The organism is Lacrimispora sp. (genome assembly GCF_032078915.1).
GTDB lineage: Bacteria > Bacillota > Clostridia > Lachnospirales > Lachnospiraceae > Lacrimispora.
Genome location: NZ_DAMAUN010000012.1, coordinates 1 through 57,671, shown reverse-complemented (window position 1 = coordinate 57,671; position 57,671 = coordinate 1). Strand labels below are relative to the sequence as shown.

Genomic DNA, 57,671 nt, shown 5'->3' with positions numbered 1-57,671 from the left:
TGCTAGAATCACAGCTGCAATAAATACATATCCCTGAACCGCTTCCGGCAATAAACTTAGTATAACCATAAATATTGCGACCGCAATTACACCCGAAATTAGGGCTGCCAGAATATTCCGACAGGTCTGAAATGCAAATTGCATAATACTGCATAAAAAATATATGATACAGAATGTTAAAAGCAATCCTACAACATATTCCATGTTTTCTGCACCACGAATGAAAAAGTCGTACTTGACCGCTAGAAAGGTCAATCCTATTGTAATTGCTAACTTCATTACTATTTTTATGATTTCTTTTGATATGTATTCTTTTAGCATTTTCTTTTCTCCTGCTTCCACCACTATTTCCATCCCTTCCTTTGCCATCTACTTTTGACTGCCAGAAACACAGATATTTTTCACTCTTCCAACAATTCCACCTTCCAGCATCACTTTGATTCCTCTGGGGTGGTTTATTGAATTAGTCAAGATTCTCATCACAATACCTTCTGTTAATTTACCTGTTCTCTGATCCTGCTTTTGGACTACCTGCACTCTCGCTCCTACTTTTATATGATTTCTTACTGTACCGTCCATGTCTGCTCCAATCTTCTTAATTCTGATTTATCTATTTTTTTAGTCTTTGGCTTTGTCAGTTCATAACTTTCTGCTATCATTCGTTTTATATCCTTATCCGGAATTGTTCCGTCCAAAATAATTGAATTCCAGTGTTCTTTGTTCATGTGATATGCCGGAACAATGGATGTAAATGCACTTCTCCAGAAATCCCTCCACTCTGGATCGCATTTCACATTTATCCATATATGTCCTCTGTGTTGGTAAATACAAGCAAATGTCTTTTTATTTGCTACATGACGCATCAATGCCCAGTTGTTATCGTGAAATGGATAGTCCTCTAATATTTCATCAAATGATTTGCAATATAAATTTGCTTCTTCTCTTGTGGTCATTGCCTCTTCTCCCAATAAAAAAACTTCTCTATCATTGTACCATATAATAGTACAATTCATAGAGAAGTTTTACGTTTTTTCACTGATTATGATATGACTTGACCTGTAACCCTTTCACTTCTATTACTTTACGCAAAGAATTATACAGTCTTCTATCATACCTGTATTCCCTCTGCAATTCCTCCAAAGTAAAATTCTCAATATCTTTTACAGAATGTATGCCATGTTCATACAAGATAAGTAACTGTCTAGCTGAAAAAGGGACAGGTAATAACCCTTCTTTCAAATAATCGAGAGTTGGAATTTCTATTTGATATTGCTCACTAATATATTGCAATTCGTTATACGTTTCTTCTCCCATATTACGCATTGCTAGATAAGCCTCTTTCGGATAGTTCCCTATTTGTGAAACCATAAAAACTCCATTTCTAGCCAATATATTGCACAGCCTCGTAGACATCTGAATCTCTCTTAAGAATTTATCATTCTTCTCCGGGCATAAATATCCTCGTTTATTCATCTCTAAAACAAAGACTTCTTGTATAGTAATATTAGAATATTGTTGTATGAATTTTGATAAAGTCACACCCTTTAGTTTCCATTCGCGTGGTCTAAACCCACCGTCTTTAGACGGTATACGCTTTTAGCCATATCATATATGGGCATACTAAAGCCGAGAGGTGATAATATGCCAGAGGGATATAGTAAAAGTGGTCATGCGGCGTATGATATAAAATATCATATCATATGGGTAACAAAGTACCGATATAGAATGCTTAGAGGAGAAATAGCGTTACGATTGAGGGAGCTGATAAGGCAAGGATGTGAAGCAAGGGGAATCATAATAGTACAAGGAAGTGTGGGAAGCGATCATGTACATCTATTACTGTCATGTCCACCGAGTATTGCTCCAAGTAAATTGGTACAATATCTAAAAGGACGTTCTTCGAGGTTGTTGCAGGAACAATTTCCAGAATTGAAAAGAAAGTACTGGGGGCAGCACCTATGGGGAAGGGGATACTTCTGTGCGACCGTAGGGAGCGTAACAGAAGAGACCATTCGTCGTTATATTGAGAATCAAGGAACTATAGGAAACGAAGTATTCAAGGTAGAGGAATGAGTTTCAGTCATTAGATGGAATTGCTTCCAGCAATAGGTCTTTCAGAGGGATTAATCCTTTACCGAGTGTGTGAAGAAATCTCTGTAAAAACAGATCTTCTATGATAAGTGGTAGGGCTGAAGGCGTCTTTATGAGCTTTCAGCCCTTGGTTTATATATACCCTACCTATCAGGGCATGTCAAGGGCAGGCGGGAATACCGCCTGTCTTGCACATAACTATAATGACTTAACTGGACAGGCGGCCTTCGTACATGATACTCAGTTCCCCATATACCTGACCCCAGTTACGGATTGGCATCGTCCACTTTTTTGTGGCTTCAAATGTAGATAAATACAGGGCTTTTAACAGAGCTCCATCGCTCGGAAATACACTCCTTTGGCGGTTCAGCTTCCGATAGGTCGCATTTAGGCTTTCTATTGCATTTGTGGTATAAATAACTTTCCGGACATTCGCCCCGAACTTAAAAATAGGTGAAATTGCATCCCAATTCTGGCTCCAGCTTTTCATGGAATTAGGGTATTTTTCTGACCACTTTCCTGTGACCCGTTCCAAAGCTTCCAAGGCTTTTCCCTCCGTAGGAGCCTGATAAATCGTTTTTAAGTCTGCAGCAAAAAGCTTGCGGTCCTTATCAGATACATATTTCAATGTATTGCGTACCTGATGAACAATACAACGCTGGTATTCTGTTTTAGGATAAGCAGCTGTGATTGCTTCTTTGATCCCGGTCAGTCCATCTGCACAAATGATAAGGATATCTTTTACCCCACGATTCTTTAGGCCATTCAGGACAGAAAGCCAGTACTTGGAGCTTTCATTTTCACCTACTTCAATGGTCAGGACTTCTTTTAATCCATCTGAATTAATACCAAGAACAACATAAGCTGCCAGTTTCCGGATTACTCCATTATCGCGTACGGAGTAGTGAATAGCGTCTATGTAGAGAACCGGATAAACGTCAGAAAGCGGGCGGTTCTGCCAGTCTTCAATCTGCGGCAGGATCTTATCGGTTACATCTGAGATAAAGCCTTCCGATGCCTCAAAGCCATAAATGTCTTCAAGAGTTTCTGAAATCTGCCTTGTGGTCATACCCTTGGCATACATAGCTATGATTTTCTGATCAATATCGGATATATCTTTCTGGCGCTTTTTTACTACCTGAGGCTCAAACGTAGACTTACGATCCTGAGGAATATCAATGGCCATGCTCCCATAGCTGCTGTTTACTTGTTTCGTTTTATAACCATTCCGATAGTCTTCGTTATCAGAACGTTCTGATTTGCGATATCCCAGGTGATCATCCATTTCTACTTCCATCATTTCTTTGATGGTCCCGCCGAGAAGATCTTTCAGCGCATCTTGAATATCTTGAGCAGATTCGATATCATACTCCTCAAGAAGCTGCCGGATGATGTTGCGTTTTCCATCTGTCATTTGTACTTTGTGTACGGGTTTCTTTTCTCTTGCCATAATAAAGGCCTCCTATGATTGATATTTTATCATAGAAGACCTTTAAAAACCTTATTTACAGAAAAACTTTCACAGACTCCCTTTACCCCGACTTCCAGTCGGAAGCACATTTATGTGCGAACCCACCCGCTTTAGCGGGTGGTAGTTTAGTTCTGAGATATCTTCTATATCCAAAAGCTTCAGCGTCCTCTCTGCCAGTTCCCAATAATCATTATTCATATATGTATTCACCCCTATAAGTCTACTTAAGTTTCTTATTCAGTTTTCTTATCACTAGCTCTGGAGTCGCTATCTTGTCTTTTAACCCCATCATCTCCCACTGCCTTTGAATTAAAGGATCTGCATTATTCTTCCCCATATTAATTGCATTTTCAATTTCTTTCCTTACTTCTTCAACTGATACACCATTGTTTATTGCAACCTGCTTTAAAATCTTGTCAATTTTTTTATTTGATATCATTTTTCCCTCGTCCAATAAATTATGAATCGTGTTTTATGCACTTTAACATATTATTTAGTAAGTTAAAATCACATATCACTGTCTTTTGTCACAGTTAAACATTTCGTTATGCAGAAATGTTTCTTTATTACGAAACATTTTACTACAAATAACAGCTAAAATCAATATAAATAATTTCGCTATTACGAATTTTCTCGAAAGGATTAATCAATATGAAATTAAGACCAGATATGGATATTGGAAAAAACATTCAGTTGCTTAGGCAAAAAGCTGAATTAACTCAGGACCAAACCATTGCACATATGCATCTTATGGGACTAAATATTTCCAAAAGTACCTATGCCAAGCTTGAAACCAACCGTATGAATATCCGGGTTAGTGAATTGGTCGCTTTGAAAATAATCTTTGATGCAGAATTTAATGATTTCTTTATAGGGTTAGATTATCAACCATAAGCATTAGTTTTATCGCTCATTATACACGCTTTTAATAGACGAAGGAGCCAGATATTAATCTCTGACTCCTTCGTCTATGGCAACTATTTATCGAAACGGTGTTGCTCTATCAGGCAAACTCTGAAACTGTCCAGACTTTTCTTTCTCTTTCTGCAAATCATTTTTATCTTTTTGCTCCTCCTGCTTCTTTTCCTTTTCTTCCTCATATGTTTTCATTACCTCTCCATAAAGTTTTTCACGAAACTCCTTTGTTACTGGATAACACACGTCCTGATAAATCGCTTTACCTTGTTCGTCTATCTGCCTTGTCTTATAAGCCGGCATTGCAACAAACAGCTTATCTTTTCCTTGAAGAATACTCACATTATTTACGATAAATTGATTATCGAAATAAATACGAGCAAGCCCACATACACTGCTTCCATCTCTTTCAAACGGTGTAACCTTCACTGAAAACTCTGGCATTTCAGACTGTTCTTTTTCTATCTGTCCTTGCTCTTTTCCCTGATTTATTACATTCTCATAAGCTTCAAGGATGTTATCGTACAGCTCCTCACGGAATTCCTTGGTGATGGGATTGCACACATCCTTGAAAATAACACCGCCATTCTCATCTCTTTCACTGGAACGATATCTAGGCATAGATACAAATAATTGATGTCTTTCAGGATTTTCTAAGATTGCAATATTGGTAATCTTAAACGAATCACCAAAGACTACTGTGGCAAATCCTTTGATATTGCTTTCCTTTGTTTTTACTTCATTTACATGAATTGAATATTTCATTTACTCCTCACTTTCCGTATGCTCCGTGCATACCCCACAATCAAAAGTGGATATTTGCAATCCACTTCGCTACTCTTTGCAGATGCTACAACGCATCTGCTCTATTACATCCAAAGGGACACGGCCATTCAGCCAATTGGCTAAGGTTATGACCATTCCATCTTGTTCAAAGTAGATATAGTCCTGGTGTTCTGCACCATCTTCATATAGTACCGTGACAGCAAAATCAGGCATGAACATTTGTGATTTTTCTTCCCAAGTACAAACAACCCCCCTCGTGTAGATTTAGATTTAATTCTGGGATATGCACCCACCATCCACTGATCACAATTTGATAATCTTCATCTGTTTCAGCTATATCATCATCAACATCTAATAAATCCATCTCTGCAATCACATCTTCCACCTCGAACAAGCGATACATTTTTCCATTACTCCTCACGTCCTTCCCTATCCATCATCTGCTCCTATCATCCACGTTGGTTTGATAAACAGTTTTTGCTTCAGCAACATATTTATCATTTTCTAATTTTTCTATATTGCCCTCGTCGAATTCTTCTTTCGTCGCACCTAAGTCCACATCTTCCACTTTCCCATTTTCCAGATCTAGCTGTGCATTCAATTCATATTGATGTGCCAGCTTTTCTTTCAATTCTGTTTCGTATGCAAATGGCTTCTCGTATTCTGACTTTGAGGCATCCAAATCGTTCTGATACTGGTCAATTTTCTTTAGCAAAAACTCTTCATTCTCATGAATTCCACTAAATAAATTTTCTAGTTTCACCATATTTCCAACTGGGCTGGTGGACAGCTCTGCTTTGTAATCTGTCTTTCCACGAAGCATCAGATAATTTGTGCCCATGAAGTTCTTTTCTACCAGCAAATCAAACTGATGAAACTGACCAATAGGACTGATTTCACCTGTCTTGCACTTACTAATTGCTTCTAGCATAACGGTTCCACCATCCACACGCTCTTCAAAGCTTGCTCGACCTATCATAATAGAAAAATCAGGATTCTGAATTAGTTCTGAATCTCTCAGCTTGATATCTTCCCTTACACAGCACAATTTCTCCTGTGCCGCCTTAATTAGCTTTGGATAGCGGATCATATAATTATCCTGCAACGAATAACGCTGATTGTCATAAGAAGCTTTTAGTAACTTCAATCGTTGTACCTCATTATCTAATTCCATCTTTTCACGAATCAATGGATTACCAGTCGCAACTGCCTTAATTTCTGCATATGACAAAGTTGCTTCATCAACATCCTCACAAGTTCTGGATACAGATTTGCTTGTCATGACCTGACTGATAAATCGTTGCTTATTTTCCACCAATGACCAAGAATACGCATCGAAAGTTCCTTTTGTAACATAACGATAGATTGCCACCTCGGAATTTTCATTTCCCTGACGGATACCCCTGCCTTCTCGTTGTTCAATAGCGGAAGGCTTCCAAGGACAGTCGATATGATGCATCGCAACAAGATGTGTCTGTACATTTACACCCGTACCACACTTATCTGTAGAACCGATTAGTATTTTCTTTTTACCTGTTCGCATTTCTTTAAACAAGATATCCCTCTGCCCGTCTGTCTTAGCATCATGGATAAATGCTATCTCTTTTTCTGGAATTCCCCGAATAACCAGTTGCTCTTTCACATAATTGTAAACATCAAAATCTTTACTCAAATCGTAGCTTGACCAACCACTCTTCGGAGTACCAATATCCGAAAAAATAAGCTGGCAACCGATTTTATTCTCGTTGACAGCTTTGAAATATTCGTAGCATACATTTTCTACGACCTTATTTAATTTTCCATCCGTATTGTTTGGTGCATCTGCATCTAATAGCCTTGCATCAGTACCTAGCAGTCTAGCCTCATGTGTGATCTTTAGGAAATTGTCCTCTGATGGGTCAATTCCACCATTACGGATTCGTTCTGCCCTTACTACAAAATCCTCCATGACCTGTTTTACATACCAGTCTGGTTCACTTTCCACAATTGTGTACTTGTTATCCCGTAGTATTGGTACCTTTAGATTTAGCATATCTTTGGTTTGTACATCTGCCACCTCACGAAAGATGTTCATTAATTCTGGAAGATTCGTAAACTTATTAAATCTGCTTTTGAATCGGAATCCGCTTCCTTCTACTGTAAGTTCGAGTGCTGTTGTTACTTCACCAAAGTTTGCTGCCCAGGAGTCAAAATGATAAATTCCCATCTGCTCTAAAGCCTCTTTTTGTAGATATAGCTGCATTACATACAGTTCGCACATGCTGTTTGAAACCGGGGTTCCCGTTGCAAATACAATCCCTCTACCATCATTAATTTCACTCAAATACTGGCATTTCAACTGCATATCTGTAGATTTCTTTGCTCCTGAACTGCTAATACCAGAGACATTATTCATCTTGGAGAAAATCGCAAGGTTCTTAAAATTATGAGCTTCATCAACCATAATCGAATCCACTCCTAACTCCTCAAAGGTAATCAAATCATCTTTTCGACTTTCATCTGCCAATGATTTCAACTGTTCCTCTAGCTTTTTCTTCTGCGCCTCCATCTGTTTTACCGTCCAGCGTTCTCCGTTCTGTGACTTCATTTCATCAACAGAATATGCAATCTCTTCTATCTGCTGATTCAACATCCGCTCCTTTCTTTCTGCCGAGATAGGAATCTTCTCGAACTGTGAATGCGACATAATAATACAGTCATAATCTCCCGTTGCAATTCTAGAAACAAACTGCTTTCTCTTGCTCTTTTCAAAATCACGCTCCGTTGCAACTAGAATATTAGCTGAAGGATAAAGACGAAGGAACTCACTAGCCGTCTGTCCAATTAAGGGTTTTGGCACCATCATAATCGTTTTACCTGCAAGTCCCAGTCTTTTCTGCTCCATACAAGCAGCCATCATTTCAAAACTCTTACCCGCCCCAACACAATGAGCCAGCAACGTGTTTCCTCCCATCAGGATTCTTGCTACTGCGTTCTTTTGATGTGGTTGCAACTCAATCTCAGGATTCATCCCCGGAAATTGTAACTGTGAACCATCATACTCCCGCAAGCGAATATTATTGAAGGTTTCATTATAATACTCCACATACTTTGCTCTTCTCTCTGGATCGCGAAACAGCCATTCTTTAAAGGCTTCTTTCATCTGGTTCTGCTTTTCTCTTGCTAACATCGTTTCATTCTTATTCACGACATAGTGGTATTTTCCATCACCATCATCAATTCTGTCACGAATGGTAACTGTTTTTAGGTTCAATGTGTCTTCAAAAATTGAATAAGCATCCTCTCTGCTCGTTCCATAAGTTTTCGTGGCTGCAACAGAGTGTTTGTCTCTTGACTTATTTTCAATAAACCATTCCATGCTCAGCTTATTCAAATGAACCTGTATTCCCGAATTGTACCACTGACTACGTACTGCTCGCTCTCTTCTCGGAGTATTGAGAAGTTCGTAGATAAACTGCTCATAGTCTTCTGCCTCCACCCACGTGGTTCCAATTCTTACATCAATCTCACTTGCTTCAATATCTTTGGGCTGCACCTGTTCCAACGCCTGTATATTTTGTACGAATAATTCTGGATTTGCTCCCCGCATAGCTTTTACTACACGCAGCTTTTCTCTTACATTTCCAGACAGATAATCATCCGCTGTCTCCCAACCTGCATTTGGATTATTTTCGTTATACCGATTTGGATTCAGATAAATTAATCCCTGTAATTCTTCAAGCATAACCACACGTTCTAACTCAGCTTTTACGTCCTCAGATAGTGAAATATTTGTGGCCGCTTCATTCCCTTTTACTGCCAATTCGTCTATCAGCTTTGATAAATCAGGATGATAAATACTTAACATATATGGAATGTTAACTGAGCCATATTCGTTGATTGACACATTAAGAGCTTCTACTGCTGTTTCCACTCTCTCAATCTGAACTTTGGCTTTGATGGTTTGCTTAAAGAACATGTCTGCTTTCTTCACAATCCCATCCTCATTTACATCTTCTAAAGAGCATAACAGTGGGTAGTCAGAATCATCTCGGAATGCCCTGCTGTTTGCCTGTGCAGTAATACATCCATATTTTTCAACAAAGGCATCGTAGGTTGCATTCAATGTTTTTTGTCCTTCTGCTAATTCTTCCTCACTACAACCATCTGTCTGAATATCAATCAAGTGTCTGGTATTATTTCGAATTTCATCTAGCAAGCGAATCCTATCCTCTACTGTGGCATTCACTTCTTTTCGGTACATATGGGAATTTTCTCTGTAATATAACTTTCCTTCATAAAATGCATAGGAGAAATTTCTCACATCGGGACCTGCAGGTATCACATCTTCACTTATTTCCTCTGACTCTTCTAAATCTTCAAAGTTAGCCATCTGTGCTGAAATTGTTCGAATAGCTTTATTCAATTCTTCGTACATATTGAAGTTTTCAGCATCATTTACACAGACTGTATATCTGCTATCCTGACCGTAAATTCTAGTGTCATATTCCATGTGTCCTAACATCATATCCTGATGCTCTACAAAATAAGAATTGACTGCGATTCCGTTATGCGTATAGCCCAAATGCACCCAGTCTGGTTCAATATCAATCTTACGTTCTCTTTTTTGCAAAAACAAAATATCACTGGTCACTTCCGTACCCGCATTTTCTTTAAATGCCATATTAGGAAGTCTGATTGCACCAATCAGTTCTGCTCTCTCTGCCAGATACTTGCGGAAAGTCGGATTGCTTTTATCAAGCGTTCCCTTCGTTGTAATAACTGCTACAATACCGCCTGGTCTCACCTGATCCATTGCTTTTGCAATAAAGTAGTCATGGATACGTAGATTTAACTTATTGTATTTTGGATCAAACACCTTATAATCTCCAAATGGCACATTCCCAATCACAACGTCAAAGAAATTATCTGAGAAGGTGGTCTTTTCAAAACCTGTAATGCTGATATTCGCTTTCTGATACAGCTGCTTTGCAATTCTACCAGAAATACTATCTAGTTCTACACCATATAATTTACAACTCTGTAAAGGTGTTGGCATGCTTCCGAAGAAGTTTCCGACTCCCATACTTGGTTCTAACACATTTCCACCTCGGAAACCAAATTGTAGTAGCGCCTGATTCATACAGCTTGCTATTTCTGGTGAAGTATAAAATGCATTATTTACAGTTGCTCTTGCTGCAGTATATTCATCTTCTGTCAAAAGACTTTTCAGCTCTTCGAATTCCCTTTTCCAGTTTTCATTATTTTCATCGAATACTTGAGAAAGACCACCCCAGCCAACATACTTTGATAAGATTTTTTGTTCCTCTCTGTTTGCCAGTCTGTGTTCTGACTCTACCTGCTTTAATACTCCAATTGCTTCTATATTCCATTGGAATCTTGTCTTTACTCCACCTTTTGGAAGTTCCCACAAATTGTAATGAAAGTTATGTTTCTCGGAATGTGATACAGCTTCATCTATGAGATTCTCTGCTGCACTTTTATTACCAGTAGCAACTCGTCTTTGTGCTTGTTCCTCACGATTTTGTTCTACACTGTCACATTTATCAAGGAATCTCTGATAGATTGGCTGTAAGGTTGTTCTATCCTCACTTGCCATCATTTCATTATATCGTTGTCTATGATCTGCTCCGCAGAAGAATGGTTGCTTTGACATATAGGACAATACTTCATACAGTTCTCTATAGCCTGTTGCAACTGTTTCTCTTTCACCAAATCGGTTCTTATAATTCATGTTAATCTCATAAGGCTTTAAGGTGTATTCAATTAAGCCATATTTGTTGTTGCTATAGCCTTTTTGCTCTTCTTTACTTGCTAAGACCATATCTGACAAAAGTTCTAATTTGTTTGGAATGAGCAAATACTCTGAATTTACAATATCCTGTAAAAATGGTTTAAAAGGCATATAACAACTACATTCTGTCACAAGAATTTCCATTGCCTCTCGCATATCCTCATCAATTTCCGCAATGATCTTTGCATAATCAGTGGGAATAACTTCTAACCTACCTACACTTTGGTTCTCCTCATACTGTTTATCAAATTCTTGGTTTTCCGCTTCAATCTCTGATCCATATTCAGCCATTGTGACCATACGGTCTTCTTCAGTAAGTTCTTCTGGAGTCATTTCATAAGTTTCTGTTTCTTCTTTCTGTCCAGTTATCCTCCTATGACTTTCATAGCTTTCAGGTTCATCAGGAATCGCAAATGAATCTACATCCTCAGTTGCCTCCTGTTCATCAGAAGCATCAATTGCTCTGTAATCAGTATCAATATAATCTTCCCTGTCACCATCCAAAGTAATTTCATCTAACGATTGTCTCTCTGGCTGATACTCTCCGGTCATAATTAGAACACCAATTTCTTTTTCAACCGTCCCCCATGAAATATAGCCTTCTTTTTCACCTTCCTCGTCTCTCCACTGAAACCGAAGTCCTTGAGCATGGAATGAATCATAACCATGCAAACCGTAACCCTCTATCGGCCAGCCTGCTCCACCTTGACCATACTCTTTTTTAATATGTCTGGCTCTGGTTCCTGCGTCAATTTCATTCTCATATATCTTGCATACACGGCTCATGCCATTTACAAATCCAGTACCGCGAAGTAGGGTCTGGAGTACAAACTCATGTGGTACAACCAACTCTTTCTTCGGTTGAATATAAGTATATTTTTGTCCAGTAGCTGTATTTTTTGTATGCACCGAATCGCTTTTATTCAGCCCAAAATCCCCATCAAAAAAGGAAGCCTGGTGGTAATTGGCTTCCTTACTAATTCCAAATGAATTAATTTCATTTAGTTCTCTATCCAGTTCTTCATCTGTTTCTAGTGAAATTTCATTACGATCTGCTGTAGCACTACTTCCTCTGCCTGCCTCTTCGCCTGTTCTCTCAGCTTCCACATCTCCATCGTGGAATTCGGATTCTCTGGTTTGTGTTTCTTCAGGTAATCGTTCATCAGCTGGTCTAACAGTTGATAAGCTTCCTCGTTCACCTCGTTCATTTTCTCTGCCAGTTTCCCGAATCGGTAAAGTGTCTTGTACCTTGCTGATTCGTTCTCCTTTAGATAATTCATCGCCAGTATTCCGTATTTCCCTAGATTCGTTAATTTCACTTCCTGCTCTTCCGGCATCTGAATATCCGGATACAGTAGTCCGTCCACTTCGTGATACGTCATTGTTAATTCTGCCATACGCAATTCTCCTCTCGCTTTCAATCGTTTTTAGGTTTCTACTAAATTCTCTAAGAACGCTGCAGGAGACATCGCATACCAGGGAACCAAGACGGTAAATGACTTCCTCATCGGTTATCTTTACGATCTGACTAAAATCCTGTTCTTGCATAGATAAGTCAAATCCGCATCTCGTACCAACCGCATACATAACACTGTGATATACCAAGTCATCTGTGGTCAGCCCTGACGTTTCATAATTGAGTTCCTTTATCATACTCCCAGCTAGCTGCGATAATTCTGAGATTCTTTCCTCAAAATCTGTTCTTATTATACCCCAAACATTTGTTCCTGTAAATAATTTTAATGAATTTATTAATTCTTCTCGTGTTGTTCCTTCATACTGTTCCATCTGTCCTTCAGATACCAGATAATCCAAATATTCCTTTAGGTTTTCACCCTCCAAATCCCATGTGAGCTTCTGCTTCTTCCCACCCGTATCGCTGATATCAAATACATATCTCATGCGAGGATTTAATGCTCTTGAAGGGAAAATAGCTATGCCTTTACTTCCACGCTTGACATATCTTTCTACTTTTTTCCAAGTATCATAATCGGCTATCATAGTAGAATGTGGGCGCTGTCCATACACCATCAGGATGTTGTCAAACTCAAATCTATATATCTGACCGGCGAGTCGACAAACATCCTGCCACTTCTTTTCAGAAGTGGTGACATCATGAATCATCTCATCATAAATAGCTTTTGCTTCATACTTATTGCTCATCCGATTCTCCTCCTGTTCTAATTTTTCTTGTCAAATAACTCCTTATAAAGCTTTGCTTCCTCTTTATCTAAAGAAATGGCAAATTCCTCTGTCTCATCCTTTTCTGCCTTTTCAATTGCAGTAATAACCTTTTTTGTAATTCTAAGAAGTGCATGATTTTCTTTATTCATTATCATACACTCCTTAAAAGTCATCCCATTATTACTGTTGAGAACTCCTATATTAACCTGAATCATAAAGGACAGATCAGATTTTACCTTTGAAACCTCATCCATTGAAATAAAAACCGTCTTAATGCTCTCCTTCGATACTTCCCATTCCTTTTCCAGCATTTTCATTAAAAATGCCATGTTCTTTACTACGTTTTCTTCTACTACTTTGCTCATATTCTTTATCCTCCACTATCTGCTTTTTCCTAATTGTTGTTTTTGTTCATATGGAAGAAAATCCACATCTTTCATGTCCTCAGCATCAAGAATGATTTCCTGTGCATAATACTTTTTCATTGCTTTATCAATGGCTTCTCCAAGAGAACCTGCTTCGATTTTTTCAATCCTTGACAAAACCTCTTTGATTTCGACCTCATACTCTTTAGACATTTTTCCTCCAATCAAAAAAAGACCGAACTTATGTTACTAGCTCTGCCTAACTTTCTATTCTTATTTATTTGTTTGGTCTTGCATACATTACAACGCTTCCATTATGGAAATCTCCATATACAACACCCTCTGCTTCATTCTTTGCCTCGACCATCTTTCCATTACCTGCATAAATTCCAACATGACTGATGTTCTTGTATCTACCATTTGTGGTGTAACTATAGAAAATAAGATCTCCAGGTTGTAAGTCTGCTTCGGTTATACTCTTTCCAGCTTCGTCAAGACCCTGTGCTTCTGCTGCCGCTGTGGTCGCACCACCAAAGCTGATATCGACTCCTGCCGCTTTCCACGAATAGTAAACCAATGAACTACAATCATAATAATTTTCTGTATCTCTGTAAGCCTGACTATATGGATATCCTACTTTGCTTAAAGCAAAACTTACGGTTTCCTTCTGAGTTGGATCAGTGATACTACTAACGATTTCATCAATTTCCGCATGGGTTAGAGAGGATACGCTATTTCCACTGCTACTTCCTCCAGCAGATCCCCCACTACTATAGCCTATCATCGCTAGGTTTTCTGGACTCATCATTTCATTGATTAGTTCGATTTGGTCTTCATCAAAGTTATATTCTGTAATCATATCTCTGTAATTTTTCAGCATAATATTAACAGAAAGAATTGTTTCCGAATCTGTTGTTCCATCTTCATTCTCATGGGTTTCTGTTCGGGAACTGGTCGTGTAAGAACACATATCATTAACTATATCCTGAAGCCAATCTTTTGATATATCATTCATGATTGTAGCAGTATCACCAATGCCATGCTTTACCATATAGACACACATGATATCGTAATAATTGCTTGGACTAGCTGCTGTACCTTCATAGTCCACATAGACGATTTCTCCACCATCATATCCATTATGCTCATTGGCTAGTGTGTTGATCTCCCTGTTGAAATTAGCAACATATTCTGTTGTAACACTCATTACCGTATCACCTTCTTCCAACGGTGGCAGGAATAGAGCAAACGGGGAATTATAAATCGTTGCAATTACTGTAACAACTGGAACTGTTATAACAGATATCAGTAAAATCAATATTAACAAGAATCCTCCCACAGCAAGAGCCATTTTCTTTAATGGAATGACAGCCCGATTCATAACTAAGTCTTTTAAAAGTTTTAATAAACTATCTTGTTGTTTATCCTGGGAATTCATCTTATCCATAAAGAATTTGATTTTACGTACTCGACTGTTACGCTTCATATCATCATGGTCAATCTTTGCTCCTACAACTTCTCCGGTAGCAATTCCAATCAACGGACTGAGTGGTCCAACTGCCGCAGTTCCTGCTACTGTCACAGCAACATCAGTTGCAACTTTTGTAGTTACCTTCGCTGTTTTCTTTGCAGTTTCTTTTTCCACTTTCTTAGCAGTGTCCTTTGCCGCTTTCTTTGCTACCTTCTGTGTTGTTTTTTTAATCTGCCTTCTTGCAAGCTTCCTACCAGACTCCACCTTTTTAATCTTTCGCTTCTTCTCTGCCAATGACTTCTGACTAAAGAATTCTGCTCCTTTAGAAGCTGCTCCAGTCATGGGTCTTGTAACCCCATAGGCAATCATTGCTGCATCTCTTACTTCATCTGCACCATCCATCTGATTTGATGCTGCATTTGCTCCTACTGCACCCACTAACTTAATACTGGAATTCTTTGTCTTAATAGTCTTCGTGTCATCCTTGATATTTCTGTTATGCTGATGGATTCGTCCTCCACGTTTTTCCTGGTTCTGATGAATCGTGCTTTTCCGATACGTAATTTTGCCCCTTCGACGAACTGCCCCTTTTCCCATTGTCTGCGGTTTAGTAGTGGCTGACATAATCTTCGGACTTCTTTTTACAGAATAAACATTGTGACCTTTAATCCCAGTAGACTTCGCTTCATGGGAATGAATCTTTGTCTTTGCTTTTGTGTGGATTATCATTGGTTTGTCATCCACTTTTTTGATTTTCAATTGTCTCACCTTCTTTCCAATCTAGATAAAAAAAGAGAGCAGACAAGTTTTTGGCTTGAATGCTCTATGTATAATTATTATTCAGTTATGTTTTCATCTTGAAAATCTTCCGGGAACTCCTTTTTTAATCGCTTCAGTAATTTGCTGTGTCTACTTTGATAATGCTTATATATCTCATCTTCTGGAATCCATATTTCAGCAGATTCTATCTTTTCAGTTACTAAAAACAAAATCTCATCTTCTCTTCGTTTGTCAGGAATTTTCTTGGATTTCAGATAACATTCTTTATATGCTTCATATTCCCACTCTGCAATCTTTGTTTTTTGAGATTCCTTAAGTGCAGAGAATTTTTTGTTTGTTTGAAGCAGCCTCCCATCTATTATTTTGTGGTTTTTCATTGTAATTAACTCCTTAAAAATTGAAATTTATCTTCTTAACTCAATTTCTCTGCAAATACAGTCTTCATTATAATTTGATTAATTTCTATTTTCTTAATAGTATATCTTGAAATCCATAAGATATATAACGATAATATTCTGGCTCATTATTTTCTAATACACCAACAAGTCTCCTTCAAATAATCAGACTTTTCAATAGACACTTCAGCACTATATGAAGAATTGCATAATCGAAGCTATTAGTGCAGCTACTCCTATTATATATGACACAATCAACCCTTTTTTACTTGCCATCTCTTTAAGTCTATTTATAATACTGCCTTCCATACACTCTACATACTCTGAACCCGAAGCAATTTGATTTATCAAATCTTCACATTGGCTCTTAAGTTCTCGTATTTGTGCTTCTTTATCTAAATTTGCCTGCACCAGTTCATTTACTAATCGACTCAAATCTTCACCTCTTGCAGTCTGGCGTTCTATTTCTGCATCTTGGTCTTTATCCTTTTCTACGCACTCATCAATTCTATGACCCAGCTCTTCATCTTTTGCTTCCTGGCGGGCTATTTCCGCATCTTGGTCTTTATCCTTTTCTACACACTCATTAATCCTACGGCTCAGTTCTTCATCCTTTGCTGTCTGGTGTGCTATTTCTGCATCTTGGTCTTTATCCTTTTCTACACACTCATCAATTCTACGGCTCAGTTCTTCATCCTTTGCTGCCTGGCGTGCTATTTCCGCATCCTGATTATTATCCTTTTCTACACACTCATTAATCCTACGACTCAGTTCTTCATCTTTTACTGCCTGGCGTGCTATTTCTGCATCTTGGTCTGTATCCTTTTCTACACACTCATCAATTCTACGGCTCAGTTCTTCATCCTTTGCAGCTTGGCGAGATATCTCCGCATCCTGATTATTATCTTTTTTAGTTTTATCAGCTAATAATCTTTCATGTTCTTCTGCCTTCTTCTTACTACTTTCAAGCATAGCATCATGCTCTTTGTCCTTTTCTGAATTCCTTCTTAAAATTTCATCTTGCTTTTTTTCATGCTCAGCTTTTTCCTTAAATATTCTTTCCAATTCGATTTGCTTTTCTTCTTGCAATACAAGTTTACTATCATGTTGTTTAACCCAATTAGCTAATTCACTATGTTTTTTCATAATATCTTCTTGAGCTTTTAACTGCTTAACGACACCTAATATTTCTTGTCTTGCAAGATCATCAAGTTCCTCTTCTGAAGCACCTCTCAAACGCATTTCAAGTTCCCTTACAACACTTCTATTAACAGCAATATTAGTAACTCCAAGCCCAAATAGATATTTAGTAATTTCACCTAATTTCTGCTGGTATTCAAATGAAAGTTCCTGCGCCTCCGCTTGTGATATCTGCGCATCTGCCAAATCAACCGCTGCATCCTGTAAAGACTCTATTGCTTCCTTTTTGTGAAACCATCCTGCTGATTTACTTTTTGCTGATTTTGCAGACTCTTGAGCCGATTCAGCCTTTTTAGTTGCAAGTTCTACATTCTGCTTTAACACTTTTAATTGACCAAACTGTTCTTGAATAAGTGTAGGTACTAGACTTTCATTTATATTCTGTACATTAACTAACTCATTTTTGCCCATTTATATTACCCCCATTGTAAAATATCATTAATTTCTTTTAACAATCCTACATTCTTCTTTTCAATTCCTACTGTATAGCCAGAAATTTTCTTCAAATCAGACCTCATATCTGCATATGCCATAGCATATGCTTCTGCTGTTCTCTCCATCAATAAATATGCTTCTTCTATCGTCTCTCCCGCATTTTCTGCCGCTATCCACATTTCAGCCTGCTTATAGAATGTTTTCCCATTCAACAAGAAAATCTGTTCATTCATTGCAACAATGCGTTCATTTCTTAACTTGCTTCGTTTAACGCCCATTTTGACATCTGAACCAACAGCTATTGCGAATCTACCCACTCCAACAAAATTGACTTTAACTAACATGTTGGAAACGAATGCCGGTCCAACACCTCCGGACTTAACAGCAGACTCAATTGCTGCATCTGCTAAATCGATTGCTGTCATTGTTCCTGTTGAAATAGTTAACATTCTTATTACTGTTCTATTTTTAAACGGAAGCGTATTCTCCCAATTAATATTTTTTAGATCTGCAATTTTCTTTACATTATGATCGCGAATTTCCATAAAAAATCTTCTTATAAAATAAAAGCCTCGTACAATACATTCATTAATTATTATCGGTATTGCCTGCTTTCCAAGTTGTTGAGCAACACCTAATTCTGTTCGCAGATCAAACTTCAAAGGGATTAGTTTTCCATTTTCATCTCTCTTCCCTAATAGAGTTCCATTGAATAACTTAGAAATCCACACAGAGAATTCTTTATACCCTTTTTCATTCATACTTTTAAATATAGGTAACGCCGAGATTTCCTTTAATAACGATACCAAAGGACCTGGCAGCCCAGTTCCCACTTTTCCCTCTAAAATCGAGCTTGATGAACCAGCAATATCACTAATCATATGGAAGAACCAATTTACAACCCCAAAGGTCACCTTCTCTGGAAAGTTCTTACCCACCAAAATAAGATCCCCTTCCTTTAGTTCTACTATCTTAAATATTCCTGTTACATCTGTTCCATATACTTTCCCTGTAAACTGTGTTAAGAATGAAAAGAATAATCCTACCGGAGTCGGATGATGGGAAAAATCTCTAAGATGATGTTGCAAACCGCCTCCAAAATCATTTGTAGCTTTGTCTGCAGTAAGAGGAAATTTTTCTTCCAAAAATTTCACAGCTCCATATACGTCATCTCCTTCATATCCCTGCTTTTGAGCTATTTTAACCACAAAGTTATTTGTTTTATCGTTTCCCCACTCATTGGCCTTTTCTAATGAAAAATCCTCCACAAAAACGATATCTATAATACCTGCCAGCACACCGCTAGCAACTGCTACCATATAGTCTATCCCATCTGCATGGTTTGTTAATTTGTCTATATTAACATTAAGCTCAGCAATCACTTTTTCATTTTCCGCTAATTGCTCATTAATTGAAGCGACACCCTCAAAAATTCTTTGCTGCCTCTCATCCATCTCTTTTGTAAAATCGATAGTAGGTAGCACCTCAAATTCAACTGAAAAATTATCGCATGTATTCTTAAGATTCACTAAAGCCCCCATAAGTACTTCTCCCTTCGTATTTAGACAATTTATCAAATAACCTGTCCCATAATCTTCTCTTATTCTTTTTCACTTTCTAACTTATCAATTATAAATGTACACTCAGCTATCTGCTGTTGATCCATAGCAATCTCTTGTTGTAATTGTTCAACGGTCTTCATTTTCTGATTAATTGAATTGGTACGTCTCTCGATTTCTTCATGAAGATATTTTCTTACATCTTCTTTCGAAAATGACGGATCATCATATTCTTTTCCGTTTTTGTTAGCAGCTAAATAAGTAGCAGCTATACCCAACTAAAGGAATTGCTACAACTGGAGCTACCATTGCACCAATCGCAGCACCCGCTATCACTCCAGTATACTTAGGTGATGACTTAAGAAATTTTTTTAAGTCTCCTTCTGTTACTGCGTGTCCTTCTTTTCTAGAGGTTTTCTCAGCCTTTAATTTTCCGCTCCTAATCCATCTTCTTACAGTTTCAGGCTGCGTATTTAACATATCTGCTATTTGTTTTACACTGAATATTTCCATATGCACCTCTCATTTCTGTATACATATAGTACCACTTTAATATACATATTGCAATATAAAAGTAGCATTAAAGTAGTATTAAACATGTTCAATGCTCCCACATATCCTTGGCGTCCACCCGCTTTCATGCATATGTTACACAAACTGCTGGTTCTATCAATTTTCACTTTGCTAGATAATCACAATAACTTGTGCATTTCAAGCCTTATTGGACACAAGAATAAATTCATATGTCACAAGGTGTCTTCGACACCTCATGACATTATGCCATTCCATGACCTATTTCCTTAAGAATTTTTAACTGCTTCCCTCGCCTTCTGCTCCGCAATTTTCTCATGAATATTGGTATTATAAAGCTTATACAAACCTGTATCCTTACTAATCTGATTATCAAATGGAATAACTGCACTACCACACTTAATCAGTCCCATACCTGATGGACTATTTGTTACAAATCGAAGCTGTGCTTCTGACACACCAATCACCTCTGCCATTTTAGAACTGTCTGTGTTTGCCTGCTTTAATAATGCTACAAACTCAGAGTTTGCAAGCATTGTGGTTGCTGTGTAGTTCTGTAACAAATCGACGACGTTCTGCGTGATACCTGTACATAACCCACCCTGTTTTCTTACTTTCTTCCATAACTGCTGTAAATACTTTGCAGAATACTCGGAATTAAGTAAGACATGGAATTCGTCAATATAGAGCCAAGTTGCTTTCCCTCTCTTTCCATTCTCCACGATTCTCTGCTGGATACTTTCCATCATGACAAGCATGGTAATGGGCGATAATTCTGCACCTAAGTCTCTGATTCCATAGACTGTAAAGCGATTGTCAACATCCACATTTGATTGATGGTTGAAGATGTTAAGTGATCCATTAACGAACAGCTCCAGTGATAATGCGATGTCTTTTGCTTCCACCTCTGGCTGCTGATTCAATAACTCATAGAAATCTGACATAACAGGAATATACTTTTCTCTGCTTCTTGCAATATCTATATAGAGCTTTCTTACACATCTATCAATAATAGATTTCTGTCTGGAATTTAGGGAATCACCGATACACTGTTCACAAAGTCCCAGCATAAATTCACCTTTTTCCCTTACCCAACCTTTGGAATCATTCTGATCTAAGTTCCATACATCCATTGCCATAGGATTTACATAATTATCGGTATAGGTTGACATATTTACAACTGTTCCACCGTAGGTTTCTGCAATATCAAAATATTCGTTCATTGGATCAATAACTATGATCTCATCGTCTCCAGACAATAATACATTTCCCATTTCCATCTTACAGAAGAAGGATTTTCCTGAACCAGGAACACCAAATACAAATCCATTACCATTGATAAGTCTCTTACGATTTCCGATATTAATATTCTTTGATACCTGATTGATACCATAATAATTACCACCAATATCGTTAAGTTCTTGCACATTAAAAGGCATCAATACTGCAAGACTCTGGGTAAGCATGGTTCTCATCGTTTCCACCTGCCTTACTCCTATCGGTAATGCTGTATTTAATGCCTCTCTCTGTTTTAGATAATGCACATCAATGGTGCAACTGTTTCTTTTTCCAATGGTTTCGACTGTTTCACTTATACTCTCTAATTCCTTTTTAGAATCTGCCATCAGAATGATTGTCACTGCCACATAATACAGGCATTGGTCATTCTCACGCACATCATCCATGATAGTTTCAATTTCCTTCTTCTCCGTTCTCTTAGCATAGGAGATATCGGACGAGAAGTCATTGTTCTTGTTACGAACCCTCTGCTGTTTGATAATATCTGATTCAATACCCAGATATTTCTTTTGCAATACCTTAGTGGTCAAATCCTTTGGAACCGGCACTACATCAATGCTTACAATGGAGTGCACCGGAAGTGATGTTATCTCATTTAGAAATCGGTCTGACAAGCTACTCGGATACTTCTTAATGAAAAATGCCTTACAAAACTTATTCTCATCCTCGAAGCTATCTGGAAAGAACTTCATCATACCATTACTCAAATCATTTTTGAAATCACTTCCTGTTTTCTTCGCTTCTTTGATATCAAAATCCCAGCTATTTTCATTTCCAAGGTGATAAAAGTCATGAAGAATTTTTAATCTCTCATTTCCATTCAGTGATACGATATCTGCTCCCAACTCATTGAATGCCTTTCGAAGCGTTGCTTCTAATGTGGCAAACTGTGCTTTAGCTTCCTCAAAATTCTTTCGTTCAATTGTGAGTGTTAAGTATCTCTCCTGCTCAATCCCTTGTCTGCCTTCTAGAATCTTTGCTTCTATGATGTCGTTATATACTTTACGGAAGTTATCATAACCATCATCCATATACTTCAATAATACATAATGCTTTAGATCTTCCATGTTTTTATTCTTATTGTTAATTGTAATCTTGAAATTACAGTCCAAAGAATTCAAGAATTTACAGTATCGTTCAAAGATATCAATCTGCTCATCCTCATTTGTAGTGGTGTAGTTAATATCCTGAAAGCGGTAACATTTTGAATAGCGATTCTTTGCCACCTCAAAAATCCCATTTTCTGCTACTGCCATAATTTCTATTGTTTCTTGAATCGATTTCGGAGACTTATAAAGCGGTTCACTTGCTTTTTTCAGTTCCTTAAATTCATCTGTAAATAATACCATTTCTTTACCTCTCTTTCGCTTAATAGCACACCAGTCGGGAGCAATCCCGGCTGATGCCCGAATTGTCTAGACCTAAGAGGTCAGTCCAATCTATTCCAAAGTTTCTAATGCATATATTTATAAGCTGCTATACCTGCAATCGCTACTACGATTACTCCAATACAAGTAATTACGATTTTCTTTGTTTTCTTTTTCATCTCTTCAAAATCCTCCCTGCTTGCTTTATTTTCTGCTAATACTTCCTCTTTTGACTTATCTTTCTTTTTGCATATAAACTTTATTCCCTTTGCTTTCTCTGCAAATGCAAACTCCATTTCAAATTCCTTTATCGCTTGCTCTCCTTCTGTAGAAACATAAGTCAATGCCTTGTTTCCAAACATAAAATAGAATTTCCTCCTCATATATTCGTAGAAATCCATTCCATTGTATGAATAAAAGCCACCTAGAGCGATTGGTGCTACGCAAGGAATTGCAACATATGCTGCCCCCGTTAGACCAATATAGCGGTACAAAAGAAGAACCAGACCACCACCCACAACTATACTTGCAATAGAAAATACCAGCTGTTTTGCTGATAATCCTAGTGCTACTGATTCCTGATAGCGATCAATATCTTTGTTGATTTCAATTACCACTGTCGAATACCTCCTATCTGCATTTATCTTTTTCGGGTAGCTTTTCTTTTCCAATGGATTTTTCATATCCTGCCATTCCATTGGGACAAAGCTCCCTTAGTTTTTCTGGATTAAACAGATATAACGGATATTCACAGAATCCACTTCTTTGTGTTACCCCTGTAAACTCTCCAAGTTCATTTTTTTCGATAAACCTCTCAAGTTCTGGCATATTATTGAGATCAATATATCCACAATAATCCGGTGCTTTTCCACTCAGATTAACAGTGATATCTCCAAATGGTTCGGGGTATCCTTCTTCATTTATTACCAATCCAATATAAATACTGCCATTGTTCTGATAGCTATTAATATCAAAGAATACCTCTTCTTTGCTTCCCCACTGGGTTTCATATTCTAATGTCTTTTCCATGTTCCATTCCTTCCTACAATCCAAATGTCTTACTAGTTAATGATTGCGCTCCTTTGACACTTCCTACCGTCAGTGCTATAGTGAATGTCATTTCACACAGATAGATCAGTGTCTGTGCCCAATCTGCATAATTTCCTGTAAATGATGGAAGCCCAGCATTCACAAATGCATTACATACAATAATTGCAAGTGCCATAGTAACCGCCTCGAACGTGACGGATAAAAAGTATTTGCAATACGCCACTACCGTTTGGTTGACTGTTCTGTTTCCTCCCATAGTTGAAAATGCAATTGCTCCCATTGGCACAATGATCAATAATCTTAAAAACCTGAAATACACTGTGTATATCATAAAAAATCCACAAATGATGATAATAATGGATAGCAATGCCGCAAGTATTAGCATAATAAGGCTTTCTCCAAATCCTAGATTCTTAATTATGTCTGCCTGTGTGCTATCAATGGTCATTGTCGTATTTGTGCCCGCTGATAATAGATTTACCAGGTTTCCAATGGATGTGAAAAATGCTTTCATGATTGTCACATTATTCGCCACAAACCATTCAGCTAGTGCCACTCGGATGAGCATCCGAAGAATCACTTCAAATCGCATCTCTTCCCTGATGTCAACACTTTCGGAGCAAAATCCAATGACAAAGAACAATACCACCAGGGATGAGCCAACCGCTACAAAGATTGGCTCAATTCCTTCAATCACTGCCCATGGACCGCCTCCTTTAAAATTAACGGGTGATTGTCCGAGCATTGCAAAAACTAAAGATATCTGGTTGTTCCAGAATCCGAATACCATTTCTAGCAGGGAAAGAATCTTGTCTCCAAGTTTAAAAATATCCATACTTGTTTCTCACCTCTTTCTTCTGTTTGAGGGGTGTTACCACCTCCAGTGCTGCTATTTCTTAGAATCCTAAGAAAGTTAATACAGTTGAAATACCTGCCATCATGACTCCTGCTACAATACCCTTTAATGCTGAGTTCATAGTTGAAGAATCCTGCTGCTGATAAGCCTGTGCAAATTCCATAACATTCTTTGCCAAGATGATTACACCCACTGCACCAATTACTGCAATCACCAGCGTCTTCAAGTTATCAAGTGGCTGCGTAACGGCCGACGTTCCTGATGCTGCAAAGCACTGTGTACTCATAAGACTAACTGCCATTACTGCACCAGACATTGCTGGTACTATTTTTCTTTTCACGTTTTTGAATAATCCTTTCATTCCTTTTTCCTCCATCTGATTGTTATTTTTCTGAATTGTTAATCTTTCTTTCATTTGATTTCTCCTTTACAACGAAAAAAATGGGCAGTTATTATTGGCTTGCAATAATAACCACCCATTCCACTTAGGTTATCTATATGATCGGAGTTTCCTCCGTTATATTATTACTTCAGGCTTTACCTGATATATGTTGCTTTTATCTTATCCGCTTATTTATCTGTTATGCCATGAATGATTCTCTGACTTTAACCATATGCTCAACACTTGTTTCTGGATAGAAATATTCTAATATCTTACTTTGAGGGACTTTTGCAGCGATTGCCTTACGCGCTTCCTCTTTCTGCTCCTTGGTATAAGGCCAATGAATCATACGATTTGTAATTGTGTCTTCTCTCAAATTTGGTCGATTCACTTGACGCATTTCATTTATTTTTTGATTCATTTCCTCTGCATATTCAAGCTCTGCTTCCAGTTCCTGATTCAATTTTTCCTTCTGTTCCTTCTCGTCAAGTTTCGTAAATCGTTTGCTCATCTCCACATCACCAAGAAGCATAAATTCATCATAAGTCAACTTATCAATATATACGTTATCTCCATTCGCTTTTCGTTTTTCAAAATGCTCCAGTGCTTTTGCTGACAAGATTTCATAGGTTCTTCCAACTAATTCTCTCTTACCTCTGACTTTATGAATATAAGCTTTCCCCTTTCCATCTGCCGTCTGCTGAAACATTGGATGACCAAATGGAACAAACTTACCATCAATAATCGGATCAAAACCACGAATAAATACGATGCACTTTTTGTTGTCTAATTTTCGTACTTCATCTGGTGTAAATAACTCTCTACCTAAGACATCATAATTTCTACTGCTACTCCCCTGTCTTCCTCTAGTTTCTCCGCTGGATTTTTTATCAATCGTACCCTTTCCAAGGAGCTCTGAAACGTACTTATGGGTGCTTTGTTCGTTGCCTCCTAAATAGATAAAGGTGTCACAATTTCCCGGAATTGTTTCCCAAGTATCCTTGAACAAAGCCTTCAGCTGTGCAAAGTTTTGGATGATTATGATACTGCTGATAGACCGAGATCTCATGGTACTAAGCAAGCTACAATAGTCATCCGGCAAAGCAACGTTAGCAAATTCATCCAACATAAAAGTTACATGAATTGGAAGTGCACCTCCACAATTAAAATCCGCCTGATAATATAGTTCCTGAAATATCTGCGTATATAGAAGTCCTATGATAAAATTATAGGATTTATCAGAATCTGGTATCACACAGAAAAGTGCTGTCTTTGTTTCACCATCTCCATTTACTCCAATTCCTATATCAGCCAGATTCAACTCGTCTTTCGATAATAATCTCAGTACTTGCTGATTCTCTAAGTATGCCAATCTTGAATTGGCGCTGATAATAATGGAACGAACCGTGTCCCCTGCGCCTCGCATACATTTGTTGTACTGCTTTACGGCTGGATGATTAGCGCCTAAAGGTGATAACTCCTCTAGTTTTTTCATACGCTTATCAAGCATGGACATCTTGCCCTGTTCTGCAACCTCTGCCTCGCCAATCAGTTTTAATACTGTCTCAAAATTTCTTCTTGAAGCTGGTTCTACCAGCCACACATAATAAAAGATAGACTGTAGAAATAATCCTTCTGCTTTCTCCCAAAACGGATCTGATGGTGTTGACCCTTTTGGTGTCGTATTGGAAATTAGATTTGTTATCAGTTTTACTACATCCGTTTCTTCTCGAATATAAGAAAATGGATTATAACAATCTGACTTATCCATCTCCAATAGGTTAATTACTTTTACATTGTATCCGTTGTCCTTAAGCATCTGACCACAGCTTCTTAAAATTTCTCCCTTTGGATCGGTGCAAATAAAAGAACAATTATGTGGCATTTGCATGAGATTTGGCTTTACTTCATAAAATGTCTTACCAGCCCCGGAACCACCACAAATCAGAATATTTCCATTCAATTTCAATCTGCGAAAATCTAAAGACATTTTTACATTTTGACTTAAGACTCGATTAAAGTTCTCATCCTTATCGGCTAATATCTTATTTGCTCTTTGCGGATTTTCAAATCTTGCAGTACCAAATTCCTTTCCGGGCATTAGATTTCTCTGACTAGTGTAATACATTAAAATAGCCATCCCATAGATACCTATGGCAATGGCTACTGCTTTCACTGTATTCTCATTCATATAATTTGCTAAGGGTGCGGAACAGACTTCATTCAAACGATTGATAAAATCATTTAGTTCCATGCCTTTTTCCCATGCCCCACCAATCAAATAACCAAAATAACCCGCAAGGATTGCACCAACAAGAATAAAAACAACCGATGGTTTTTTCTTACTTGTCTGCATGATATCTACCTCTTTCTCATACCGGTGGTTTTAGTTGTAGTCTGCATTTTTGCAACTTCTTTGGTCTGATTTCTTTCATAATGTTCTCGAACAGCTGATTCCACCTTATCATAATGACCAGCGTATAATTCTTCGCCCTTCATGGTTGTTACAATTCGATTCTCTTCATCATAAATCTTGTAATCCTTTTCCTTATCAATAAAAGTAAGCATAGTCTTTCCTCCATGAATATCCATTGCATTCGATTTATCAAACCATACATACTTTGCATCCTTACCCCAGGTTCCTGGCACTCTCGTTTTCACTGCATGGTCGTTTTCTGCTGTAATAAGAGTTTTACTAATTGTTACATCAGAAAGTTTTAGATTCTTAGATGCAGATACTGCCCTCATTCGTTCTGCCAAATCCTGATATCCCCTGACACGATTTAAGAATGCATCTTTGTCCATCATGACCTTATGATCTCCATTTGCGTCTCTTTTATCGAGTAATCCAATGGTTTCAAGCTGCTTAATCACTCTATTCGCCTGTTCATTTCCAATACTGAAATTTTCTTTCACCGCTTCCACACTGATACTTTGCTTTTCCATTGCAAAAAGACCTACTTTTTCAATCAATCCCTCCATAACAACACCTGCTCTTGCACCATCAGAAGACATACTCTTATCGGTTTCCTTCTTTTGGTGCTTGAGAAAATCCAATAGCTTTCCTAATGATTTCTCATCTCCATTCTTTAGATAATCATCAAAGGACGCTATATTTCCAAACCCTAACTTCTGAATCATCATATTGGCTCTTGGTACTGCTTCTGTATGAAAGATAACCTCCGATAAACCATCTGCCTTTTTAACATCAGGAAGTACAGAATAGAGAATACCGTATTTCTTTGCCAGCTTCTCAACTTTCTTCATATCAGACGTTTTAAACTGCAAGACTTGTAAATCGCCACCTTTCATAAGCAGCTTTTTCATAGATGTTTTTCCAAGAGATTTTTCATAATCAAGCATTCCCTTTAAAAAGTCTATAGCTTTTTGCATTGCTCCTAAGCCACCATTTCCAACCTTCATTGCTATTTCTATCCCATCATATGCGACGCGTATAATTTGGACTGCTTCTTGTATTTCTTCTGCCATATTCGTTACTGGAATTTTCTAAACAACTCCAGCTTACCTCCTTCCTTATAAAATCTTCACTTTCTGTTTTATCTGCTCTGTATCCGACTTCCTGATTTCCTCTGCCGACACATGAATACCATATGCGCCTAATACATCAGCCAATCGATTCACTGTTTTTTCTTCTTCCAGACGATACATCTCTATTGCCACTAAGAGATTCTCAATTTGATCAACCCATTTTGGCTTTACATCCAAAGCAGCTTCATATTTCTGAATCAACGCCTTGCTGTCTTCCGCCTCTGCTGTAAATTCCTCAATCATCTTCGAAGTCAAATCAGCATCTCCTGTCTTAAATGCAAACTGGGCAATCAATTGAATTTCTTCGTCTGTTAAACTACCATGACTGTTATGAATTGCTTTGATTGTTTCTTCTATCGCTATCATGCTTCCTACTCCTTCTCATACATCGCATTTTCAAGAACTGCAATTTCAATAATTTCCTTCATCATTTCCGCAGATACATTGTTGTTAATTAGTTCCACCAGCTGCTTTTCCGTAAGTCCTCTTTCAATAGCACTCTTTAACTGCACCAATTGAGCAGGTACTAAGTCACCACTTGCCACAAGCTTTACAATATCCTGTCTGGATTTTTTCTTTACACCTAATTTCGAGAATATACTAGCAAAACCACAAGTCTTTTTTTCCGTGCGTTCAATTGGAAGTGTCTGAACCACTCTTCCATACGAATCCACCATCGGTACCGTGTAGTAAATCGGAACCCCATATCCAGAAATGTTTTGCGGAATGATTGTTGACTGTTTCTTCTCTATGCTAGGCTCTGGCACCAGAACCATTTCAGGCTGTACCGTGCTTGTCAATTTTGATTCTGCCTTAGTATCAGAATCTCGTTGTTCCATGGCTCGAAGCTGCTCTACTAATTCCTCATTCTTATCCTGCATCTTTTTCATCTCCTTTTCTTTTTGCTCAATTTCAGTGCGATATCTTGCAATTGCAGAATTTGCCTGCATAATCTGATTCTGCTGTTCATTCATTACTGTTGCTTGATGAGCATTCTGTTTTACCAGATCATCTCTGACATCTTCATCTTTTTTTGTTGATTCAAAAATCTTAAGATGTTCTGCCAGTGCATCATATCTTTTCTCCTGAAATTCAATATGAGTAATCATGGCTGATATCTGGTCAACTAGTTTCTTAACAAAATCAGGTGCATCCTCTGCCACCTTCCTTGTTTCTTTCATTTGCGCAAGTACCGTTTCATATGCTTTCTTCATTGCAGCTGGGAACTCATTTTGTCCAACTACTGCTTCGATACTATCGAGCGGGACACCTTTCTCATAAAATTCCAAGGCAATGCTCATCTGATTTCTTGACAAATGATCCGAAGTAATAACCTTAATTGCCTCTTCAGAGTAACCATTACGGAGACACTTGGAATAGATTTTCATTTGCCCAATGCTCCATTTTTTCTTATAGTACTGTTTGACCTGTTCCTCACTTAGTCCATATTCCAAATCTTCCTGTACCAGTGCTAATACTTCATCAGTATATCGTTCCAAATTTTTTAGCCCCTGCATAAATTCGGTAATATGAATATTTATTGCTGTCTTTTCTGATTGTTCCATGCGTTCCTCCTACTTCTTTCCATAAAAATAACAGCCTATCGAGCTGGCTGCTTCAAAGTTTCTTTTATTTTTTCTTTTTCGATAACATCCTCCAATATCTTAGAATCTTCTTTATCGGTATCCTTCCAAATAGACTTACCAAGATTCAGTTCCTTGACAACTGCTTTTTCCTTCTGACTTATTTCCGAAAATAACTTTTTATAATATTGCTTTAACTCCACTGTTTCGTCATAAGAGTATCCCATGCCTTTAAGCTGTTGCTCCAGATTTACCCACTGTTCATGCTCCTTTTCAAAGAAGTTATCCCCATTTTGATATGTGTTTTCACACTCTTTTAAAGCAGTCATCTGCTTAGCAATCTCAAATAACTTCTCAAACTTTTTCTGGTTACGATAAATCTTACTCTTTTCATTAGAGACTTCTTTTCTTTTATCCGTCAGATTCATAATCGTCGCTGCTAGTTCTACACTGGATTTCACATCATGCCTTGCCAAAAACAAGTATTGTTGCTGTAATTTGTGCATTTTACGAATATCATCTTTGTATTGATACACCTGACTATATGGTTTCTTCTTGAGCATACCAATCCGATACAACTTAGCATAATATCTTTTCTGCATTCCTGACATCTTCGCTCTGCGGTATCGCTTCACATGGCATCTTACAATCTGCGGTTTCACTTCTGTTTGCTGCTTCTTTAAATAAGATGACATATCTTCTTCCAAAATTCTTTGTTTAATACGTTCTTCTGAATATTCATCACCTATCGACTTACACCTTTTAAATCGACTCATTCCGGGTGGTCGAACAGCAAGATATTTTCCCTGTTTTACCTCATACCCTTTATCTTTAAGCATAACTAAGAAATCATCAAATGTGTTATTCTGCAAAATACAAGCATCCAAATCACGCTTTATCATATCTGACCATACAAACGGGCCATCCCGATTGATGCTCCAATTCTGATAGCCCCGATCCGGATCACTTTTCTCATCACCTATCTCAAGAATAGATAGTCCATACTCTTCACATAACTTATTGGTAATCGGCTGTATTTCTTTTTCCCAATCTCCTTTTTTATAGTGATACTTTCTACCGTCAATGCAACTTACGCTGTTAAATACAATATGCGAATGAATATGATCCGTATTATCATGAACAGAAAATACAACCTCATACTGATTTCTAAGGTACTGCTCTATGAACTTTTCTGTAATCTCATAGGCTGTATCTGGTGTGATTTCTCCTTCCTTAAACGAAAGTACGATATGATAGCCCTGTCTTTGATCTACCTTTCCAAATTTACGTTTGGTTTCCTTCATCTGCTCAAATGCCATATCTGGCTGACAGTTAACTCCACCAATCAATCTACCCTCCTGCGTTTTGTCAGGATTCAAAATATAATTGATACTTCGTCTTAAATGCCTTCCATGAAATCCACTACCAGAATCCTTCATATGCATCACCTTACTAATTGCCAATCATAATCACCGCCTCATTCACTGCCACATTCAATTTTTTCATATATGCTATCAGGCGTTCTTTATCTGCTTTCGTATACAATGCTGAATTATTATTTCGAACGATCTGGTTGATATTGTTTCCAATGTGATTGACCTCATTGATTAAATCTTTCAGCAATCTTCTAATTTCAGGATAATCATTCGGCTTCTGGCTGATAAGTAATCTCAGGTACTCTGCTTCATTCATATTTGCTGCGCTTGCTTTGTTGGATAGCAACTCCGCTTCCACTGGCATCAATCGCAGCGTTTTTCTTACACTATGAATACGATCTGCCAATCCTGTCACCTTCCTCTTTTATCTGTACTGTAATGATGGACTTCCTCAGAAACTGCTGCAACACTTTTCTCCACATCCTTGCCGTGGTTCAGATTACTTATGAATTCATTCGCTAATTTTACTGCCAGCGTTTCAATTTCCTTAGCATAGATTGTCCTATCAAACATTCGGTCAAGGCGAATTTCGTCTCTTTTTAAGGATTCATAACGGTTCTGTTCATTGGCAAAATCTATAAAATCTTTTGGATTATGTCTTTTTTCATCTGCATCAAGTATCAATTCGTAATTCCATTCGCATACAATATCAATTACCTCATCAATTGTGTACTCCACTACTTCCCCATCTTCTTCTGATAGATCTTTTCGTATCATATTGCCTTCCTGAATTCCAATTGCATAATCATGACCTTCCATATAGTTAAGAAGGATCTGTCCATCTTCCTTCGAAAGGTTCATCAAGATATCGTTATCTGCTAACCAACTCAATAATTCATCTGATTCTGTAAAAAGTTTCACTTCTTTTTCCATTGCTTTTGGTGCACCTCCTTATCTGTGTTTTGTACATTTTCACCCTGGCTCACGCGCCCGGATACAGACCCGAGCACGGCAAGTTACGCAATAGCGACGTCTCCGTCCTATCGCAACTTGTCAGGGGCAAAAATCCCCTGAAACCCCTTCTCTATTTCATATGGCTACACTTTTTGTAGCCAATTTTGCTTGTTGGCTGTACTTTTTGTAGCCAACTTGATAAAATGGCTATACTTTTTGTAGCCATTTTTTATCATAACAACCCTTTATCCTGCTGTTCCCTTCTCTGTGGCTACACTTTTTGTAGCCAATTTTCGTTTCTGGCTGTACTTTTTGTAGCCATCACTTGATTTTGGCTATACTTTTTGTAGCCACACCTAGATTCGGAAGTCTTGTCGCTATCAACCACTCATTAATGTCCTTATATCCCGCTGGCGGAGGAGAGTTTTCCACTTCAAAGCCTAATTCATAATACTTTTTCAACATTTCCTCTGTGGCTTTTTTTCCTGGCTCATCATTATCTAAACAAAATCGAATCATCGTAATCTGTGGATGTTCTTCTAAAAAGGTTGCCAGTGGAGCATCCGCCAACATACCAAGTGCAATCATATTACTTTCATAATCTTTCGTAATATCTACATAACTCATCAAATCAATTGCAGCTTCAAATACAACTATCCTTCCACTATTTTCGTGACTAAGATTAAATCCATATCGCTTATCATTTCCCACAACATCACATTTGAACGGTTTTCCCTCTTTGTCAAAGACTCCTCTCATACTTGCAAATCTTGTATTTCCATCCTTGTCATTTCCAAGAAAAACAATATTATGATAGTGTCTGCTTTCATAAATTAGATTTTGACTTATGAAATAGTCAATCACTTCTTTGCTAATTCCCCTCTCTTGACCCAGATAGGAATACAGGTAAGAATTATCAAGTGAAGCCACTGGTAATTGAAAATCTTTTCTTTCCTGCTCTTTTTCTTTCACCTGATACTTCAATATAGGTTCAGATCTAGCAGTTAAAATTCGCCTATAGCCTGAAAACTCCAACAGCCAAAACACTGCCGTCTTTACATCCATGCCAGCAAATACTCGTAAAAAATCGAGCTGTGAACCACCATTTTCTCCTTTATCAAATTGTCTGCTCCAACGAAACCAATGAGTTCTATCATAAATGCGGATGGAATCCATCTCTTTTAACGTGTAATACTTTCCTATTCTTTTAGGTGTATATCCCAGACTTTGTGCTACTGATACAAGATCTACACTTTTTGCTATGGTAAGCTCTTCTTCTGTAAAATGATCCTGCTCCACTACTCTCACCTACTCTTTCCCTTTTCTGCAACCAGCTGTGATTCAAAGTCTAGTTGTCTGTAATTACTCTGCAATGGAATATCCGGGCTTTTTAGCATTTCCCTAGCTCTAAGACTAAAATACTTGCTATTATCTCCACCAACAATAACATGATCAATTAATGGAATCCCCATTAAATCTCCGACCTTTATCATCCTGTCTGTAAGCCTTACATCTGCCTTTGAAGGTTCAAGGTTAGCACTGGGATGGTTGTGGACAAGCATAATTCTCGATGCATTACAAAGTATGCTACTCTTAAATATTTCTCTTGGATGTGCCACTGTTTCATCAATTGCTCCAATACTTACAATGTTACAATTAATTGGTGTTCCATCTGTTTTCAAATTAATGACGCATAGGACTTCACGATCCATTTCACAGAGATATTTTCCAACCAGGTCTACAGCATCCTCTGGCTTTGTAATTGGATGCCCCGAGCATATCGGAGCATCTTTTACAAGCCGTATAGACACCACTTCAAGCTCGAAAGGATTTATTAATGGAATCGTTGGCTTCTTGTTGCTCTTTTCCATCTTCTTCATGCTCCTTTCCAAACTCTATGTCAATTCGGAATTCACCATCTCTGCTATTTACAAGAGCCACCAATTCTTTCATTGTCATCTCCTGTTTCATAGCTACCTCCTATCGAGACTGTTCTTTTGTGTCATAAATCAACTTTGGTTCAGCCACAATTCCATCTAAACGCTTGTTAGGAGTATCTGTAGCAAGAGATAGTTTTCTTAAATCTTTATCATAGTGATATACCTGATTAGATAATCTCTCATCTAAAGACACCTGATCCATATTGATTTCAGCTACCATCTGTGCTAATTCATTGGGATCACCCATTGATGAAGACACTGCAATTACTTCGTGCACAGATGAAGGCATAATATAGAGGTCTGTATCCAGCTGCTCTGCAAGTTTGTGAAGCTGATCTTCATAAAGCATAGAAATTGCACCATTGATACCCCTGTCATTGCTAATGACCCACATGGTCTGTTCCGGTGGCATTTCCCCAATCATCATATCTGCAATTTCTGCTGGCATACCATCCTTCATAAACATATCTCTAATTACATCGTTCATACTTTTTACGGTTGGAGGGAACATTCTTCTGGTATTCTCTACCGCAAGCTTAAACATCTGCTCTTCTGTAAATCCAAGTCTCTCTGCTAATGCATTGCGAACCACCGTACTCTGAATGCCATCCATATCAGATTTTACTACCCATCTGTAGATTACTGATAAATCCTGGAACTTTCTATTTGGTGTATCTAAGAGCATATCCCTATTCTGTTCCGTATTAATGAGCTGAAAGACAATATTGTCCTTTGCCTCCTGCATGTCAAGCGCAGGAACAATCTCAGGAGCTTCTTTCATTGCACGTTCCATTCTCTCTGCCGCAGACTGCAATACTTCCTGTAAATCCTCCGTGGATTTATAGTGATCATACATATCGTTGATATAAATTGTAGGAGATATTCCTGCCCCTTCCCCTAATAAATTAATTGCGTCCATTGTCACATTTACTTTTTCTACTGGATGAACATCAACCTTCATACCCTGATACTGTGCTGGTAGATAATCCATAAATTTCTCTGCTATTACTTCCTTAAAAATCTCATAATTCATCATATAATTTTCTCCTTAATCTAAATTGTCATAGAGGAATCCTTCATCCTCATCGTTACCATAATTTCTTTCATCCTTTTCCATCCACGTTTCTGCCAGTGCTTCAAGTGTTTCCGCATAAATTGGTGACTCTTGCTTTACTTTCTTTGGCTGTTCCGTTCCAATGGTAATTACAATCTCTACGGCGCATTCTCCGTTCTGTAACGGAATGGTACTCACTTTTACTTTATTCAACATTGCGACCTCCTTCTGGACAAAAAAATAAGAAGATATGGTTTTTGGCTCATATCTCCTAAGTTACATTTCGTGTGTATTAAATTATTATTGCATTGGATTCCACGTTAAGGTGGAACCTTCTGGCGTAATCGTATGTTTGTCATACTGCCTCCTTTCCTCCTTAACGGATTTTTGAAATTGTTTAGGTATAACAAAAGCCGGGGATTTCTCCTCGGCTATGATACCACTTTCTTATTCTTTTCCACCTTGACAATTAGGACATTTGCGCTGCCATATATCTGTACCATTTGCATAATAAGTATGTCCACAGTGTAAACAATTCATATTGTAAAACCATTGATTATTATCTGTACCTAGTTTAGAACTTCGACCATTGTTCTGTTGATTATTTTTGTTTACATATCCAGAATCAGTCGATTTCAAATTTTTCAATTCTCCGCTTTCCTTACCATTAATACTCCCCATGTATTCTCCTTCTTTCTCCGAAATATCTTTCGTGTCTTTTTTACCTATATTAAAATATTTAACAATATAAAGTACTATGAAAATGCTAGTAAGCAAAATTATTAAATACCAGAACTTTGTTATAATCCCAATAAAAATAAGCATTGCAATGGGAAATGTCACCTGTTCTGTCTTAATCTATGTCTGTTGACTCTATACTGCTTATATCTTTGGTAAGATGTATCCGAACTTCTTAAACTCATATAACAGTCCTCCTTAGCCTTATTTGCTAACCAATATATACATATCCAAAGTGAAACTGAGATTTTGTAATTGCATTTTTAACACTTCCATCATCTTTTCTAAATTTCAGAGCTTCTGCTGTAATTTCAGTTTCTTCTTCAAGTTCAGTCAATTTGAACCATATTTTTCCTCTTTCTTGTACTCCAAACTCAGTTGGAATTGTGGATGGATCGCCCGGACAAGTAATCTCATCTCTTGAAGAAACAATTTCTTGAATTTTAGCGGAGTAGCACACATCATTAATTCCCATACCTAGCGCGAAAAGAATTTTAACAACTTCTCCAGACTTGATTGTTTGATTATAAAATTTTATTTTATCTTTCGCCATCCCTGTATGAAGGCTCATTGTACTAAACCAAGTATATCCATGTTGTTCAATAGCTCTCATATATGCCTGTATTGTCTCTTCACCATTCAATTCCTCGTCAGTAGTAGAATATGCTGTTCCTAATTTCATAAAAATGTAATCGTTAATTGCAGTATCGTCCTCTCTTGTAGTGATTAATTCCTTCGTCTTCGATATATTTAACGAATTTTTTAACAACTTCAGATAAAGTTCTTCATCTTGAGCTAACATATAAGTCTGCATCATTTCACTTAAAACTGTAGATTTACTAACACCCTTCTCTCTTGTAAATTCATCAAAAATCCTTTGCGTCCTTTCGTCTGCATAAATTGATAAATATCCTGGTCTTGCCATAGTAGCCCTCCTTTATTGTACCGCATATCTCCATTGACCGATTCATAAATATAGAATACTACTTAATATATACATTGTCAAGCAAAATGTACCGCTATTCTCAATCGACATTTACACTTAAATCATACCAAATAGTATCCCACAATACACAATGAATACTATTTGGCTAAATTATTGTTTTAATTAATAATAATCTGACTCATAAACCTCCATAAACCAGTTCCGCTTTTAGAATCACCCATCCCATTATCCCTCACATACTGCTTCACCTGCTCAATATCTTCCTTTGAAAACTCATAACTCTTCGCTACATGTGACCAATTCTCATCTTCCCCTTTCACATTATTCATTGCCGCTGCTAAAGTATTTCGATACGTCGTATCATTTCTCCACTTAGATGTTACCTCTAATCCCCCGGCGGAATAATCCTTCTGGTAATAATCAGCCGCAATAAATCTTACATACTGCTTCTTACCATCAAAGTCCATCGGACCTTCTTTGGTTGCACCTGTATCTACAATCGTTACCTTCGCCTGCTTTTCCGTTATATTATTTCTACTGTCTGTCGTAGTATACGTTATCGTAATCACTCCAGAGCCTGTTAAGCCTGTAAAAGTGTTTGTAGAATAGTTCTTAACCCGGATCTGCGTAGTTCCATCCTCTCGGTCTGTTGATGTTACAGTCCGAAGCAACTCTGCCTCCGTAATCACTCCTGTCTGCGCTTCATACAAAGTAAAATAGCGATCTGTGCATGTCAGATCCGGTGCATAGTCCCAGATTGCATAGAAGTGAAAAGTATACCCATTCACACTGGTAAGATTACGAATCTGCTGTCTTTCCTCATATGTCGCATAATAGGAATTGGCATCTGTATTCCATCCAAGGTACTTACATGGATGGGATGGATATGCAAAGCTCATAGCTGGCAGAGTGTACGTTTGATCATACTTGCAAGTCAGCGTAGTCATTGTTCCACTACCACCATTCGGATGAAACACGATATAATAGGTATTAGCCTCTGAATTTGCTGTCAGTACAACATTTCCTGTTACAGAAAAGGTATAACTTTTACTGGTAGACGTATAAGTTCCTGTCCAATTCTTCCATGTGTATCCAGTTTTCACTACTGCATCCACAGTACAATTGGCTCCATAATAATAACTACCTGCACCTGAAACGCTACTGATTCCTATCCCTGCACTGACACTTACCGAATATTTCTTTCTTGAAATATAGATATAATGATTCTTTGCTCCAGTAACCGTATATTTACTAACACTTGTAGCATTATAGCAGGCATCTCCGGAATAAGACCATTCAAAGCTTGCTCCATAATATAGGTTCTGATTTTTGGCAAGTGCCCAGTCACCACTGTAATTCCCATTTGCATCCTGATATTTCACATAGATATTCTGCACGTATTGCTTACGGGTAACCGATACATATGAAGTCTTCGCCTGCTTTGATGTGTAGGAAATACTTGCAGCATTATAGCAAGAGTCAGCATCTCTTGACCAAGAGACTGTTTCTCCATATACATAATCTTTATTGATGACAGCACTATAACTGCCATAACCACCATCTGCCTGCTGATACCTGACATATACAACTTGTTTTGATTTTAGCTGCGTTACATAATTGATTGTCTTATTAAAATAATTGTGCAAAGAGCTTGGATTACTCCAAGGAGCTGCATTTGCGATGCCATTATAATCTGTATAAACACTGCCATAAAAATTCCCGTAATCGTCCATAGAACCACTGTTAGTTCGATTCCCATACATATCAATCTTGATGGTAATCATACAGCTATCAACCACAATATAGCCACCATTAATAATGAATTCGTTGTATGCTGTTCGGTTTGTTTGAGCTAATTTAGATTTTACATAACTTAAGTTAATACGGCTTAGTTCATAAATATAACCACCACTTGCCACAGAATCCACCGTCTCTACGGTATATCCACTGAGATTAAAATAAATATAAGCTGTCTGTGAACTCGTTGTTACTTTCATCCGATAACCTACTGTTCCCCAATGGGTCGTATTTACACTGGCACTTGCCTGCTTTCCCATTGTCGCAAAGTAAAAGTATCCATCCTTAAAAACAATCTGTGACCCATACGTATTATAAAAGGTAACAGCGTTATCGAAGGTAGCAGCCTGTGCCTCCTGTGGCGGAGCAAGAGCTGTAAATCCAATTACGGACAATAAGAAAAACAGACTGAGTAAGCCTGTTTTCCATGATTTCTTCATATTCAATTCTTCCTTCCTCTAAAATACAAATGCCGACCAGTTATAACATACCGTCTTGTTAGTTCCATCCGGGTTCTGCTTTCCGGTACTATAAGTACCTACATAGGAATACAGATTGCCACCATCTTTCAAATCAATTTCAGGAACCTCATCAAACAATGCATAACCCTTACTGGTAACACTAACTTCCATATAATCAATCTTTTTTTCATTCAGATAACTGATGATTTTATCCTTTAGCTCTGCATCCGTAAGATCACCTGATTTCCAAGTCTGAATCATAGAATCAAGATCTGCTCTCTGCGCAGAAGTAATATCTCCCTTTGCAGACGCTTCTGCTTTCCAACCTTCTGATATTGGAACATACTTTGTTTCTTGAATTGGAGCAACGGTTGTATCTGGTTCAGACTGATTAGCCGGTTTTTCTGTTGGCATCACTACTGATGTGATTTCTTCCTCTGATTTCGTTTCAGCCTTCTTCGTTACACTAGGCTTCTCTGTTTCTGTATTCTTGGCTTCCACCGTTGGTGTTGCGGTAACGTTAGTATTCTCTTTCGTGCTTTCCGTAGATTCCTTTGTCGGTTCTTTTGTGTCTTCTACTTGAGGCGTTTCTTCTGCGACTGTAACTTCTGTCGGTTTCACTTCTTCCTCAATAGTAATTCCATCTCTTTCAGTATCAGCGGAAGTTTCCACTAGATTCCGATTTAATTTCAAATTGGAGACAATCAGTATACCAGCAGCTAACACTACTAGAGTAAACACACCTATTAACGGCTTCCAATGCTTTCTTAAAAATATCTTCATCTTCTCTTTCATCTTACGCCTCCTAACTAACTGGAACTGTATATTGTTCCATAATTACGGTTCTCTTTGCAGACACCTGACCTTCTGTTCCAATTGGGTGTTTATATTTCTCTATGACTTCCACGGATAAGAGTCCTTTTTGATAATCAACATCTAATACATTGATCTTTATGGAACAATCAGAATTGATCTGCACCAATAAGGCTTCCATAAAGTCTGCGACAAATTCATCATTACTGCTCACGGAATAGGTCTTATTATCAAACTGGTTCTCCACGGTATCCTGTAAAGCACTGTCTACTGCACGATTCAACTCATTCTGTCTCATATTCGTTCCACACAGGGTCATTACAATGACAATCGATATAATCGCACAGACGGTAATTCCAAAGCCTAAAAACACGTTTTTCATCCCTAGCTCCTCCTCTCATCCACGGCAATTGGTATCTTCCATACACTGGTCAGGTTTTCTCTGTCCCTGATTTGAAAATAGACCACATATACCCCTGCACTTGGAAAACGGATGCTTCCATCCGTAGCGGAATAGGCACTCATAACACTTGTTCCATCGGCTCTTCTGATATCTAACACTTTACCAAACATGTTATTTGTAAACAACTTTGCTAAGATGACTTTATCCATGGGATAAATTGTTCCTTCCATATCCTTGGCATAGTATCTTGCTAGAAAATCAGTACTACTCAATGAAAAGAATCTGCCATAGGATGCTGTATATGCTACTATCGGCTTTGTTCGGTTATGCCAGGTAACTACGGAATCAAAGTCATGATAAGACGTAAAATCTGTTTCTTCTTTTTCCACTGACACCCCTGCAATCTTTAATATTCCTGTTTTTCCTGATACCGAGATTCCAAATAGAACCCCAAGTATCAAGACAGCAGTAACAATAGCTATAATTGCAGTTCCAAACTCATGGAATATCTCTTTCATCTATGCACCGCCTCCTAACACACTAACAATAAAAAGCTGAATCAGTGACATCATAGGTGTGCCAAGAAAGAAATATGCCAGTATTCCAAGGAAGAGACCGCCACTGACTGCTTCAATGACAAACTCTCCATATTCTTCAAAAATCTCCTTCATTCAATCCTCCTCAACTACTGATTACCCTTAAGAACCCAATCAGTATGGCTGCCATTCCACTTCCTGCAATCGCATAAATAATGCCACTTCCAAACTGCTCTATAATCAACTTCATAAAATCCTCCCTATCTTGCAAATGCACGAATCTGCTGAGTGCTGATGACTCCTAAAAAGTCTACATGATACTTATATCTTAGAACTACTTCCATTAATGTGGGCTTTCCGTCTTCGTCTTTTACAATACTGCTTTCGTCAATCAAAAGCTCATACCCTGCATTTTCTGCCTGCGTCTTGCATGCATTTATAACACTTGGTGCAAAGTTAGAATCCTCAATTTCTGCAACTACAGAAGCATGAAAATCCCTCGCATTGTTTGCGTCTATACAGGCTGACATAACACCAGCCATCGTAAATACAGATAACAGAAGGATAAAGATTCCCACGTATGTCTTAATTGTTGTGCTCATACATTTTCCCTCCTACATTCCAAACGTCAGGTTCTGAAGGAATACTACCAAAAGTAGTGCCATATCCACCATCAGCTTAAAGGAAGCAAGGAGTGATGGTAACAGGATATAAATCTTCATACCGGCAATCTTATCTTCCTGCGTCAACTTCTCTGCTTTATCCATCATGGCATTATTACGGTCAATGAGTTCTTCTACTTGCTTTGTCACATCTCCTGCATTTCCACTGGATAATGCATAAAGCATTTTCATGGCTGACTGCACATCCGGGTTTCGATATTCCTTTAAAAATCTATGATATGGTTCAATCGCATTTGGATCATCTTCTAAGTCGTAAATCAACTCATCAAGTGCATGAACTAAAACCTCTGACGCACTGTCCATGGATTTACGAATCGCCATCTGCACATTATCAGTCTGTAACAATAATGCGACCTCCATCAACCAATTCGGAAACTGCTTTTCAATTTCTCTTGCTACCTTTTTTTTTGCAAGATTATGACCGACCTTATGCTGATTTAAGAAAAATAGAACCACTACAATTCCCGCTACTAAAATAGCGATATTCTTAAAATACACAAATGCACCGATAAAAAGGATTGCAGGAATGACCGCCATCTTTTGACTAGATTTTGCTTCCTTTGCTTCATCGTAATCCCTTACCTGAAGGAACTTTCGATCCATTCCAGAACTGTCTGTTTCCTTTTCAATCCAGCTCTTACATAACTTCTTATCTGATTTCACATAAATGAGCATGCAGATACCAATCAATACAACTGCTGATATCTGACATAACGGAATTGCGCTGATATCTAAATCCCCACCTAACAGATAAAGGGGAAGAATACAGATAAGTAACGTTGCTACCAAAGCAATCAGTATATTTCTCTTTACAATCTGATACTCTTTTTGTAGATTAATAATTCGCTCAGCCCACATGGCTCTGTTCTTTGATAGCAATGCAATACTTCCTCCAGCATCACCGCCACGCCTCTGGGCACCCATTACAAAGGAATGAACAGCATCGACTCTTTCACAATGAAAGAACTCACTAATCATCGCTAATGCTTCCTGTTCTGGATCTTCGCTATCTGTCGCATACTGAATATGTTCGATTGCCCGAAGCAGTACCTCATGGAATTCTCCATCATCAAAAATAGTGACTGTTTCTGTTAATGCATTCAGCACGGTCTTATTTCTCTTAAAAGAATACAAGAACTGTTCCATATAATTATTTGCCATAGAAAACATGGTCGTGTGATATTTACCCTTCATGGTCTGAATCAGAACCAGTGGTGAGAACACCACCCCAATGATTCCGATAGCAGCAATATAAGGTAACTGCAATTTATACAGCAATCCAAAGATAGCTGCCAGTAACACAATCATTCCATAGGAAACCATTGCTTTCTTTGGTGTAAACTCATATCCATACCTTGCAAGCTCCTGTGTCAGGTTCTTATATCTTAAAAACCTGAGTGAACTTTTTTTCGTTTTTCCTAGTTCTTTCTTCAAGGCTTACTCCCTCCTTCCGCTGAAAATGGTGTGATTCCCATACGTTCAAACTTCTCAAAGACTGGTACTGGAAGGCTCTTCTCTAACAGCTCTCCATTTAATACAACAGGAAATGTTGCATTGCATCCATCTTTTCGATAGAAAAAGCAAACCTGATCAATATATCTTCTGATTTTACCATCCTCCATCTGCTTCTTACGAACCAAGATCCCAACATCAATGAACATGAAAATATCATTCTCCATTCGGTCTGCATCGGTTCTACTTGCCAGCATATTTAAAATACGGTCTGGAATCTTTCTTACATCATCTGTATGAATTGTGGTAAACCCACGAATTCCTGTAGATAAACTTTCAAGCAGATATTTTACCTCCACAGAGCGGGCTTCTGATAACATGAGCCACTTTGGATTTTGTCTCAGACTTGTCTTTATCGCTTTTGTATAACTAAACCCATCCGATACCATCAATTCCACACAATCTTTTTCTGGATTGATTTCTCTGTAATGAAGCTCTGGGGTATCTTCAATGGTAATGACTCTTTCATTTGCTGGGATATACTGTGAAAAGAACTTAATCCCTTCTGTTTTTCCAACACCTGGTTCCCCACAGAATACAAAGTTCATACGTACTTTCACGCAATTTGTCAAAAGCTCTAAAATTTCTTTGGTACAATACCCATCCGTAATCATGCTCTCTCTGGTCATACGAACGGTCGGAAGGGTCTTTCTGATACAAACAGATCTTCCTGAAATTGCTGATGACTCATGAACAATACTAATACGAAGGGTATCGGTGTCTGCTTCTAACAGATTTTCCACCTTGTTGAAAGGTTTACTCACGTTATTGGCAATATAATGGCTGAACTTCTCGATAAACTCCTTTGTGACACCATGCTCCTCCACCTTGATTCGTTCATTTGCTGTGTTGGTGATCCATAAATCCGTTCCATCAAAGTCAATATCTGTGATTTCATCATCTTCGATATAAGACCATAAGGGTCCAAAATGTGCAGGCACCAGCTCCCACTTTGTACTTCGTTCCATATAACTCCTTTCCAAGAGGGGAAGTTGTCCCCTCTTTGTGTAATTTTGTACTTAGCTGGTTCTCCACCATTAACCTGTAATGGTTCCAGCTGCTCTGTTGAAAAAGCTGTCAATCAGGTTCTTAAAGGAATTTGCTACGACTCCATCTGTTGCCAAAAGCATTACAATAATTGCTACCAATGCGCTGATTGCTACCGCTGCAATAATTACTGATCCATACTGTTCAAAAATCTCTTTCATTCGATTTACCTCATTCTTTCTTATAATTGTTGTTATTGGTTTCTTTACTACAATTCATTAGCCTGTGATGGTTCCAGCAGCTCTGTTGAAAAAGCTGTCGATCAGGTTCTTAAAGGAATTCGCTACTACTCCGTCTGTTGCTAAGAGCATTACGATAATTGCTACTAATGCGCTGATTGCTACCGCTGCAATAATTACTGATCCATACTGTTCAAAAATCTCTTTCATTTGATTTACCTCATTCTTTCTTTTATTATTCGTAATTGTTTATATTAAAATAGCGGCTCCTTATAGCCGCTAATACCTACCCAATCCAGTGGATAGGCAATACTGTTCTCCGTTACTACCTATCCACATGACTGTGTGAAATTATTCAGTTTTGTATACGGAGACAGTAGATGGTTTGTCCCGTATTAAATGCATCTAACTCTCCTTTGCTTAAACTGCCATATTTCTTAATTGAAAGAAATACTTCATCAGTCTACGGTTTTCTCTGTATGCTTTATATCCTGTAGCCATACAATCAACCTCCTTTCATGGTGCTCCTGCTCTTACGAACGCAAGGAATACTCTGAGAACAAGTCCAAACAATAGAAGTATTACCTTGGCTAATTCCAACAGCAATCTTAACAAATTCAATATAAGCCATATGATTCCTTTTAGAAATCCATGCATTCCATACCCTATTGTTGAAAAAACTCTTCTCATTCGTCAATTCCTCCATCATCTTCCATCCAACTACTCGCCAAGTCAGCCAGCTGGTCTATTGTTTGTTCATCTTGCATATGATTTTCTTCATCAACTCTTCTTTCCTGACCCTGCGGAACCGGATAATATCCTTTCGGTACTATCTGTTGCATTCCAGCAACAACACCACCAAGTAATCGAATTACTTCATTCCTAGCTTCAGTAATTACACTGGCATGCAACTCCTCTTTAATCTCCTCTATATCATCTCTAGTCACATATTCATTCGATTTCATTTTATCAAGCTCTACCAGATTGGCTTTTCCGACATTATCAACATAGAACTCTAATGCAGCTATAAAAAGTTGGTTTTGCGTTTTGTTCATTTCCTGATTCAGATGCTTTAATATCTTATGAATTTCCAAATGTCTAGGATTCTTTAGATTAAGCCTAAGACTATAATGAACAATGCTATCACGATCTGCTTTTGCCATTTATCTCACCTCTATCTTCTTTTTAGTCCAATATTTGCAAGATATTCAAATCCTTTTGCATTCGCTTTCACGTCTAAAATATAATTGATATTCTTTTGTTTAAATGTGCTGAAGTTTTTCATTACTACTGCTCCACCACCTACAAATACCAGCTGCGTCGTCTTTAGGTTGTAACCATATTCTCTAAGAGAATTGAATACACGGTCTGTGTAATCTGTGATTTCTTTCTTGATAATCTTTAGGTACTCTTCATCAATATCACTCGTACCATGCCTCATAATATGCTGAATTTCACTTTCATCAATTCCTGCACCGAGCTGTCTTACACATTGATCATTTACTGATCTCATACAGGTAATCAACCCCTGCTGTGTTGTGGTACATCTTGAATTATCTGGTTTTCTATCAACAACAGGCATAATATCAATTGTCCAACTTCCTATATCAATGATCACAACCTTATTTCCAAAGTTTTGAATTCTATCCGCAATTGCTGCATAACACTGTGGAAATACTGCCGCATTTACAATCTTGATTAGATACTGCTCTTTTTCATAATAGAATCGCACTTCTTTTCGTTTTGTGAGATATTCCAAAAATCCAGACTTCTCAACACCGAATCTCGTAAGTGGTAGGCCAGCTGCAATAAATATACTAGCTTCTTTCTTGCCACGTTTTCTTAACTCTCTTGCAATCCCGGCTAAAGTGAGTATGTAGAAATTGTCATTTTCTATCTTTACATCTCTTACCTCTAATCTCACACCGCCAATTTTGTAATACTTTCCATCCAGTTCAAGTACATCATCAAACATCCCTGGTTCGGTAGTTATCTCCTTAACACCAGTAACAAATACCTGGCTTGATGTCTTGACCATTGACCAACCATGATCAATACCTATGATTTCATAATCATTATCCATTTGCTTATGTCTCCTTTTCAATAAACTTTTTGCTCTTCCCCACATTCTTCTGTTGTCACTTTCTTTCCAATAATTTTTTCATACACGGAAAGCAATACCCATCACCTTGTTTGTAGGAACAATCTGTACATTCACTACGTACTGTCTTTTCTGGTTCCTTTCTCTTCTCCTTAAAGCAATTGCTGTTAATACATCTACTATCATTGCCCCAAAAGAATTTGCATCTCATACAATCTTTTAGTTCTTTGTTGAACTTTCGTTCTTCTCTTTCCGCTTTCGTTAATCTGTGCTTGTTATTCTTCTTTTCCTCCATCTTTGCATTCCTTCCATCGGATAAATGCATTATGAAGTTCTAATAACTTTTGATTCACAGCTTTTACTCGTTTATCAAGTGAATAGAATGTGGATGCTGGTATTGCTATTTCTGTTATCGCACTTCCTATCATTCTGCATCCTCCTTATTCTTTCATAGCTTTGCTATGTAATGTGTACGCCGACTTGTTTCAAGTCCCTCTTACGCCCCGTACACAAAGGAATGTTCTCATTCCTGGGAGTTACAGACGAGCCGCTAATGCGTTCATAACGCCTTATCTTTCAATAAGACTATCTCCTCTATTGCCATTTCGAGGATAAGGTCGAACCTCTCGACCTTCATGGGTTATTATCCATCCGCAATATTCGAATACCCTTTTTCTAGGCTTGTTCCCTGCTTCTCGTTCTTCATTTCTCAATCCATCGAACTACTAATTTGATAACAGTGGTCTTGAGCCCTCCAGGCGAATACCCCGAACTTTTACTCTTAATCCGTAACTGATATTCAGTTGTTTGTTCCTGCTCTCGCTTGGAACATGTATATAATAACCTCATATCAATTTCCTAGATAGAAACTACACTGGTGCATTTTACTTATTTCGCACCAGATTTTGGTGCATTTTATTCATAAGGACTATCTCTACCACCATCTGATTCTTGCAGTCTTATCCAGACATGCTTTGGCAGTGGTCTTGATGGTTCATGGAACTGTTCCAAATATGCTTCGAAGACTTCCGTATTCACAAGTGCCGAATTACCCACTTTGTAGATTGCACCAGCTTCACCTGCTAATGCCATAAGCCTTGTTTTTCCAATACTGTAGATAATTGCACCTTCTGTCGCATTAACATACTTTTTCATCACATCTTTTGTATCTGAATAAGTCTTGTATGAATAACCCATATCTACTCTCCTTTCGCTGGAACAAATAATGGATGTTTAAGTGGAACAACCTCTTCTCTAAATTGTTCCATATACTCATCAAAAAGCTCTAAGTTAATAAGTACAGTACCGCCAGTTCCTTCATTAATCTTATATACTGCACCAGCTGCTCTTGCCATTTCTATAAATCTATGATGACCGATGCTGTATGTAATTGAACCTTCTCCGATTCTGACATATTTTTTCTGCACGTATTTTGATGTATTAGGTACTTTATATAAATGTTTCATGAAATCCTCCATCTTTTTCTGATGTATCAACGCTGTTCTTGGTAGCCGATATAATGCGTCGGCTGATAGAGCTACTATCAGTAAGATTTCCTCTTCTAGCTGGAAAAGTTGTCGTGCTTCGTCCACTCTAAGAAATCTTTTTATTTGAATATCATCTGCTGTATATGCTCTAATTGAAGTCTGTAACTCATTCGCCATCTAAATTCACCTCTTTACTTGTTAATCTAAATCGTTCCAGATAGCAATCAAGAATCTCTGTATTTACAAGCACCATCTGATTCACCTTATATACCGCATTTGCTTTCTTCGCAATTTCCTGAAACTTTGATACACCCATTCCGTAGACTTTGCAGCCATCTTTATACCTCACAAACTTTTTTCTGCTTTCTTCTGCTTCTCTATAATTAAATCCCATGTCTTTCATCATGCTTTTTACCTCTTTCCTGAAAAGGACATCATTTTCTCCATAACGCAAAAAAGGACACCTTTCTAAATTTCTCTAGAAAAGTGCCCTAAAATAGTGCTTATTATTAAATTCAACTTCGTTTACCAAAATTTCAGCTCATTCGAACTCATTCGGACTCGACCAACGATTTGATGTCCTTTTGATGTCCTTTGGACATCGGAATCTCTCGCAAGTCTTATAAACACTGGATTTATTTATCCAAGCTTTTCATCGTCGGGAACAACAACACATCCCTAATCGCATAAGAATCCGTAAGCAGCATAACAAACCTGTCAATACCAATACCAATACCGCCAGTAGGAGGCATACCGATCATGAGTGCATTTACAAAATCATCATCCATGGAATTAGCTTCATCGTCTCCAGCTGCAAGAAGTGCTTCCTGAGCCTTAAAGCGCTCGATCTGATCCAGAGGATCATTCAACTCAGAGTAAGCATTTGCCATCTCACGCTTTGTAATGAACAGCTCGAAACGCTCCGTATAATCCGGATCTTCAGGCTTTTTCTTGGTAAGAGGAGAAATCTCTACCGGATGGTCCATAATAAAGGTCGGCTGTACCAGATGCTCTTCAACAAATTCCTCAAAAAGCATGCTTAAAATATCGCCCTTCTTATGGTGCGCCCCATACTCCACATGGTACTGGTCTGCCAGAGCCTTGGCTTCCTCATCCGTATGAATGGTTGTAAAATCAATGTCCTTGTATTTCTTTAAAGCATCTACCATGGTAATGCGTTCAAATGGCTTTGATAAGTCAATTTCCACACCATCATAGTTCACCACAGCCGTTCCAAGGACCTTAAGGGCAACTGACCGGAATAAATCCTCCACCAGATCCATCATGCCGTGGTAATCGGTATAAGCCTGATATAATTCCATTAAAGTAAACTCTGGGTTATGACGGGTATCCACGCCTTCATTACGGAAAACGCGCCCGATTTCATAAACTCTTTCCAGACCGCCTACGATCAATCTCTTTAAGTAAAGTTCCAGAGAAATACGCAGCTTTACATCCTCATCAAGAGCGTTGTAGTGAGTTTCAAACGGTCTTGCAGCAGCGCCGCCTGCATTGGCAACCAGCATAGGTGTCTCCACCTCCATAAAACCCTGGGCATCCAGATGGTCACGTATGGACTTGATGATCTGGGAACGCTTTACAAACGTATCCCTTACTTCAGGGTTCATGATCAGATCCACATATCTCTGTCTATAACGAATATCCGTATTGGTCAGGCCGTGGAACTTCTCAGGAAGAATCTGAAGGCTCTTAGTAAGCAGATGAACGCTCTCAGCATGGATGGAAACTTCTCCCGTCTTTGTTGTAAACGCAGTTCCCTTAATGCCTACGATATCACCGATATCCAGCTTCTTGAATTCCTTGTATTCCTCTTCTCCGATACTGTCTCTGGCCACATAGGACTGAATACTGCCCTTTAAATCCTGTACATTACAGAAGGAAGCTTTCCCCATCACGCGCTTAGACATAAGACGTCCTGCAATGGATACTTCCTTTCCTTCCCATTCTTCATAATGCTCTTTGATTTCACTGCTGTGTACATTAACATCGTACTTTGTAACTTTAAACGGATCCTTTCCCGATTCCTGAAGCTCTGCCAGCTTTTCCCGGCGGACCTTCAGCAAATGGTTTAAGTCCTCTTCTTTCACCTGATTCTGGTTTTGATTCTGCTGTTCTGCCACCTGTTTGCACTCCTTTGTGAACTATGTTAAGGAAGTTCGATTCGCCAGACGGCTCATCGAACGGCTAATTTTCTATGACACTCTCTGGATTTCCAGAACCTTATACTGGATCACACCGGACTGTGTCTCTACGTCTACTACATCTCCTACTTTCCTGCCAATCAGTGCATGACCAACCGGGGATTCATTGGAAATTTTATTCTGAAGGCTGTTTGCCTCCGTGGAACCCACAATTTTGAACTCCATCTCTTCGTCTTCATCAACATCGTAGACTTTTACCTTGCAGCCAATGTTAATCTTATCTAAATCGATCTCATCCTCAACAACTACCTCTGCATTCTTAAGGAGCTTCTCCAGTTCTTCAATACGCAGCTCAATGTCTCTTTGTTCATCCTTAGCGGCATCATACTCAGCGTTTTCGGATAAGTCGCCTTGCTCCCTGGCTTCCTTGATCTTTTGGGCAACTTCTTTTCTTTTTACCACCTTTAAATTCTGAAGCTCATCCTCGTATCTTTTAAGGCCTTCGTAGGTTAAAATATTCTTCTTATCTACCATGGTTTTTGATTCCTCCTGGTTTCATACTCGCTCATTCGCATTCCAAATATTATAGCGTAAACATCTAAAATTGTCAAGAATGTAACTGTTCCTGATTCTAATTCTCTGGCTGGAAGCCGGCCATCCGATCTTCCACAAAACGTCTTAATTCGTCCATAGTACCCACCTGGTTAATATCATTTCTTAGCTTTGCGGAATGAGGCAGCCCAGCCGTATACCATGCCATATGCCCACGCATCTCACGCATGGCTGCCACTTCACCTTTATGCTCCATCTGCAGGGTACCGTGTCGGATGATCATCTTGCAGATTTCCTCTCTGGCAGGTCCGGGAAGCAGCTCTCCTGTTTCCAGATAATGCAGAGTCCTTTTAAAGATCCAGGGATTTCCCTTGGCTCCTCTGGCGATCATCACCCCGTCACAGCCAGTTTCCTCCAGAAGAGCCTTAGCATCCTCCGGCTTAAATACGTCGCCGTTTCCGATGACCGGAATTGTGACAGCTTCCTTTACCTTCCTTATTATATCCCAGTCCGCTGTTCCTGAATAATACTGCTCCCTGGTCCTGCCATGAACAGCCACTGCCGCTACTCCGCAGCTTTCCGCCATTTTGGCAAATTCCACGGCATTGCAGTCCTCTTCTGTAAAGCCTTTTCTGAATTTTACGGTCACAGGCTTTTTAACGGTCTTTACCATAGCAGTTAAAATACGCTCTGCAAGCCTGATATCCTTCATTAGCGCCGACCCCTCGCCGTTATTAACGATCTTCGGCATGGGACATCCCATGTTCACATCAATGAATGCATAGGGCCCTTCTTCCACTTGAGCCGCAATATCCGCCATGATATCCGGATCAGAACCAAAAAGCTGGAGGCTGACAGGACCTTCCCCATCGGCCACCTTTAGCAGCTCATTCGTATTTTTGTTTTTATATAAAATTGCCTTGGCGCTGACCATCTCTGTTACTGCCATACCGCAGCCCTGCTCCCTGCAGAGAAAACGAAATGGCAGGTCCGTAACTCCTGCCATCGGTGCCAGTATCAGGTTATTATCCAACGTCAAATTTCCAATTCTAAGCATCACGTATCTATTTCTCCGTCTTCCAATTCTTCTCCCAGATAAAACACCCGGTAATACATTTCCAAAGATTCCAGAAGTTCCTTTTTCTCTTTCCGGTACTGCTTGATCTTCAGCACGCTTCCGATCTCATCAAACAGATAATCCCCCTCCTCTGCTGTCACCTTAAATTCCAGGGTGCCATCCTCATCGTATTCCATGATAAGGATTCCTCCTACATCTTCGGTATAAAGCACGCACATAATTTGAAGATCCTGCTTGATGCTTTCGGGGAGGCTCACAAACTGCTGGTTAAAATAATATTTCTGCTCATAGGAATTGGCACCGCAAAGCACCACATTATCTCCATCATGCTCCATCGTTTCTGCCACCGCCCTTTCCTTAATATTGCCCATGCTCCTTGGGCATAAAGGGATACCCGTAGGGTGTTTCCTTATTAATGCCCATTTCCAATATTTACTGAGATTATATTTTAGCATACACGGAAAGAAATGACAATAGGCTAAAAATCAGTGGTACACCGCTTGATCAGCCGGCATGGAATCCGGTTATTCCTGTTAACTTCCGTTTCTTCTCCCAGAAGGATTTTCATCATATTATCGACGGAGATGTTGCATAATTCCTCGACCCGGTTATCAATGGAAGAAAGCTCCGGATCGCTGCAGATCGACAGGGCAGAATTATTAAATCCGGTAATGCACAAATTCTCCGGAACCTTTAAAAGCTTTGCATTGGCATACTTAATCGCTCCTACGGCAAGACCGTCATCTGTGGCTACCACGCTGTCAAATCGTAAATCACGGCGCTCCAGCAGGATATCCCTTACCGTATGGATCCGGTTCTTTACATAAAGCTTTAAATCTCCCAGAACAGGAAGCCCGTGGGCTCTTAAAGCGGATTCATAACCTGCCAGTTTCTGATTTGCGCTGTAAGAATGGGAATCGCAGAGAAACAGGATTCTGCGCCGTCCTGTCTCAATCATCTGGCTGGTCACATCGTAGGTTGCCTGATAATCATCTCCATAAGCGCAATAAATATTCTCGCCATCCAAATATCCGTTGATCAAAAATACGGGAACCTGTTTTGCTGCATCGCGGACATACTGCGTATTTTTATCCGGTTCTCCTGTTCCTGCATAAGTAGAACCGACCATGAGGAGCGCATCGATCCGCTTTGCAAGAAGAAGGCTGACATATTTTTCTTTCACGGACTGTTCAAACCCGCTGCAGCATAAAATACAGTCGTAACCATGCTCGTGCATAAGGCTCTCTAAATGGGCTACCGCTGTAGCCATATAAGCATCTGATACGTCCGGACATAAAATCCCAATGGTCTTCATGGAATCAAGCCCAAGGCCCCTGGCAAATACATTGGGAGTATAGCCGTTTTCTTCCATAATCGTCCTGACTTTTTGTTTTGTTTTCTCACTCACACGGGGGCTGTCGTTCACCACCCGGGATACGGTAGCGATGGAAACTCCTGCTAGTTCTGCAATGTCATAAATGTTCATCCTGGTAGTCCCTTTTACTCATCAAAATTTCCACACACAAAGCGCGCGTAAGCGCTTACACTTTTCTCGCTTCATTATACAGGATAAATTTCTGTAAAGCAACTGTTATTGCTGATTTTATTTCTTAAAAAATTCAGTTTTTTTCTTAAATTGTTCCCCTAAATAAAAAGAAAAATCTCTTTTTTTCTTTCCCTATTGACGTCTGCACCAAAATAGTGTATGTTTTATGTAAGTACTTACATTACATGTACCGATTGATTCTGGTACCAAGAAAGGAAAGGAAGCTTATGCAGGATTTTATCAAAATTCATTCCGGAGATAATGTTGCAGTTGCATTAAAGCCGCTTTCTTCCGGCACTGCCGCAGAGATAGGCGGAAATACCGTTACACTCCTGGAAGATATCCCACAGGGTCATAAATTCGCCCTTGCCGATATACCTGCCGGCTCATCCGTCATCAAATACGGCTGTGCCATTGGCATGGCAAAGGAACATATTAAGACAGGGGCCTGGATTCACACCCATAATTTAAAAACAGGTTTGGGGGATTTACTTACTTATACGTACGAGAAACAGGAAACGGCTGTTGTCCCCACAGAAGAACGTTTCTTTCAAGGCTACCGCAGGCCGGATGGAAAAGTTGGTGTGCGCAATGAAATCTGGATCATTCCTACTGTTGGCTGTGTCAATAACATAGCCACTGCGCTGGAGCGTATGGCTAAGAAATACGTAGGCGGCTCCATTGATGAAGTTGCCGCATTCCCTCATCCTTATGGCTGTTCCCAGATGGGTGACGACCAGGAATATACAAGAACCATTCTGGCTGATTTAATCAACCATCCCAACGCCGGAGGCGTTCTGGTCCTGGGACTTGGCTGTGAAAACAGCAGCGTTGCCGAGCTGAAACCCTATATCGGCGATTACGACGAGAACCGGGTGAAATTCCTGGTAACTCAGGAGTCTGAGGATGAAATGGCAGATGCCATGGAGCTCATCGGACAGCTGGCTGAATACGCAGGTACGTTCCACAGAGAGCCCGTAAGCTGCAGCGAACTCATCATTGGCATGAAATGCGGCGGTTCCGACGGTTTATCCGGAATCACGGCCAATCCCACGGTAGGAGCATTCTCCGATATGCTGGTTTCCAAAGGCGGAACCACCATCCTGACGGAGGTTCCCGAGATGTTCGGTGCGGAAACGCTTCTTATGAACCGCTGCCAGAATGAAGAAACCTTTGATAAAACCGTGGATCTGATCAATGATTTCAAGAACTATTTCACCAGCCATAACCAGACCATCTACGAAAACCCTTCCCCAGGCAACAAAAAGGGGGGTATCTCCACCCTGGAGGACAAATCCTTGGGCTGCGTCCAGAAATCCGGCAGCGCTCCGGTCGTAGATGTATTAAAATACGGGGAACCGGTACACGATAAGGGATTAAATCTCTTAAGTGCTCCTGGTAACGACTTAGTAGCCTCCACGGCACTGGCTGCTTCCGGTGCCCACATTGTCCTGTTCACCACAGGCCGCGGTACTCCATTTGCATGTCCGGTACCGACCATGAAGATTTCGACCAACACTGCCTTAAGCACAAAAAAGAGTAACTGGATCGATTTTAACTGCGGCGTACTGGTTGAGGGTACGGATATGGACACCCTTAAAAATGAATTCTTTGATTTTGTCATCGAGGTAGCTTCCGGCAAAAAGGTAAAATCCGAAGAAGCAGGTTTTCACGACATGGCTATCTTTAAGCAGGGCGTGACCTTATAATTCAACTACTATGCCATTCTGTGTTCTTATATGAATGCAGAATGCAGATTGAAATATGCAATGAAGAAAAAAGGAGATAAATTCAATGGAAAAGTTATGTTATGAAACACTGGAAAAACTTGGGTATGACGGATATCTTTTAAAGGAAGCCCCGGAACGGGTGCTGCAATTCGGTGAAGGTAATTTCTTAAGGGCATTTGTGGATTATTTTATCGATGTCCTGAATGAAAAAACCGGATTTAACTCCAAGGTTGTTTTATGCCAGCCCATTGCACCAGGTCTTGCGGATATGATCAACGAACAGGAAGGACTTTATACTCTTTTCCTCCGCGGCTTTGAAAACGGGCAGAAGGTAAATGCCAAACGGGTGATCTCCTGTGTTAGCAGATGCTTAAATCCTTATGCAGATTATGAGTCCGTATTGGCCTGTGCGGATAATCCCGACCTGCGCTACATTGCCTGCAATACCACTGAAGCTGGTATTACCTACGATCCTTCCTGCCAGTTTACAGATGTTCCGGCTGACAGCTATCCTGGAAAACTGACCCAGTTCCTTTACAGAAGATTTGAAACGTTCGGAAAGGAAGCCGGAAAGGGCTTTGTTATCCTCTCCTGCGAGCTGATCGATGACAACGGAAAAGAGCTGGAGAAATGTGTTTTAAAATACGCCGGGCAATGGAACCTGGGCAATGAATTCATTCAGTGGATCAAAGAGGAGAACATCTTCTGCTCCACTCTGGTAGACCGTATCGTGACCGGATATCCGAGAAATGAAGCTGCTGCCATCTGTGAAGAATTAGGCTATCAGGATAACATCATCGATACCGGTGAAGTCTTCGGCTTCTGGGTCATCGAAGGACCGGACAGCTTAAAGAAAGAACTTCCTTTTGAAGAAGCAGGTCTCCCTGTTATCATCTGTAACGACCACAAGCCATATAAGCAGAGAAAGGTCCGCATTTTAAACGGCGCACACACTTCATTTGTATTAGGCGCTTACCTTTCCGGACAGGATATCGTCCGCAGCTGCATGGATGACGAAGTGATCTGCGGCTTTATGAATAAGACCATTTATGATGAGATCATTCCCACCCTGACCCTTCCAAAGGAGGAATTAATGAGTTTTGCATCCTCTGTTACGGAGCGTTTCAAAAACCCATTTATTGATCATGCCCTGTTATCCATTTCCTTAAATACCACCTCCAAATGGAAAGCCCGGGTTATGCCTTCTCTTAAAAGCTACGTGGAGAAAACAGGCACACTCCCTAAATGTATAACAGCCTCCTTCGCTTTTTACATTGCATTCTATAACGGAATGAAACTTACGGTCGACGGCCTTGTTGCAGCACGCCCTGCTGGTGACGAATACACCATCAAGGATGATAAGCCGATTCTTCAGTTCTTCTATGATCACAAGGATGACGATGCGGCTTCCCTTGTTCATGCAGTTTGCACCAATGCTGACTTCTGGGATGAGGATTTAAGTAAAATTCCTGGATTCGAAGAGGCCGTGGCTGGTTATTTAACAGGCATCAAAGAAAAAGGCGCATATGAAGTTATGAAGGAATGCTTAAACTGATCGGAAGAAAGTGTAACCAGGTGCAGCAAAGCATTATTGATTAGTAAGAGATAATCCCCCACAAATAAAAACAGAAACCGGAAGTCCTGAACAAGAACACGGTTTCTGTTTTTATTTATCATAAGTCTGCAGCCCAGCTTTCAAGAAATTTCCTTGACCATTCTGCGTTATCCGGTCTGCTGTCCTCAATGGTCATCTGGATATATGGTTTTTCTTTTTTCACAAAATCCAGGACCGCATCATATTTCATAACTCCGGTTCCCGGGGCGCCGGATTTGATCCGGCCGTCTTCCACTACAAAGTCTTTCATATGTAGAACATCTGTATAACCGCCTAGATCCTCAATGGCTTCCCTTATTACCTGCTCGTAATTGCTGCTGTTTTCCGCTGACAAGAGATTTACGGGATCCAGGATAATTCTTAAATTCGGCGAACCAATGGTTTTAAGAACCTTCAATGCCTGCTTGGAATTGTATACAATATGGTTCCACACCGGTTCGATAGCCAGAATCACACCGAATTTTTCCGCACACTCCACTACCGGACGCAAATTGGTGATAAATGTATGAAGGGCTTCTTCTGTGTGGCAGGCCGGTTCATAACAATATTCCTTATTCGGTGCGCCAGTTTCGGTTCCGACAACGCTGCAGCCTAAAATGGAAGCAAAACGCAGATGGGCGAAATAACGCTCCTGGATTTTTTTGATTTCTTCCGGATCTGGATGGGCCAGATTTAAATAGCAGCCCAGGACTGCGATATCCACATCATGTTCTGCGAATTTTTTACGCAAATATGAAGCGTAGCCTGGGGTCAGCGCGGAATTCTCCACGGAATGCTCCTGCACAGTTTTTGCCAGGGCTAAATGGGCACAGGTAAATCCCTGCTGGTGGGCAATCTTCACCCGTTCCTCGAGGGTCCCAGGTGCGACATCATGTAATCGGATCCCGATCTGCATAAT

At 39.0% G+C, this 57,671-nt stretch carries 62 protein-coding genes and 1 pseudogene (1 of these 63 running past the window's edge); 4 read left to right on the top strand and 59 right to left on the bottom strand.

What is annotated here, in order from left to right; genetic code table 11:
- From RT269_RS07110 to RT269_RS07095, 4 genes are all read right to left on the bottom strand, one after another.
- A protein-coding gene (locus RT269_RS07110) for a hypothetical protein (protein ID WP_313181528.1) crosses the window boundary here: on the bottom strand, positions 1-369 show its 5' portion. 57 nt of this gene lie to the left of the window's left edge; 369 of the gene's 426 nt are visible here — the first part of the coding sequence; its start codon is at positions 367-369; its stop codon lies off the left edge, out of view.
- Positions 370-579 carry a YwbE family protein gene (locus tag RT269_RS07105; protein WP_313181527.1) on the bottom strand — a complete coding sequence of 70 codons (210 nt, stop codon included), beginning with the start codon at positions 577-579 and terminating at the stop codon, positions 370-372. It lies immediately after the preceding gene.
- Positions 564-953 (bottom strand): MmcQ/YjbR family DNA-binding protein, encoded by a 390-nt coding sequence (locus RT269_RS07100; RefSeq protein WP_334308541.1) that lies wholly within the window; start codon positions 951-953, stop codon positions 564-566. The genes RT269_RS07105 and RT269_RS07100 overlap by 16 nt, the downstream gene beginning before the upstream one ends.
- 79 nt (positions 954-1,032) lie before the next feature.
- The gene (locus tag RT269_RS07095) at positions 1,033-1,539 is read right to left on the bottom strand and encodes a DNA-directed RNA polymerase subunit alpha C-terminal domain-containing protein (RefSeq protein WP_313181525.1); all 507 of its coding nucleotides are present in this window, start codon (positions 1,537-1,539) and stop codon (positions 1,033-1,035) included.
- A gap of 102 nt (positions 1,540-1,641) precedes the next feature.
- Here RT269_RS07095 and tnpA point away from each other — a divergent pair, with 102 nt between their 5' ends.
- Complete coding sequence (gene tnpA, locus RT269_RS07090) at positions 1,642-2,073, top strand: IS200/IS605 family transposase (RefSeq protein WP_313181524.1); 432 nt, start codon at positions 1,642-1,644, stop codon at positions 2,071-2,073.
- Between the two features lie 226 nt (positions 2,074-2,299).
- Here the strand turns inward: tnpA and RT269_RS07085 are convergent, their stop codons facing one another.
- Positions 2,300-3,541: an IS256 family transposase gene (locus RT269_RS07085; protein ID WP_313181523.1), complete on the bottom strand. Its 1,242-nt coding sequence runs from the start codon at positions 3,539-3,541 to the stop codon at positions 2,300-2,302.
- Between the two features lie 241 nt (positions 3,542-3,782).
- Positions 3,783-4,001, bottom strand: coding sequence for a sporulation initiation factor Spo0A (locus tag RT269_RS07080; protein ID WP_313181522.1), 219 nt, complete (start codon positions 3,999-4,001; stop codon positions 3,783-3,785).
- A 212-nt stretch (positions 4,002-4,213) separates the two neighbouring features.
- Between RT269_RS07080 and RT269_RS07075 the strand changes: the two genes are divergently transcribed.
- On the top strand, positions 4,214-4,456 hold the full coding sequence (locus RT269_RS07075; RefSeq protein WP_313181521.1) for a helix-turn-helix domain-containing protein: 243 nt from the start codon (positions 4,214-4,216) through the stop codon (positions 4,454-4,456).
- An 87-nt stretch (positions 4,457-4,543) separates the two neighbouring features.
- Here the strand turns inward: RT269_RS07075 and RT269_RS07070 are convergent, their stop codons facing one another.
- From RT269_RS07070 to RT269_RS06810, 52 genes and pseudogenes are all read right to left on the bottom strand, one after another.
- The gene (locus RT269_RS07070; RefSeq protein ID WP_313181519.1) at positions 4,544-5,242 is read right to left on the bottom strand and encodes a SpoVG family protein; all 699 of its coding nucleotides are present in this window, start codon (positions 5,240-5,242) and stop codon (positions 4,544-4,546) included.
- Positions 5,243-5,468: 226 nt separating this feature from the next.
- Positions 5,469-5,666: a hypothetical protein gene (locus RT269_RS07065; protein WP_313181518.1), complete on the bottom strand. Its 198-nt coding sequence runs from the start codon at positions 5,664-5,666 to the stop codon at positions 5,469-5,471.
- 33 nt (positions 5,667-5,699) lie between these two features.
- Entirely contained in the window at positions 5,700-13,220 is a 7,521-nt protein-coding gene (locus RT269_RS30345; protein WP_331664093.1) for a helicase-related protein, read from the bottom strand.
- Positions 13,221-13,237: 17 nt separating this feature from the next.
- A complete protein-coding gene (locus RT269_RS07050; protein WP_313181517.1) occupies positions 13,238-13,606 on the bottom strand; it encodes a hypothetical protein in 369 nt (122 codons plus the stop codon).
- A 15-nt stretch (positions 13,607-13,621) separates the two neighbouring features.
- Positions 13,622-13,819 (bottom strand): DpnD/PcfM family protein, encoded by a 198-nt coding sequence (locus tag RT269_RS07045; protein WP_313181516.1) that lies wholly within the window; start codon positions 13,817-13,819, stop codon positions 13,622-13,624.
- A gap of 64 nt (positions 13,820-13,883) precedes the next feature.
- Positions 13,884-15,845, bottom strand: a complete 1,962-nt coding sequence (locus RT269_RS07040; protein ID WP_334308539.1) for a C40 family peptidase — start codon at positions 15,843-15,845, stop codon at positions 13,884-13,886.
- A gap of 68 nt (positions 15,846-15,913) precedes the next feature.
- A complete protein-coding gene (locus RT269_RS07035) occupies positions 15,914-16,234 on the bottom strand; it encodes a hypothetical protein (protein WP_313181514.1) in 321 nt (106 codons plus the stop codon).
- A 210-nt stretch (positions 16,235-16,444) separates the two neighbouring features.
- Positions 16,445-17,863, bottom strand: a complete 1,419-nt coding sequence (locus RT269_RS07030) for a hypothetical protein (protein ID WP_313181512.1) — start codon at positions 17,861-17,863, stop codon at positions 16,445-16,447.
- 5 nt (positions 17,864-17,868) lie between these two features.
- Positions 17,869-19,428, bottom strand: a complete 1,560-nt coding sequence (locus RT269_RS07025) for a hypothetical protein (protein WP_313181511.1) — start codon at positions 19,426-19,428, stop codon at positions 17,869-17,871.
- 59 nt (positions 19,429-19,487) lie between these two features.
- On the bottom strand, positions 19,488-19,724 hold the full coding sequence (locus RT269_RS07020; RefSeq protein ID WP_313181510.1) for a hypothetical protein: 237 nt from the start codon (positions 19,722-19,724) through the stop codon (positions 19,488-19,490).
- Entirely contained in the window at positions 19,693-19,959 is a 267-nt protein-coding gene (locus RT269_RS07015) for a helix-turn-helix domain-containing protein (protein ID WP_313181509.1), read from the bottom strand. The genes RT269_RS07020 and RT269_RS07015 overlap by 32 nt, the downstream gene beginning before the upstream one ends.
- A gap of 287 nt (positions 19,960-20,246) precedes the next feature.
- Positions 20,247-22,625: a VirB4-like conjugal transfer ATPase, CD1110 family gene (locus tag RT269_RS07010; protein WP_313181508.1), complete on the bottom strand. Its 2,379-nt coding sequence runs from the start codon at positions 22,623-22,625 to the stop codon at positions 20,247-20,249.
- Between the two features lie 104 nt (positions 22,626-22,729).
- Entirely contained in the window at positions 22,730-23,341 is a 612-nt protein-coding gene (locus RT269_RS07005) for a PrgI family protein (RefSeq protein ID WP_313181507.1), read from the bottom strand.
- Positions 23,274-23,672: a DUF4313 domain-containing protein gene (locus RT269_RS07000; RefSeq protein WP_313181505.1), complete on the bottom strand. Its 399-nt coding sequence runs from the start codon at positions 23,670-23,672 to the stop codon at positions 23,274-23,276. The genes RT269_RS07005 and RT269_RS07000 overlap by 68 nt, the downstream gene beginning before the upstream one ends.
- A gap of 13 nt (positions 23,673-23,685) precedes the next feature.
- Positions 23,686-24,528, bottom strand: a complete 843-nt coding sequence (locus RT269_RS06995; protein WP_313181504.1) for a hypothetical protein — start codon at positions 24,526-24,528, stop codon at positions 23,686-23,688.
- 61 nt (positions 24,529-24,589) lie between these two features.
- Positions 24,590-24,964, bottom strand: coding sequence for an electron transporter RnfA (locus tag RT269_RS06990; protein ID WP_313181503.1), 375 nt, complete (start codon positions 24,962-24,964; stop codon positions 24,590-24,592).
- A gap of 166 nt (positions 24,965-25,130) precedes the next feature.
- Positions 25,131-27,287 (bottom strand): VirD4-like conjugal transfer protein, CD1115 family, encoded by a 2,157-nt coding sequence (locus RT269_RS06985; protein WP_313181501.1) that lies wholly within the window; start codon positions 27,285-27,287, stop codon positions 25,131-25,133.
- Between the two features lie 5 nt (positions 27,288-27,292).
- On the bottom strand, positions 27,293-28,420 hold the full coding sequence (locus tag RT269_RS06980) for a PcfB family protein (protein WP_313181500.1): 1,128 nt from the start codon (positions 28,418-28,420) through the stop codon (positions 27,293-27,295).
- Between the two features lie 45 nt (positions 28,421-28,465).
- Positions 28,466-28,846 (bottom strand): hypothetical protein, encoded by a 381-nt coding sequence (locus tag RT269_RS06975; protein WP_313181498.1) that lies wholly within the window; start codon positions 28,844-28,846, stop codon positions 28,466-28,468.
- A gap of 5 nt (positions 28,847-28,851) precedes the next feature.
- Entirely contained in the window at positions 28,852-30,045 is a 1,194-nt protein-coding gene (locus RT269_RS06970) for a hypothetical protein (RefSeq protein WP_313181497.1), read from the bottom strand.
- A gap of 35 nt (positions 30,046-30,080) precedes the next feature.
- Positions 30,081-31,502: a relaxase/mobilization nuclease domain-containing protein gene (locus RT269_RS06965; protein ID WP_331664099.1), complete on the bottom strand. Its 1,422-nt coding sequence runs from the start codon at positions 31,500-31,502 to the stop codon at positions 30,081-30,083.
- A 13-nt stretch (positions 31,503-31,515) separates the two neighbouring features.
- Positions 31,516-31,845 (bottom strand): MobC family plasmid mobilization relaxosome protein, encoded by a 330-nt coding sequence (locus RT269_RS06960; protein ID WP_313181495.1) that lies wholly within the window; start codon positions 31,843-31,845, stop codon positions 31,516-31,518.
- Positions 31,846-31,850: 5 nt separating this feature from the next.
- Positions 31,851-32,372, bottom strand: a complete 522-nt coding sequence (locus RT269_RS06955; protein WP_313181494.1) for a multidrug transporter — start codon at positions 32,370-32,372, stop codon at positions 31,851-31,853.
- 342 nt (positions 32,373-32,714) lie between these two features.
- Positions 32,715-33,701 (bottom strand): DUF3991 and TOPRIM domain-containing protein, encoded by a 987-nt coding sequence (locus tag RT269_RS06950; protein ID WP_313181493.1) that lies wholly within the window; start codon positions 33,699-33,701, stop codon positions 32,715-32,717.
- Positions 33,698-34,264 carry a JAB domain-containing protein gene (locus RT269_RS06945; protein WP_313181491.1) on the bottom strand — a complete coding sequence of 189 codons (567 nt, stop codon included), beginning with the start codon at positions 34,262-34,264 and terminating at the stop codon, positions 33,698-33,700. Before RT269_RS06945 ends, RT269_RS06950 begins: the two co-directional genes overlap by 4 nt.
- Positions 34,209-34,364, bottom strand: a complete 156-nt coding sequence (locus tag RT269_RS06940; RefSeq protein ID WP_313181489.1) for a hypothetical protein — start codon at positions 34,362-34,364, stop codon at positions 34,209-34,211. Before RT269_RS06940 ends, RT269_RS06945 begins: the two co-directional genes overlap by 56 nt.
- A gap of 9 nt (positions 34,365-34,373) precedes the next feature.
- Positions 34,374-35,369, bottom strand: a complete 996-nt coding sequence (locus RT269_RS06935) for a DUF5688 family protein (RefSeq protein ID WP_313181488.1) — start codon at positions 35,367-35,369, stop codon at positions 34,374-34,376.
- A 12-nt stretch (positions 35,370-35,381) separates the two neighbouring features.
- Positions 35,382-35,603, bottom strand: a complete 222-nt coding sequence (locus RT269_RS06930; RefSeq protein ID WP_313181486.1) for a hypothetical protein — start codon at positions 35,601-35,603, stop codon at positions 35,382-35,384.
- Positions 35,604-35,834: 231 nt separating this feature from the next.
- Entirely contained in the window at positions 35,835-36,068 is a 234-nt protein-coding gene (locus RT269_RS06925; RefSeq protein ID WP_313181484.1) for a hypothetical protein, read from the bottom strand.
- Positions 36,069-36,336: 268 nt separating this feature from the next.
- Positions 36,337-37,050, bottom strand: coding sequence for a hypothetical protein (locus tag RT269_RS06920; protein WP_313181482.1), 714 nt, complete (start codon positions 37,048-37,050; stop codon positions 36,337-36,339).
- 179 nt (positions 37,051-37,229) lie between these two features.
- Complete coding sequence (locus tag RT269_RS06915) at positions 37,230-39,308, bottom strand: InlB B-repeat-containing protein (RefSeq protein WP_313181480.1); 2,079 nt, start codon at positions 39,306-39,308, stop codon at positions 37,230-37,232.
- 18 nt (positions 39,309-39,326) lie between these two features.
- Positions 39,327-40,124 (bottom strand): hypothetical protein, encoded by a 798-nt coding sequence (locus RT269_RS06910; RefSeq protein WP_313181479.1) that lies wholly within the window; start codon positions 40,122-40,124, stop codon positions 39,327-39,329.
- Between the two features lie 10 nt (positions 40,125-40,134).
- Positions 40,135-40,524: a hypothetical protein gene (locus RT269_RS06905; protein WP_313181478.1), complete on the bottom strand. Its 390-nt coding sequence runs from the start codon at positions 40,522-40,524 to the stop codon at positions 40,135-40,137.
- A 2-nt stretch (positions 40,525-40,526) separates the two neighbouring features.
- Positions 40,527-41,063 (bottom strand): hypothetical protein, encoded by a 537-nt coding sequence (locus RT269_RS06900; RefSeq protein WP_313181476.1) that lies wholly within the window; start codon positions 41,061-41,063, stop codon positions 40,527-40,529.
- A complete protein-coding gene (locus RT269_RS06895) occupies positions 41,064-41,216 on the bottom strand; it encodes a hypothetical protein (protein ID WP_313181475.1) in 153 nt (50 codons plus the stop codon).
- 125 nt (positions 41,217-41,341) lie between these two features.
- The gene (locus RT269_RS06890; RefSeq protein WP_313181474.1) at positions 41,342-41,683 is read right to left on the bottom strand and encodes a hypothetical protein; all 342 of its coding nucleotides are present in this window, start codon (positions 41,681-41,683) and stop codon (positions 41,342-41,344) included.
- Between the two features lie 12 nt (positions 41,684-41,695).
- Positions 41,696-43,198 carry a hypothetical protein gene (locus tag RT269_RS06885; RefSeq protein ID WP_313181472.1) on the bottom strand — a complete coding sequence of 501 codons (1,503 nt, stop codon included), beginning with the start codon at positions 43,196-43,198 and terminating at the stop codon, positions 41,696-41,698.
- On the bottom strand, positions 43,195-44,244 hold the full coding sequence (locus RT269_RS06880) for an ATPase, T2SS/T4P/T4SS family (RefSeq protein ID WP_313181471.1): 1,050 nt from the start codon (positions 44,242-44,244) through the stop codon (positions 43,195-43,197). The genes RT269_RS06885 and RT269_RS06880 overlap by 4 nt, the downstream gene beginning before the upstream one ends.
- A gap of 69 nt (positions 44,245-44,313) precedes the next feature.
- Entirely contained in the window at positions 44,314-44,484 is a 171-nt protein-coding gene (locus tag RT269_RS06875) for a hypothetical protein (protein WP_170865455.1), read from the bottom strand.
- A 57-nt stretch (positions 44,485-44,541) separates the two neighbouring features.
- Positions 44,542-44,712 (bottom strand): hypothetical protein, encoded by a 171-nt coding sequence (locus RT269_RS06870; RefSeq protein ID WP_170865455.1) that lies wholly within the window; start codon positions 44,710-44,712, stop codon positions 44,542-44,544.
- A gap of 306 nt (positions 44,713-45,018) precedes the next feature.
- Positions 45,019-45,192, bottom strand: a complete 174-nt coding sequence (locus RT269_RS06865) for a hypothetical protein (protein ID WP_313181469.1) — start codon at positions 45,190-45,192, stop codon at positions 45,019-45,021.
- Complete coding sequence (locus RT269_RS06860) at positions 45,189-45,665, bottom strand: hypothetical protein (protein WP_313181468.1); 477 nt, start codon at positions 45,663-45,665, stop codon at positions 45,189-45,191. The genes RT269_RS06865 and RT269_RS06860 overlap by 4 nt, the downstream gene beginning before the upstream one ends.
- Positions 45,666-45,676: 11 nt before the next feature.
- The gene (locus tag RT269_RS06855) at positions 45,677-46,585 is read right to left on the bottom strand and encodes a ParM/StbA family protein (protein ID WP_313181466.1); all 909 of its coding nucleotides are present in this window, start codon (positions 46,583-46,585) and stop codon (positions 45,677-45,679) included.
- Positions 46,586-46,878: 293 nt separating this feature from the next.
- Complete coding sequence (locus tag RT269_RS06850) at positions 46,879-47,031, bottom strand: hypothetical protein (protein ID WP_313181465.1); 153 nt, start codon at positions 47,029-47,031, stop codon at positions 46,879-46,881.
- A gap of 487 nt (positions 47,032-47,518) precedes the next feature.
- Entirely contained in the window at positions 47,519-47,800 is a 282-nt protein-coding gene (locus RT269_RS06845; protein WP_313181463.1) for a DUF6462 family protein, read from the bottom strand.
- Positions 47,801-47,802: 2 nt separating this feature from the next.
- On the bottom strand, positions 47,803-48,267 hold the full coding sequence (locus RT269_RS06840; protein WP_313181462.1) for a DUF6462 family protein: 465 nt from the start codon (positions 48,265-48,267) through the stop codon (positions 47,803-47,805).
- Positions 48,257-48,496, bottom strand: a complete 240-nt coding sequence (locus RT269_RS06835) for a DUF6462 family protein (protein WP_313181460.1) — start codon at positions 48,494-48,496, stop codon at positions 48,257-48,259. The genes RT269_RS06840 and RT269_RS06835 overlap by 11 nt, the downstream gene beginning before the upstream one ends.
- A gap of 238 nt (positions 48,497-48,734) precedes the next feature.
- A pseudogene (lysS, locus tag RT269_RS06830) lies at positions 48,735-50,231 on the bottom strand (lysine--tRNA ligase); the annotation flags it as partial.
- 72 nt (positions 50,232-50,303) lie between these two features.
- Positions 50,304-50,786 (bottom strand): transcription elongation factor GreA, encoded by a 483-nt coding sequence (gene greA, locus RT269_RS06825; protein ID WP_038279266.1) that lies wholly within the window; start codon positions 50,784-50,786, stop codon positions 50,304-50,306.
- 97 nt (positions 50,787-50,883) lie between these two features.
- On the bottom strand, positions 50,884-51,864 hold the full coding sequence (gene dusB, locus RT269_RS06820; protein WP_313181458.1) for a tRNA dihydrouridine synthase DusB: 981 nt from the start codon (positions 51,862-51,864) through the stop codon (positions 50,884-50,886).
- Positions 51,861-52,217, bottom strand: a complete 357-nt coding sequence (locus RT269_RS06815; protein ID WP_313181552.1) for a DUF6145 family protein — start codon at positions 52,215-52,217, stop codon at positions 51,861-51,863. The genes dusB and RT269_RS06815 overlap by 4 nt, the downstream gene beginning before the upstream one ends.
- Positions 52,218-52,360: 143 nt before the next feature.
- Positions 52,361-53,368 carry a LacI family DNA-binding transcriptional regulator gene (locus tag RT269_RS06810; protein ID WP_313181457.1) on the bottom strand — a complete coding sequence of 336 codons (1,008 nt, stop codon included), beginning with the start codon at positions 53,366-53,368 and terminating at the stop codon, positions 52,361-52,363.
- 287 nt (positions 53,369-53,655) lie between these two features.
- Here RT269_RS06810 and RT269_RS06805 point away from each other — a divergent pair, with 287 nt between their 5' ends.
- The gene (locus RT269_RS06805; RefSeq protein WP_313181455.1) at positions 53,656-55,137 is read left to right on the top strand and encodes a UxaA family hydrolase; all 1,482 of its coding nucleotides are present in this window, start codon (positions 53,656-53,658) and stop codon (positions 55,135-55,137) included.
- An 85-nt stretch (positions 55,138-55,222) separates the two neighbouring features.
- The gene (locus RT269_RS06800) at positions 55,223-56,713 is read left to right on the top strand and encodes a tagaturonate reductase (RefSeq protein ID WP_313181454.1); all 1,491 of its coding nucleotides are present in this window, start codon (positions 55,223-55,225) and stop codon (positions 56,711-56,713) included.
- 118 nt (positions 56,714-56,831) lie between these two features.
- On the opposite strand, the gene RT269_RS06795 is transcribed toward RT269_RS06800, so the two are convergent.
- A partial coding sequence (locus RT269_RS06795; protein WP_331664090.1) for a sugar phosphate isomerase/epimerase family protein occupies positions 56,832-57,671 on the bottom strand: 840 nt, incomplete at its 5' end.

What these genes read in the sequence shown, in the direction of transcription:
- RT269_RS06910 (WP_313181479.1), bottom strand. Translation starts at nt 40,124, where the DNA reads ATGAAAGAGAAGATGAAGATATTTTTAAGAAAGCATTGGAAGCCGTTA.
- RT269_RS07075 (WP_313181521.1), top strand. Translation starts at nt 4,214, where the DNA reads ATGAAATTAAGACCAGATATGGATATTGGAAAAAACATTCAGTTGCTT.
- RT269_RS06870 (WP_170865455.1), bottom strand. Translation starts at nt 44,712, where the DNA reads ATGAAAGAGATTTTTGAACAGTATGGATCAGTAATTATTGCAGCGGTA.
- RT269_RS07085 (WP_313181523.1), bottom strand. Translation starts at nt 3,541, where the DNA reads ATGGCAAGAGAAAAGAAACCCGTACACAAAGTACAAATGACAGATGGA.
- RT269_RS06855 (WP_313181466.1), bottom strand. Translation starts at nt 46,585, where the DNA reads ATGGATAATGATTATGAAATCATAGGTATTGATCATGGTTGGTCAATG.
- RT269_RS06810 (WP_313181457.1), bottom strand. Translation starts at nt 53,368, where the DNA reads ATGAACATTTATGACATTGCAGAACTAGCAGGAGTTTCCATCGCTACC.
- RT269_RS06975 (WP_313181498.1), bottom strand. Translation starts at nt 28,846, where the DNA reads ATGATAGCGATAGAAGAAACAATCAAAGCAATTCATAACAGTCATGGT.
- RT269_RS06815 (WP_313181552.1), bottom strand. Translation starts at nt 52,217, where the DNA reads ATGGAGCATGATGGAGATAATGTGGTGCTTTGCGGTGCCAATTCCTAT.
- RT269_RS07070 (WP_313181519.1), bottom strand. Translation starts at nt 5,242, where the DNA reads ATGAAATATTCAATTCATGTAAATGAAGTAAAAACAAAGGAAAGCAAT.
- RT269_RS07080 (WP_313181522.1), bottom strand. Translation starts at nt 4,001, where the DNA reads ATGATATCAAATAAAAAAATTGACAAGATTTTAAAGCAGGTTGCAATA.
- RT269_RS07100 (WP_334308541.1), bottom strand. Translation starts at nt 953, where the DNA reads ATGACCACAAGAGAAGAAGCAAATTTATATTGCAAATCATTTGATGAA.
- RT269_RS06895 (WP_313181475.1), bottom strand. Translation starts at nt 41,216, where the DNA reads ATGAAGGAGATTTTTGAAGAATATGGAGAGTTTGTCATTGAAGCAGTC.
- RT269_RS06985 (WP_313181501.1), bottom strand. Translation starts at nt 27,287, where the DNA reads ATGCAGACAAGTAAGAAAAAACCATCGGTTGTTTTTATTCTTGTTGGT.
- RT269_RS06925 (WP_313181484.1), bottom strand. Translation starts at nt 36,068, where the DNA reads ATGGGGAGTATTAATGGTAAGGAAAGCGGAGAATTGAAAAATTTGAAA.
- RT269_RS06800 (WP_313181454.1), top strand. Translation starts at nt 55,223, where the DNA reads ATGGAAAAGTTATGTTATGAAACACTGGAAAAACTTGGGTATGACGGA.
- RT269_RS07105 (WP_313181527.1), bottom strand. Translation starts at nt 579, where the DNA reads ATGGACGGTACAGTAAGAAATCATATAAAAGTAGGAGCGAGAGTGCAG.
- RT269_RS06940 (WP_313181489.1), bottom strand. Translation starts at nt 34,364, where the DNA reads ATGAAACAGGAGATGACAATGAAAGAATTGGTGGCTCTTGTAAATAGC.
- RT269_RS06990 (WP_313181503.1), bottom strand. Translation starts at nt 24,964, where the DNA reads ATGAAAGAAAGATTAACAATTCAGAAAAATAACAATCAGATGGAGGAA.
- RT269_RS06875 (WP_170865455.1), bottom strand. Translation starts at nt 44,484, where the DNA reads ATGAAAGAGATTTTTGAACAGTATGGATCAGTAATTATTGCAGCGGTA.
- RT269_RS06920 (WP_313181482.1), bottom strand. Translation starts at nt 37,050, where the DNA reads ATGGCAAGACCAGGATATTTATCAATTTATGCAGACGAAAGGACGCAA.
- RT269_RS06970 (WP_313181497.1), bottom strand. Translation starts at nt 30,045, where the DNA reads ATGGAACAATCAGAAAAGACAGCAATAAATATTCATATTACCGAATTT.
- RT269_RS07005 (WP_313181507.1), bottom strand. Translation starts at nt 23,341, where the DNA reads ATGGAATGGCAGGATATGAAAAATCCATTGGAAAAGAAAAGCTACCCG.
- RT269_RS06945 (WP_313181491.1), bottom strand. Translation starts at nt 34,264, where the DNA reads ATGGAAAAGAGCAACAAGAAGCCAACGATTCCATTAATAAATCCTTTC.
- RT269_RS07045 (WP_313181516.1), bottom strand. Translation starts at nt 13,819, where the DNA reads ATGTCTAAAGAGTATGAGGTCGAAATCAAAGAGGTTTTGTCAAGGATT.
- RT269_RS07000 (WP_313181505.1), bottom strand. Translation starts at nt 23,672, where the DNA reads ATGGAAAAGACATTAGAATATGAAACCCAGTGGGGAAGCAAAGAAGAG.
- RT269_RS06935 (WP_313181488.1), bottom strand. Translation starts at nt 35,369, where the DNA reads ATGATGAATTATGAGATTTTTAAGGAAGTAATAGCAGAGAAATTTATG.
- RT269_RS06880 (WP_313181471.1), bottom strand. Translation starts at nt 44,244, where the DNA reads ATGGAACGAAGTACAAAGTGGGAGCTGGTGCCTGCACATTTTGGACCC.
- RT269_RS06930 (WP_313181486.1), bottom strand. Translation starts at nt 35,603, where the DNA reads ATGTTGAATAAAGTAAAAGTGAGTACCATTCCGTTACAGAACGGAGAA.
- RT269_RS06980 (WP_313181500.1), bottom strand. Translation starts at nt 28,420, where the DNA reads ATGGCAGAAGAAATACAAGAAGCAGTCCAAATTATACGCGTCGCATAT.
- RT269_RS07035 (WP_313181514.1), bottom strand. Translation starts at nt 16,234, where the DNA reads ATGAAAAACCACAAAATAATAGATGGGAGGCTGCTTCAAACAAACAAA.
- RT269_RS06850 (WP_313181465.1), bottom strand. Translation starts at nt 47,031, where the DNA reads ATGATAGGAAGTGCGATAACAGAAATAGCAATACCAGCATCCACATTC.
- RT269_RS06955 (WP_313181494.1), bottom strand. Translation starts at nt 32,372, where the DNA reads ATGGAAAAAGAAGTGAAACTTTTTACAGAATCAGATGAATTATTGAGT.
- RT269_RS07050 (WP_313181517.1), bottom strand. Translation starts at nt 13,606, where the DNA reads ATGAGCAAAGTAGTAGAAGAAAACGTAGTAAAGAACATGGCATTTTTA.
- RT269_RS06900 (WP_313181476.1), bottom strand. Translation starts at nt 41,063, where the DNA reads ATGAAAGAGATATTCCATGAGTTTGGAACTGCAATTATAGCTATTGTT.
- RT269_RS06865 (WP_313181469.1), bottom strand. Translation starts at nt 45,192, where the DNA reads ATGAGAAGAGTTTTTTCAACAATAGGGTATGGAATGCATGGATTTCTA.
- RT269_RS06890 (WP_313181474.1), bottom strand. Translation starts at nt 41,683, where the DNA reads ATGAGCACAACAATTAAGACATACGTGGGAATCTTTATCCTTCTGTTA.
- RT269_RS07015 (WP_313181509.1), bottom strand. Translation starts at nt 19,959, where the DNA reads ATGGAAATATTCAGTGTAAAACAAATAGCAGATATGTTAAATACGCAG.
- RT269_RS06835 (WP_313181460.1), bottom strand. Translation starts at nt 48,496, where the DNA reads ATGATGAAAGACATGGGATTTAATTATAGAGAAGCAGAAGAAAGCAGA.
- greA (WP_038279266.1), bottom strand. Translation starts at nt 50,786, where the DNA reads ATGGTAGATAAGAAGAATATTTTAACCTACGAAGGCCTTAAAAGATAC.
- RT269_RS06805 (WP_313181455.1), top strand. Translation starts at nt 53,656, where the DNA reads ATGCAGGATTTTATCAAAATTCATTCCGGAGATAATGTTGCAGTTGCA.
- RT269_RS30345 (WP_331664093.1), bottom strand. Translation starts at nt 13,220, where the DNA reads ATGAGCAATAAGTATGAAGCAAAAGCTATTTATGATGAGATGATTCAT.
- RT269_RS07025 (WP_313181511.1), bottom strand. Translation starts at nt 19,428, where the DNA reads ATGGGGGCTTTAGTGAATCTTAAGAATACATGCGATAATTTTTCAGTT.
- RT269_RS07010 (WP_313181508.1), bottom strand. Translation starts at nt 22,625, where the DNA reads ATGGTATTATTTACAGATGAATTTAAGGAACTGAAAAAAGCAAGTGAA.
- RT269_RS06965 (WP_331664099.1), bottom strand. Translation starts at nt 31,502, where the DNA reads ATGAAGGATTCTGGTAGTGGATTTCATGGAAGGCATTTAAGACGAAGT.
- RT269_RS07065 (WP_313181518.1), bottom strand. Translation starts at nt 5,666, where the DNA reads ATGTATCGCTTGTTCGAGGTGGAAGATGTGATTGCAGAGATGGATTTA.
- RT269_RS06905 (WP_313181478.1), bottom strand. Translation starts at nt 40,524, where the DNA reads ATGAAAAACGTGTTTTTAGGCTTTGGAATTACCGTCTGTGCGATTATA.
- RT269_RS06860 (WP_313181468.1), bottom strand. Translation starts at nt 45,665, where the DNA reads ATGGCAAAAGCAGATCGTGATAGCATTGTTCATTATAGTCTTAGGCTT.
- tnpA (WP_313181524.1), top strand. Translation starts at nt 1,642, where the DNA reads ATGCCAGAGGGATATAGTAAAAGTGGTCATGCGGCGTATGATATAAAA.
- RT269_RS06845 (WP_313181463.1), bottom strand. Translation starts at nt 47,800, where the DNA reads ATGGGTTATTCATACAAGACTTATTCAGATACAAAAGATGTGATGAAA.
- RT269_RS06840 (WP_313181462.1), bottom strand. Translation starts at nt 48,267, where the DNA reads ATGGCGAATGAGTTACAGACTTCAATTAGAGCATATACAGCAGATGAT.
- RT269_RS06995 (WP_313181504.1), bottom strand. Translation starts at nt 24,528, where the DNA reads ATGGATATTTTTAAACTTGGAGACAAGATTCTTTCCCTGCTAGAAATG.
- RT269_RS06915 (WP_313181480.1), bottom strand. Translation starts at nt 39,308, where the DNA reads ATGAAGAAATCATGGAAAACAGGCTTACTCAGTCTGTTTTTCTTATTG.
- RT269_RS07030 (WP_313181512.1), bottom strand. Translation starts at nt 17,863, where the DNA reads ATGGGCAAAAATGAGTTAGTTAATGTACAGAATATAAATGAAAGTCTA.